Raw genomic sequence first — 56,120 nt, 5'->3', positions numbered from 1 at the left:
CAGCACGACCGCGCCGGTCAGCCGCCCACAGACGGCGGCGAGAAGGGCTGACCGACCTAGTCCGCCCACGACGGCTCGGCGCACGCCCAGGCCTCAAGCCCCAGACCCCAGGCCCCACCGCTCAAGGCGCCCCGCCAGCCCTAGCGCCGGCGCCGAGCCGTCCCGAACACGGACCGCGAGATCTCCCGCCCGATCTGCGTCCCCATGGACCGCAACAGCGACTTGAACATCCCGCTCCCCACCACCTGCTCCACCACGGACCCCCCGCCCCGCGGCCCCGGACCCGAACCGGCCTTCTCTTGAGAGGCCGCCGCCTCCGCCTCCACCCGCTCCGCCTCCCGCGCACTCAACTTCTCGTACGCCGACTCCCGGTCAACCGCCTCCGCGTACCGCGAATACAGCACCGACGCCCGCACCGCCCCCTCCAGCACCCCCGCCTCCACGGGCCCCATCAGCGACTCGGGAGCCCGCAGCCGGGTCGCCGCGACCGGCGTGGGCGCGCCCTTCTCGCTGAGTACGGTCACCACCGCCTCACCCGTACCGATCCCGGTGAGGATCTCCTCGAGGTCGTACGCCGAGTCGGGGAACGTCCGTACCGTCGCCTTCAGCGCCTTCTGGTCGTCGGGAGTGAACGCCCGCAGGGCGTGCTGCACGCGGTTGCCGAGCTGTCCGAGCACGTCCGCGGGCACGTCCTTCGGTGTCTGCGTCACGAAGAAGACACCGACACCCTTCGAGCGGATCAGCCGCACTGTCTGCGTGATCGCCTGGAGGAACGCCTTGGACGCGCCGTTGAAGAGCAGGTGGGCCTCGTCGAAGAAGAAGACCAGCTTCGGCTTCTCCACATCGCCCACCTCGGGCAGGTCGTTGTAGAGGTCGGCCAGCAGCCACATCAGGAACGTCGAGAAGAGCTGCGGCTTGTCCTGGACGTCGGCGAGCTCGAGGACGGACACGAGGCCACGCCCGTCCGGCGCGAGCCGCAGGAACTCGCTCGTGTCGAACTCGGGCTCTCCGAAGAAGTCGCCCATGCCCTGCGCCTCGAAGGCGGTGAGCGCCCGCAGGATGACCCCGGCCGTCACGGTCGACAGGCCGCCGATGCCCTTGAGCTCCGGCTTGCCCTCGTCGGACGTGAGGAAGGTGACCACCGCGCGGAGGTCCTTCAGGTCGAAGAGTTCCAGGCCCTTCTGGTCGGCGTAGTGGAAGATCAGGCCGAGCGACTGCTCCTGGGTCTGGTTGAGCTGCAGCACCTTGGAGAGCAGGACGGGGCCGAAGCTGGTGATCGTGGCCCGTACGGGGATCCCCGTACCGATGCCCCCGAGCGCGTAGAACTCGCTGGGGAACCCCGTGGCCTCCCACTCCTGCCCGACGTCCCTGGCCCGCTCGGCGACCTTGTCGCCCGCCTCGCCGGGTGCGGAGATCCCCGAGACGTCGCCCTTGATGTCCGCGAGGAACACGGGGACGCCCTGCGCGGCGAGTTGCTCGGCGATCAGCTGCAGGGTCTTGGTCTTGCCCGTGCCGGTCGCGCCCGCCACCAGCCCGTGGCGGTTGAGCATGGGCAGCGGGATGCGGATCTGCGCGTCGGCGAGGCACTCGCCGCCCCACAGCAGCGCACCGAGTTCCAGAGCGGGCCCGGCGAAGGCGTACCCGGCGGCGATCTCCGCGGCCTCCGCCGGCAGCGCACGCCCCACCCCCGCACCCTTCACACCGCCCGATCCACCCGCACCACCCGCACCACCCGCGCCACTCGAACCACCCGCACCGCCCGAACCACCCGCACCACCGTCCCCGGAACCCTCGCCTCCGCCCGTCACCCCCACACCCGGCACAGACTCGTTCGGGCGGTTCGCACGGCCCGGCGTGGACGGAATCGACTGGCTCTCGCTCACTTCGTCCCCTGTTCCCGGCTGACGTGTTCCCGGTTTGACCCGATTTAAGGCGTCATTTCCCAGGCTCGCACTCCGTCTCCATGGCTGCGCCCGGAGAGCCTTGCCCGGTAGGCTTTCCGTGTGATCTTCAAGCGCATCGGAAACGGCCGGCCGTACCCCGACCACGGCCGGGAAAGCACCCGGCAGTGGGCGGACGTCGCGCCGCGCCCGGTCCGCCTCGATCAGCTCGTCACCACCAAGGGCCAGCTGGATCTGGAGACCCTCCTCGCCGAGGACTCGACCTTCTACGGCGACCTCTTCGCGCACGTCGTGAAGTGGCAGGGCGATCTCTACCTCGAGGACGGCCTGCACCGCGCGGTCCGCGCCGCGCTCCAGCAGCGCCAGGTGCTCCACGCGCGCGTGCTCGAACTCGGCTGACCGACAGCCGCGACCTCGGCCGACCGACAGCCGCGAGGGCACCCGCCGAGAGGCCCGCGCCGCCCGCATTGGCCCTTTCGGGTTGTACTGGGCCTCAAGTAATGATCATTTAGTAGGCACCGCCGCCCCGTCGCACTACGCTGCGCCCATGAGCATGCTCACTCCCCCCGGCATGGGCGGCAAGTACCGCATCACGGGGGACAAATATCCACGGATGCGCCGCCCCAGCGGTCGCCGCAGGATCGTGCTCGCGGTCATCGCGTCCGCCGCGGCCGTCGGCCTGATCGGCTGGGGCACGCTGCAGCTCATCGACGTGTTCACGGGCGGCAGCAAGGCGTCGGCCGCGGCCCGCGCCGCCGGGGACTGCGACCACAAGAAGGCGGACGCCACCCACCTGCCGGCCACGGCACAGAAGCACCGGCAGAAACCGCTGCCCACGCCGAAGCAGATCACCGTCAACGTCTTCAACGCCACGCCCCGCGGCGGCCTCGCCAAGAACACCGCGGACGAGCTCAAGAAACGCGGCTTCACCATCGGCGAGGTCGGCAACGCGACGAAGGCGTACGACAAGAAGGTCAAGGGCACCGGGCTGCTCCTCGGCGCCGAGTCGGCCGCCGACACGGCGATCCCCGTGCTCGGCACGCAGCTCGCCGGCGCCGAGCACCGGTCCGACGCCCGCAAGAGCGGCGAGGTCGACCTGGTCATCGGCACCAAGTTCAAGAACCTGGCAAGGAAAGAGGACGCCGACAAGGCCCTGGCCGCACTGGCCAAGCCCGAGCCGACGCCCTCCGCGTCCGACAAGAACTGCTGAGACGTACGGCCGACTACTCCGCGGTCCCGTACATGCGGTCGCCCGCGTCGCCGAGGCCCGGCACGATGTACCCCTGCTCGTTCAGCCGCTCGTCGACCGAGGCCGTCACGACCGTCACCGGCGTCCCGGCCAGCTCGCGCTCCATGACCTCGACGCCCTCGGGGGCGGCGAGCAGCACCACGGCGGTGACGTCGTCGGCGCCGCGCTTGATGAGCTCCTGGATCGCCGCGACGAGCGTGCCGCCCGTGGCGAGCATCGGGTCCAGGACGTACACCTGACGCCCGGAGAGGTCCTCCGGCATGCGCGTCGCGTACGTGGAGGCCTCCAGGGTCTCCTCGTTGCGGATCATGCCGAGGAAGCCCACCTCGGCGGTCGGGAGCAGCCGCACCATGCCGTCGAGCATGCCGAGCCCGGCACGCAGGATCGGGACCACCAGCGGACGCGGGTACGACAGCTTCACGCCCGTCGTCTTCGTCACGGGGGTCTCGATGTCGACCTGCTCGGTGCGCACGTCCCGGGTGGCCTCGTACGCGAGCAGGGTGACCAGCTCGTCGGCGAGGCGCCGGAAGGTCGGGGAGTCGGTGCGCTTGTCGCGCAGCGTGGTGAGTTTGTGCGCCACCAGCGGGTGGTCGACGACGTGGATCCGCATGACATCAACAGTAACCGGGCTCGGGCCCCACGCCTCTCGCTGGCATCAACACCGCCATCCGAGGGAAGGTGGAGACGTACGAACTGAGGTGGTGTGGCCCATGACGGAGCACAGTCCGGAAGACGAGACCGACACCGAGCGCCGCCGTCGGCGCGCCCAGTTTCTGCGCGAACGCACCGAGGCCATCGAGCTCCGCGACCGGGTGAAGCCGCGCCGCGCCCGGGCGGCACGCATGCGACAGCAGATGCGCATGCGCACGTTCCGCTGGTAGCGACCCGCCGGCCAACGGCCTGCCACCCGCCTGCCGCCCGTCTGCCACCCACCCGGCGGCGGCCCCGCGAGGGCCACGGAAAAACGCGACGCGGAACACAGCGGCCGGAAGACCTCTCCTGACGGCGCCGTTTCTGCCACGATTCCGAATGGGCGGGGGTTCGTACCGCACTCCCCGCTCCCCGACCTCGCCGGGGGGACCCCAAACCGCCAACCGGCACTGCCTATGACCAGTGGGAGAGTCACGGTGTACTTCGCCGCACTGCTCGCGCGCACCGAAGACGGGTGGGAAGCGAGCGACACGGAGCTCGACGATGTGGAGACCCTGTCGGATCTGGCCGACCTGGCCCGTGAAGCCACGGCCGATTACGACGACGACACGGTGCTCGTCTTCATCGAACAGGAAGACGCGTGGTTCGGCGTCGTCCGCGTCGACGGTGAGGAGGACCCTCGTATCTACGTGTCCGACGCGGCCGCGGCCGCCCGCAGCTCGTACGGCGAGATCCTGCTCACCGACGAGATGCTCGGCCGGACCCCCGACGACGACGGGGCGGACGACCTGGACGCCCTGGACCTCGACGGCACGGAGGACGGCGAACCGGAGGCGTCGGACGCCGACGCCGCCGGAGACCCGGAATCCGACGACGACGCCGGTGCGTCGGGTGTGCCCGCCGGGCCGCTCGGCGACTCGGGGATCCTCGCCGACCTCGGCGTGCCCGAGAAGGATCTGCTCGGCCTGGAGAGCGGCGACGCGCTCAGCGAGATCGCCGACATCCTCGGAGCGGCGGAGGTGCTGGAGACCGTCCGTTAGGTTCCCCGTGTGACCGACCCGATCAACCTGACCGAACCCGAACCCGATCCCGAACCCGACCCCGTACGCGACCGCTGGCGGGCGCCCATGCGGCTCGCTCTGGCCGAGGCCGAGCTGGCCGGCAAGGGCGGTGACGTTCCCGTCGGCGCCGTCGTGCTGTCCCCGGACGGCACGACGGTGATCGCGTCGGGCCACAACGAACGCGAGGCCCACGGCGACCCCACCGCGCACGCGGAGGTGCTCGCGCTGCGCAGGGCCGCCGCGGAGCTCGGCGAGTGGCGGCTGACCGGCTGCACGCTCGTCGTGACGCTGGAGCCGTGCACGATGTGCGCGGGTGCGCTCGTGCAGTCCCGCGTGGACCGGGTCGTCTACGGAGCGCGCGACGAGAAGGCGGGGGCCGCGGGCTCGCTCTGGGACGTCGTGCGCGACAGACGGCTCAACCACCGCCCCGAAGTCGTCCCCGGCGTCCTCGCCGAGGAGTGCTCCGCGCAGCTGACGGACTTCTTCCGGCACCGCTGAACAGCGCCACCGAACCCCGAGGACAAGGGCCGGTCCCAACGGATTTCTGTCCGCGGCCCACTTTGGGCTAGAGTTCCTCTCGGTAGCGTGTCCGAGCGGCCGAAGGAGCTCGCCTCGAAAGCGAGTGAAGGGTAACCCCCTTCCGTGGGTTCAAATCCCACCGCTACCGCTCTTGACACGAAGGGCCCGTCCTGAGGGACGGGCCCTTCGTCGTGCGCACGGGGCGTACCCGCGGGGCATGCAGAGAGAACCCCGGCGCCTGTACGGCACCGGGGTTCTCTCTCCCGTCAGGACGGGGGAAGCGGCATCGGGGGGACAAGCCGCTCCCCCCGACGAGGACTGGCCCTCAAGTCAGCGCCGCCGTCAGGGGGGAAGCAGACGGCGCGGACCCCGCAGTGGGGCCAATCCCTCACCCCGCGAATTCCTGCCAGATCCGCCGGGCTCACCACCAATCCTGCTCCCCGGGCCGCCCGCGGAGCGCGGGCAAAGGGCCTCTGGTGCCGGGCCGTTGGTCCTTAAAAACCCCGTCAGTACCGTCCGGGTTAGACTCGCCGCCGTCACAGGGGTCACACGGGGCACGGCAAGGGGAGGCCAGATCGTGGCAGTGCAATGGAAGAAGCTCGGCCTTTTCGCAGTGGTCGTCTTCGTGCTCTACGTGATCATCACCGACCCCGCCAAAGCCGCCGACTACGTGCAGATAGGGTTCGAGGGAATCTCGAGCGCCGCTCAGAGCATCGGCGACTTCATGACGTGGGTCGCCAACGGAGGCAAGGACTGAGCGGCTGTCCGGCCGCAGCGTTCTCCAAGGAGTGCCCGTGATCCGCCATCTGGTCCTCTTCAAGCTCAACGACGGCGTCCAGCGCGACGAGCCGCGCGTGGTCGAGGGCGTCGAGGCGTTCCGCGCCCTCGGCGGGCAGATCCCGGAGCTCACGTTCTGGGAGTGCGACTGGAACATCACCGACCGCCCCATCGCGTACGACTTCGCCATCAACTCGGCGGTCGAGGACGTCGATGCGCTGAAGCGGTACATCGAGCACCCGGCCCACCAGGCGGGCGTCGCGCTGTGGCGCGAGTTCGCCACGTGGGTGATCGCCGACTACGAGTTCTGAGCCGCCCGCCCCACAGCCTCCGGAACGGCCCCGCACCCCACAGGTGCGGGGCCGTTCCGCGTCGTACCACCCAAGTCGCCCTCAACACGTAGTTATCAGGTGCTTGCACACAGTGCACATGTCTTGTGATGCTATGACCGCTTTTGACGGATGAGTTGACCGAGGTCGATCGACGCACCGACCAAGGTCGACTGAGCTTGACCGGGTTTGACTGAGAAGGGGTGGCGTTGACCGTGCCGGCCAGTACTGCGCCCGAAGCGCCACCCGCGAGGACCGCACAGAGCACCGCAAGCACCGGGAGCACCGGGAGCACGGGAAGCACCCGGGGCGCCGACACCCGGGCCCTCACCCAGGTCCTCTTCGGCCAGCTCAAGGACCTGGAGCCGGGCAGCTCCGAACACGGCAGGGTGCGCGGCGCGCTCATCGAGGCCAATCTGCCGCTCGTGCGGTACGCGGCCGCCCGCTTCCGCAGCCGCAACGAGCCGATGGAGGACGTCGTCCAGGTCGGCACCATCGGGCTCATCAACGCCATCGACCGGTTCGACCCCGAGCGCGGCGTGCAGTTCCCGACCTTCGCGATGCCGACCGTGGTGGGCGAGATCAAGCGGTACTTCCGCGACAACGTGCGCACGGTCCACGTACCGCGGCGCCTGCACGAGCTGTGGGTGCAGGTGACCGGGGCGACCGAGGACCTCACCACCGCCTTCGGACGTTCGCCGACGACCTCGGAGATCGCCGAGCGGCTGCGCATCACCGAGGACGAGGTGCTCGCCTGCATCGAGGCAGGACGCTCGTACCACGCGACCTCACTGGAGGCCGCCCAGGAGGGCGACGGGCTGCCCGGCCTGCTCGACCGGCTCGGCTACGAGGATCCCGCACTCGACGGCGTCGAGCACCGCGACCTCGTACGCCACCTCCTGGTCCAGCTGCCCGAGCGCGAGCAGCGGATCCTCCTCCTGCGCTACTACAGCAATCTGACGCAGTCACAGATCAGCGCCGAGCTGGGGGTTTCGCAGATGCACGTGTCGCGACTCCTCGCCAGGAGCTTCGCACGCCTCCGGTCCGCAAACCGTATCGAGGCGTAACCGGTTCGAGTGGAGTGCCGTCGGGGCTGTTCCCGACGGCACTCTTTGCCGAAAAGCCCCAGACCCCCTCTTTCCTGCACGGATGTCACCCTTGTTTGTCGACAAGTAACTACAGCGTGTTGCCGACATGTGACATTCTGCTGGAACCGCGTTTGCCGTAGCCCCACCTCCGGTATTCAGGTGGAGGCTGCGTTCCTCCGACGGAGCGCTCGCCGCGACCGTCCGCGACCTCAAGGGGGTGGCATGTCCGCAGACCAGGGCAGCTCGAAGGTGCTCACGCTCACGCTCGTCAAGAGCCCGAGCGAATCCGCGCCCGACGCGCTTCACAGCTCAACAGCCTCGGAAGCCATCGACACCCGGACCCTGTCCCGCTCCCTCTTCCTGCGGCTCGCCACGCTCGCCCAGGACAGCCCGGAGCGCGTCTATGTACGCGACACGCTCATCGAGCTCAACCTGCCGCTCGTGCGGTACGCGGCGGCGCGCTTCCGCAGTCGCAACGAACCGATGGAGGACATCGTCCAGGTCGGAACGATCGGTCTGATCAAGGCGATCGACCGTTTCGACTGCGAACGCGGCGTGGAGTTCCCGACGTTCGCGATGCCGACGGTCGTCGGCGAGATCAAGCGCTTCTTCCGGGACACGAGTTGGTCGGTGCGCGTGCCGCGCCGCCTCCAGGAGCTGCGGCTCGCCCTCACGAAGACCAGCGACGAGCTCGCCCAGCGGCTCGACCGTTCGCCGACCGTGCCCGAGCTCGCCGCCGCGCTCGGCGTCTCGGAGGAGGACGTCGTCGACGGCCTCGCGGTCGGCAACGCGTACACGGCGTCGTCGCTCGACTCCCCGACCCCCGAGGACGACGGCGGCGAGGGCTCCCTCGCGGACCGGCTCGGGTACGAGGACACGGCGCTGGAGGGCGTGGAGTACCGCGAGTCCCTCAAGCCGCTGCTCGCCAAGCTGCCGCCGCGCGAGCGCCGCATCATCATGCTGCGGTTCTTCGCCAACATGACGCAGTCCCAGATCGGCGAGGAGGTCGGCATCTCGCAGATGCACGTCTCCCGGCTGCTGACCCGGACGCTCGCGCAGCTGCGCGAAGGGCTCATCTCGGACTGAGCGCGTCAATTCGGGCTGAGCGCGTCAAGTCGCTTGCGGGTCACCCGTGTTGCTGACGGGGTTCCTAATTGACGGACCGTCAGCCACACTGGCGCGATGCGACGTGGCGTACGGAACGTGCTCGGTGCGGGTGCCGCCGTGCTCTGCCTCGGCGGGCTGCTGTCCGCCTGCGGCGACGGCGGCGGCGACGGTTACGTGGCGACCGGGGCGGCGCCCGAGCGGCGGCAGGCCGTGGGCCCCACCGGTGACGTGAAGTTGGTGCCGCTCGACGAGGCGGACGGCGTGTCCGCCGCCCGTGGGGGCGGCGGGTCCTCCTCGGCGGGACCCCGTGGCGAGGGCGGCTCGGAGGGGAAGTCGCCCGCTGCGACGGGGGGTTCGGAGTCCGGCGACCGTGCGGAGAGCCGTTCGGGCAGCGGCGCGTCGGGCACGGGTGCGGGTGCCGGCCCGGGTACGGGTACGGGGAGGGGCAGTCCCGGAACGGACGCCCCCGGCTCTCAGAAGCCGGAGCCCGATCCGAGACCCGACCCGAAGCCGGACCCGAAGCCCGACCCACGCCCCGATCCGCCCAGCGGGCCCGCCGCGCTCTCCGTCGGCGATCCCGACCGGAAGCCCGCGGACAAGCGCTGGTGCGAGAGCGTGACCGTCGCCTTCCGCAACACCGGTGGGTCACCGGTGCGTTCGGGCACGGTGACCTTCGGGACGCACATCATCGGGGCGCTCGGCGTCGACTGGGCCACGATCGAGTCGACCGTGAAGCTGCCGACGCCGATCGGGGCCGGTCAGAAGAGGGTGAAAACCTGGCCGGTATGTGTCGATGCGTGGCGGGTTCCGCTCGGTATGCACGTGGAGACGCGAGACGTCGCGGTGAAGTGGGACTAGCCCGTGCTCGGGGCGCGGCTCCGTCTGCGGGTGCGTGGGGGCTGGTCGCGCAGTTCCCCGCGCCCCTGGGCAGTCCGGCGCGGGCCCAGCCGTCAGGTGTCAGTTCCCCGCGGCCCTGAGGTCATCCGGCGTACCGAGCCCCGCAGGGGCGAGTAGTCAGGGGCGCGGGGAACTGCGCGAGCGGCCACGACGCGCCCGCAGAAGAGACCGTTCAAGCGCAGTCGCCTACGACAGCGCCAGCCACGCCACCCCCGCCACCACCGCGATCGCGAGGATCACGCCGATGATCAGGCCCACGCGCGGGCCGGAAGAGGAAGGCGCCGCCTGCTGGCGGCCGCCGCGCGGCGCCTCGTCGACGAACGCGCGGAACATCTGCGTGCTGCCAGCGGGATCGGGGTTGCCCTGGGGGTTGTGTGCCATGGAGCAGGACCCTAGCGAATCCTGCGCCATCGGCCCAACCCCCTCTGGCCAGCGACTTTACGAGCGGAGCCCCAACGCTTTGCCGACTCTTTAGTCCGATGGGCCCTTTTTAATTTGCCTGCGGCAACCAACCGCTTCTATCGTTGCCCTAAGCAACAAAAAATAGGAGGTGCCGTGGCCGCGCAGCGTCAGTACGAGGAGCTGGCCCGACAGCTCAGCGCCATCGGTGCCGTGAAGCGCGGCCTCGGACGGGGCCTGCCGCACGACTGCCCCGCCGGATCCGCCGCCGTACTCATTCTGCTCGACCGCCACGGTGCGATGCGGATGAGCAGGCTCGCGGAGCTGCTCGCCGTCGACACGTCGGTGACCAGCCGCCACGTCGCCCATGTCGCGGACAAGGAATGGATCGTCCGCGATCCCGACCCCGCCGACAAGCGCTCCCGGATCCTGCGGCTCACGCCCGAGGGCAAGGCCAAGGTGGACGAGCTCTCCGAGCTCTCCATCCGGACGCTCACCCACTACCTGCACGACTGGACCGACGACGAGGTCGTCCAGCTCAGCACGTTGCTGGCGCGCCTTCGCGACAGCTTCGGGGACTGCCGCGCGGCTTCGGCCCGGCTGACCCCTTCCCCCCACGACGTGCGGACCACGTCGGAGACCACCCGTACACCCGCGTAAGAAAAGGAAGTCCATGGCAACAACCACACCAGCCGGTGTGCGGGGCAGCCATGCCAAGCACGGAGCGCACCACGGTCACAGCGGTGAGAACGCTCCGATGACGCACCGGCAGATCATGGAAGCGCTGTCCGGGCTCCTGCTCGGCATGTTCGTGGCGATCCTCTCGTCGACGATCGTCTCCAACGCCCTGCCCGAAATCATCGGCGACCTCGGCGGCGGCCAGTCCGCCTACACCTGGGTCGTCACCGCGTCGCTGCTCGCCATGACCGCGACCACCCCGCTGTGGGGCAAGCTGTCCGACCTCTTCAGCAAGAAGGCGCTCGTACAGATAGCCCTGGTCATCTACGTCGGCGGTTCGGTCGTCGCCGGTCTCTCGCAGAGCGCAGGGATGCTGATCGCCTGCCGCGTTGTGCAGGGCATCGGCGTGGGCGGTCTCTCCGCCCTGGCGCAGATCGTCATGGCGGCGATGATCTCCCCGCGCGAGCGCGGCCGGTACTCCGGCTACCTCGGCGCGACCTTCGCCGTCGCCACCGTCGGCGGCCCGCTGCTCGGCGGTGTCATCACCGACACCTCGTGGCTCGGCTGGCGCTGGTGCTTCTACGTCGGCGTGCCCTTCGCGATCATCGCGCTGATCGTGCTCCAGAAGACGCTGAAGCTCCCCGTCGTCAAGCGTGACGTCAAGGTCGACTGGGCCGGCGCGTTCTTCATCAGCGCCGCCGTCTGCCTGCTGCTCGTCTGGGTCACCTTCGCCGGCGACAAGTACGACTGGATGTCCTGGCAGACCGGCGCCATGGTCGGCGGTTCGGTCCTGCTCGGTCTGATCTTCGTGCTCGTCGAGTCCAAGGCGACCGAGCCGATCATCCCGCTGCGGCTCTTCCGCAACCGCACCATCACGCTCGCCTCGCTCGCCTCGCTCTTCGTGGGTGTCGCGATGTTCGCGGGCACGGTCTTCTTCAGCCAGTACTTCCAGCTGGCGCGGGGCGAGTCCCCGACGATGTCCGGCGTCATGACGATCCCGATGATCGGTGGTCTGTTCGTCTCGTCCACCGTCTCCGGCCAGGTCATCACCAAGACCGGCAAGTGGAAGGCGTGGCTGGTCAGCGGTGGCGTGCTGGTGACGGCGGGCCTCGGCCTGCTCGGCACCATCCGGTACGACACCGAGTACTGGCACATCGCGATCTTCATGGCCCTGATGGGTCTCGGCATCGGCATGATGATGCAGAACCTCGTGCTCTGCACGCAGAACCAGGTCGCTCCCGAGGACCTCGGTTCCGCCAGCTCCACCGTCACCTTCTTCCGCTCGCTGGGCGGTGCGATGGGTGTCTCGGCGCTCGGCGCGATCATGTCGACGCGGATCACCGACTACGTCAAGGACGGCATCGCCGACCTCGGCCCGAAGGCCGCGGCGCAGTTCGGCCACGGCGGCACCGGTGGCGGCGGCATCCCCGACCTGTCGAAGATCCCCGAGCCGTTCCGCACGGTCATGGAGAGCGCGTACGGACACGGCATCGCCGACGTCTTCCTCATCGCCGCCCCGATGGCGCTGATCGCCTTCCTGATCACGCTGTTCATCAAGGAGGTCCCGCTGCGGACGTCGGGCGCGCTGGCCCAGGCCGCCTCGGAGACGACCGACGGCCCGGCTCCGGCCGACACCGCCGCGGCTCCCGCGGGCGACGCGGCGGCCACCGCCGAGCAGCCCGTGCTCGCCTCCGTCGCGTCGGGGGCCGAGACAGGCCCCGAGGGCACGCAGCGGCTCGCCGCCGTGGCGTCCGCCGCACAGCCCGGCGCGGGCTCCGGTGAGCTCCCGCCGGTCACGGGCGGCATCCCGGTCCGCGGCTTCGTCCGCGGCGCCGAGAGCGCGCCGGTCCCGCAGGCCGCCGTCACGCTGATCTCCCTCGGGGGACGGCAGCTCGGCCGCTCGGTCGCGCAGGGCGACGGTTCGTACTCCGTCGACGCCCCCGGCGCCGGGTCGTACGTGCTGATCGCCTCCGCCGACGGGTTCCAGCCGCAGGCTTCCACGGTCGTCGTGGGCGAGGACACCCTCGCGTACGACATCCTGCTCAGCGGCACGAGCGGGCTCAGCGGTCTGGTGCGGGACGCGGACAGCAAGCTGCCCGTCAACGGCGCCATGGTCATCGTGACCGACGTGCGCGGTGACGTCCTCGCCACCGGGCTCTCCGGCGAGCAGGGCGAGTTCACCTTCGCCGAGCTGGTCCCCGGCACCGTCACCATCGCGGTGAACGCCGCCGGACACCGGCCGCTCGCGCTGCCCGTCGAGGTCGGCGGCACCGGGGTCACCCGGGTCGAGGTCGAGCTCAACTCCGGCGCACGGGTGCTCGGCACCGTGCGGGCGGGCGGCTCGGCGCTGAACGACGCGCGCGTCACCCTCGTGGACGCCGCGGGCAACGTGGTCGCCACCGCGACCACCGGGTCGGACGGGGCGTACGCCTTCACCGACCTGGACAGCGGCGACTACACGGTCATCGCGACGGGGTACCCGCCGGTGGCCACGGGCCTGACGGTGGCCGGCAGCGGCATCGACGGCCACGACATCGAGCTCGCCCACCCGGGCGAGTGACGGCTCCGGCCCGTGGCCGCGCCCCGAGCGGAGGCGCGGCCACGGGCCGGTGGTGGAAAGGGCCCCCGGGCCGGCGGTGGCACACATGGCAGGGGACGGCCAGTCACCGCCGCCGGGGGCCGTCTGCGTATCGAAGCGTGCACCGGGCCCGGACGGGCCCGGACTGTGAGGCTTCCCGGAGCGGGAAGCCCGGCAAGGAGTAAACGGGATGGCACTGAACGCTCGGATCCGGACGCGTGACGGATGGGCCGTGCCCCACGCCGTCGTCACGGTGACGGACATGACCGGGACGCAGGTACTGCGGGCCGAGGCGGACGACGAGGGCGTCGTACGGGACGGGGCCGCCCTCGCGGCCGGCCCCTACACCGTCATCGTGACCGCGGTGGGCTACGCGCCCGTCGCGTCCACCGCGCTCGTCACGGCGAGCGGACGGGCGGAGGTCGGCAACGTCGTCCTCGCCCGGCAGGGCGGCACCGAGCTGCCCCCGCCCGGTCCGTGGACCGTCGACCCGGCCCACTCGACCGTGGGCGCGGTCGCCCAGCACCTCGGGATCACCAGCGTGCACGGCCGGTTCACGGAGTTCGGCGGGCGGATCGAGATCGCCGAGGACATCGAGAAGTCGCGCGTCGAGGCGGTCATCCGGTCGGCGTCGATCGACACGGGCAACGGGATGCGCGACGGGCACCTGAAGTCGGCGGACTTCCTGGACGTCGAGCAGTACCCGGAGATCACGTACCGGTCCACCGGTCTGACGCCCGCCGGCACCGACCGCTGGACGGTCCACGGCGAGCTGGGCATGCACGGGGTCGTGCGCCCGGTCGACCTGGACCTCAGTTACCTGGGGACCGGCGCGGACCCGTGGGGCGGCACGCGCGCGGCCTTCCGGGCCACGGCGGAGCTGCGCCGCGAGGACTTCGCCATGAACTACAACCAGGTGGTGCAGGCGGGGATCTCGGCGATCGGCACGACGCTGAAGGTGTCGCTGGACATCCAGGCCGTGCAGGGCGAGGTCCTGCCGCAGGCGGGCTGACGGCCCGCCTGCCTCCGTCTAGGGGTTCTTGGCCAGCAGGGACTCGATGCCCGCGATCATCAGGTCCAGAGCGACCGTGAAGTCGTGGGCCCACATCTCCTCGACCGTGTCGTCGGCCCGCGCGGCCATCAGCTCGTCCGCGCTCTCCAGCACCCCGTGCTCGGCGAGCTCCTCGCGGACCGAGCCGATGGCCTCGCGGTAGTACCGGTCCGGTGACATGCCCGCCTCCGCGCACCGCGCGAGGTAGTGGCCCTCGATGGTCCCGAAGCCGTACACGAACTGGAAGACCGCCGAGATCGTGCCGTTCTGCGTGTGCGCGGGCAGCCCCGTGTTCCGTACCGCGTTCTGGATGGCGAGCGCGAACGCCAGCCAGTTGGGGCCGATGTTGAGGAAGCGGCCGACCAGCGGCGACACCCAGGGGTGGCGGATCAGCGCCGCGCGGTACTCGTCGGCGAGGGCCCGGAGCTGGTCGCGCCACTCCTCCGGGGACGTCTCCGTGTCGGGGAGCCGCATCTCGCCGCACACCGCGTCCAGGGCGAGCTCCAGGAGGTCGTCCTTGGTGTCCACGTACCAGTAGACGGACATCGCCGTGACGTTCAGTTCTCCGGCGAGCCTGCGCATGGAGAACTTGTCGAGGCCCTCCGCGTCCAGGAGCCGGACCGTGGCCCGCGTGATGCGGTCCCTGTCGAGTCCGCTCGGCTGGTCGACCTTGCGGCCGCCGCCGCGTGGCGCCTTGTCCTGCAGCCAGACGCTCGTCTTCGCCGCGTTCTTCGTGCGGCCGGCTGCCTTCGCCATGGCGCACCTTCCTCGTCGTTCCTCGGGCCGGAGCCGGGCGATCCGCCTCCCCTTGATGCTATGCCGCTGTCTTACCCACGGAGTCTGCCCTCTCCGCCCTGCGCAGCAACGCCGCTGCCAGGACGCCTCCGACGAAGACCGCCGCCGCACCCACGAGCTGACTCGTCTCCAGGCCGGAGGAGAACGCGTCGGCGATCCGTTCGCGTTCGCCGGACGACTTCGCCGCCGCCATCGCCGCGGGGAACGACGCGGCGGAGACCGCGACGAGGGACGCGAAGCGGGAGTTGAGGACCGCGCCGAGCACGGCGACGCCGAGGCCGTTGCCGAACTCCGCGAGGGTGCCGTTGATGCCCGCGCCCACGCCCGCCTTCTCCGGCGGGATGGCGCTCATGATGGCGTTGGCCATGGCCGGCATGGCGAGCGCGATGCCCGCGCCCATCACGATCAGGCCGAACAGCAGGCCGTTGTAGTTGTCGCCGCCGAGCACCGCTATGGCCGCGAGACCCGCGGCGAGCATGCTCATGCCGGACACGATCGTGACCGGCGTGCCCATCTTGCCGTGCAGCTTCGCGCCGATGCCTGCGAGGTTCAGGACCACGATGGTCACCGCGAGCGGCGCCGTGCGCAGCCCCGCCTCCAACGGCTCGTACCCGAGCACGAACTGGAGGTGCTGGGTGAGCAGGAAGAGCGAGCCGCTCATGCCGAAGGCGACCAGGATGGCGCCCGCGACGGCGCCGACGAAGCGCTGGTTGCGGAAGAAGTGCATGTCCAGCATCGGGTACGGGATGCGCAGCTCCCAGAGCGTGAACGCGCCGAGGACGAGGACGCCGACCGCGGCGGACACCAGGACCCGGCCGGACGTCCAGCCGTGTTCGGGCCCGGAGATGATCGCGTAGACCACCGCGGCCATGCCGATCGTGGAGAGCAGCGCGCCGAGGAGGTCGGGGCGGTCGCCCTGGGGGTTCTTGGACTCCGGGACCAGCTTCAGGACCGCGGCGAGGCCGATCAGCGCGACGGGGATGTTGATCAGGAAGATCGAGCCCCACCAGAAGTGGTCGAGCATGAACCCGCCGAGCAGCGGACCCGCCGCGAAGCCGAGGGAGTTGATGGTGGCCCACAGGCCGATCGCCTTGACGCGCTCCGCTTCGTCGAAGATCTGCACGACCACCGCGAGCGTGGTGGTCATGAGGAGCGCGCCGCCGATGCCCATGCCCGCGCGGGCGGCGATGAGCTGCCCGGAGCTCTGCGCGAGGCCGGCGGCCAGCGAGCCGATGCCGAAGAGGGCGAGGCCCGCGGCGAGCATCTTCTTGCGGCCGTAGCGGTCGGCGGCGCTGCCCGCGGTGAGCAGCAGGCCGGACTGGACCAGCGAGTACGCGTTGATCATCCACTGGATGTCGGACGTCGACGCGTCCAGCTCCCTGGTGAGGGAGGGGATCGCGACGCTCAGGACGGTGTTGTCGAGCAGCACGGTGAGCTGCGCCAGGCAGATGACGCCGAGGATCAGCCAGCGCTGCGGGTGCCTCTGTGAGGCGGTGGGGGTCTCGGCAGTCGTCGCCGTCATCAGCCCTCCCTTTCCGGTGTTCTCTTCTACGGTGTACGAGGCAGTGGTGCGACGTACACCGTAGAACAGTTCCCGTACGGCGTACAAGGGAGTTATTTCTTCGGCCGCGTCAGGTCGTAGAACGTGGCGCCTCCCGCGGTGACCTTCTTGTACGTCGACTCGACCCAGGACGTGATCGCGGAGGAGGTGCCGTCGCCTCCGCCCGGCCCGCCCATGCCGCCGCTCGCGATGAAGTAGTGGATGTCGCCGTCCGCCACGTACTTCTTGAACTGCGCGAGGGTCGGTGCCGGGTCGCTGCCGTTGAAGCCGCCGATCGCCATCACCGGCTCGCCGGTGGCCAGTTGGTAGCTGGCCGCGTTCTGGGAGCCGATGGCCGCGGCGGCCCAGGTGTAGTCGTCACCGGCGTCCGGCTCGAGGAGGGCCTTGGCCTTGGCGGAGACCTGGGCTCCGTTCAGGAGGCCGCCCATGCCGCCACCGCGTCCGGCGCGCTCCCCCATGGCACCGCCACCGGGCATTCCACCGCCGGGCTGTCCTTGAGGAGCACCGCCCTGAGGAGCACCGCCCTGGGGAGCACCGCCCTGGGGAGCATTGCCCTGAGGCACCCCACCCTGGCCACGCTGCCCGCCCGGACCCCCGGGACCGCCGCCCGGACCTCCCCCACCAGGCCCGCCCCCACCCCGAGGCCCGCCCATGCCCCCGCCCCCCGCCGAGGCCGGACCCGCCGTCACGATCGACCCCGTGTGCGCGCTGTCCACCGTCGACAGGGTGTACGCCACCGGACCCGCGACGGACGCCGCCATGCCCAGCCCGGCCGCGGTCAGCGCGAACCCACGCCCGAGCCGTCCCACGGCCAACAGGCCCACCGCTCCGACGAGTCCGGCGACGAGCACCGCCCACCGCAGCCACGGCAGGTAGTCCGCCGCCCGGCCGAGCAGGACGTACGCCCAGACCGCCGTGCCCGCGACGGTCGCCCCGAGCACCGCGCCCGCCCACCGCGAGGCGCGCTCCTCCCACAGGACCGTGGCGCCCATGCCGACGAGCGCGGCGACGCAGGGGGCGAGGGCCACCGTGTAGTACTGGTGGAAGATCCCCGCCATGAAGCTGAAGACCGCGGCGGTCATCAGGAGCGAACCGCCCCACGCCACGAACGCCGCCCGCGCGGTGTCCGTGCGGCCCGCCTTGCGGGTGATGACCAGGCCGGCCACCAGGAGGATCAGCGCGGCGGGCAGCAGCCACGAGATCTGGCCGCCGGTCTCGGAGTCGAACATCCGCCCGAGCCCGGTCTCGCCCCACATGCCGCCACCGCCGCCGCGGGGTCCCCCGCCGCCGCCCACGCTCCCCGTCTCGTCGCCGTTGATGCGGCCGAGGCCGTTGTAGCCGAAGGTCAGTTCAAGGAAGGAGTTGTTCTGCGAGCCGCCGATGTACGGGCGCGAGGACGCGGGCCACAGCTCGACGACCGCCACCCACCAGCCACCGGCGACGAGCATCGCACCCGCTGACAGGGCGAGCTGGCCGAGGCGCCTGCGGAGCCGCACCGGGGCGCACACCGCGTAGACCACCGCGAGCGGCGGCAGGATCAGGAACGCCTGGAGCGTCTTGGTGAGGAAGGCGAGGCCGACCGCGACGCCCGCCCACACCAGCCACTTGGTGCGGCCGTGTTCCAGGGCGCGCAGGACGCAGTACACCGTGACGGTCATCAGGAGCGCGAGCAGCGCGTCCGGGTTGTTGAAGCGGAACATCAGCGCGGCGACGGGCGTGAGCGCGAGGACCGCGCCCGCGATCAGCCCGGCGGCGGCGCTGAAGCGACGCCGCACGGTCGCGTACAGCACGCCGACCGTGGCGACGCCCATGACGACCTGCGGGACGAGCACGGCCCACGAGCCGAGGCCGAAGAGACGCACGGAGAGCGCCATGGGCCAGAGCGAGGCCGGGGGTTTGTCGACGGTGATGGCGTTGCCCGCGTCGAGCGAGCCGAAGAAGAACGCCTTCCAGCTCTGGCTGCCGGCCTGGACGGCGGCGGAGTAGAAGGAGTTGGCGTAGCCGGACGCGCTGAGGTTCCAGAGGTAGAGCCCGGCGGTGGCCAGCAGCAGCGCGAGCAGCGCGGGCCGCGCCCACGGGGGGTCGTCGACCCGCCCGCGCCACGGCCTCAAGGTGGGAGTGGCGGTCGTCATCGTGCGTTCCTCGGGTCGTGGGGGGTGCCGGTGCGGGGAGTGGCGTCGGTCCGGGTGTCCGGGAAGACCCACGCCCTGAGCAGCAGGAACCGCAGCACCGTCGCCGCCAGGTTCGCCGCGAGCAGGACCGCCACTTCCGTGGCGTGCGCGGGGTGGGCGGACGCCGCGTCGAGCGCCGCGAGGGAGCCGCTCGTGAGGGCGAGGCCGATGGCGAGGACGACGAGGCCCTGTGCCTGATGGCGGACCGCACGGTCCCGGCCGCGCACGCCGAAGGTGAGCCTCCGGTTCGCCGCCGTGTTGGCCACCGCCGACACCAGGAGGGCGAGGGCGTTGGCCGCCTGCAACCCCGTGAACGTACGGAAGCCGCTGTAGAGGAGGAGGTAGAACAGGGTCGAGAGGGCGCCGACCACGCAGAAGCCGACGAGCTGGCGGGTGAGGCCGCCCGGCACGCCGCTGATCCCGCGGTCGCGCGGGTCGTCGCCGAAGGGGCGGGCAAGACGGTCCAGCGGCAGCGCCCCGACCGCGAGCGCCCGCCCCACCCGCCACACGCCCTTGAGGTCGTCAGCGGCCGTCCGCACGATGTGGACCGTCGAGTCGGGGTCGTCGACCCAGTCGACCGGCACCTCGTGGATGCGCAGCCCAGCGCGCTCGGCGAGGACGAGCAGCTCGGTGTCGAAGAACCACCCCGTGTCCTCGACCAGCGGCAGCAGCACCCGTGCCACGTCACCGCGGATCGCCTTGAACCCGCACTGGGCGTCGGAGAAGCGGGCGTGCAGGGAGCCGCGCAGGATGAGGTTGTACGCGCGGGAGATGAACTCCCGCTTCGGCCCGCGCACCACCCGCGAGCTGCGCGCGAGGCGCGAGCCGATCGCCAGGTCCGAGTGGCCCGAGATCAGCGGGGCGACGAGGGGGAGCAGCGCGTTGAGGTCGGTGGAGAGGTCGACGTCCATGTACGCGAGGACCGGCGCGTCGGAGGCGGACCAGACGGCGCGCAGCGCCCGGCCGCGCCCCTTCTCGTCGAGCCGGACGTGCCGGACCCCCGTCACGGAGCCGGTGAGTTCGGCGGCGACCTGCGGGGTGCGGTCCGTGGACGCGTTGTCCGCGACGGTGATGCGGAAGGGGTAGGGGAAGGTGCGGGCCAGGTGGTCGTGCAGGCGCTGGACGCACGGCCCGAGGTCCTTCTCCTCGTTGTGGACGGGGATCACGACGTCCAGGACGGGTACGTCACGCCCGGCGGCGGGGAGGTGGTCCCGTGACGGCAGCACGTCGGGGGAGGTGTCGGTTCGCATGGGGCCGACACTCGCCAAACGGTCTGTCAGGGCTGTGTGGTGAGGCTGTGGTCCGGCTGTGAGGGGGGCGAAGGGGTGCTGCGGACCGCAGGGAGCGTGACGGCGAACACGGTCCGCCCCGGCACGCTCTCGACGGTCACCGTGCCGTCGTGCGCCGTCACGATGGCCCGCACGAGGGCCAGGCCGAGCCCCGTGGACCCCGCCTGGCGCGAACGGGACGCGTCCCCGCGGGCGAACCGTTCGAAGACGGCGGGCAGGAGGTCGGGCGCGATGCCGGGCCCGTCGTCCCGTACCTCCAGGTGTACGTGGGTCTCCTCGTGCCGCACCCGGGCGGTGACCGTCGTGCCCGGCGGGGTGTGGGTACGGGCGTTGGCGAGGAGGTTGCCGACGACCTGGTGCAGGCGTGCGGTGTCCGCGCTCACCAGGGCGGGCTCGTCGGGGAGTTCGAGGCGCCAGTGGTGGCCGGGCCCGGCGGCCCGCGCGTCGCTGACCGCGTCGACGACGAGCGGTGCGAGATCAGTGCTCCGGTACGAGAGCGGCTGTTCCGCGTCGAGCCGCGCGAGCAGCAGCAGATCCTCGACCAGGCCCGTCATCCGCTCGGCCGCCGCCTCGATCCGTCCGAGCGCGTGCCGCGTGTCGGGCCCGGTCGACTCCGACTCCCGTCCCCGGCGCGTCAGTTCCGCGTATCCCCGGATGGAGGCGAGCGGGGTCCGCAGTTCGTGGCTCGCGTCCGCGACGAACCGCCGGACCCGCGTCTCGCTGCGCTGGCGCGCGTCGAGCGCGGAGTGGACGTGGTCGAGCATGCGGTTGAGCGCGGCGCCCACCTGCCCGACCTCCGTGCGCGGATCGGCGTCGGGCACGCGGTCGTGCAGGGCCACCTCGCCGCTGTGCAGGGGCAGCTCGGAGACCCGGGTGGCGGTGCTCGCGATCCTGCGCAGCGGGCGCAGCGCGACGCCGACCATGGCGGCCCCGGCGAGCGACGCGGCGACGAGGCCCGCCGCGGTGACGCAGACCTCGACGACGATCAGCGTGCTGAGGGTGTTCCGCACCTTGGTGGTCGGCAGTCCGACGAGGAAGTCGCCCTTGTGCCCGCTCGTGTACCGCACGCGGTACTCCCCGAGGCCCGGGAGGTCGACGTTGTGCGCCTGCCCGTCCCTCGGTACGCCGCCGAGCGCGGCCCGCTGCGCCGCGTCGAGATCCGTCGCGTCCGGCACCGTGTCGCCGGCGTCGTCCTCCGTGCTGACCAGCGCCCGCCCGACCGAGCCGTCGCGCCCCACCTCCGCGCCGACGGCCCCGATCTCCTGCGGCCCATGGGTGACGAAGTCCAGCGGGTCGTTCCCCGCGCCGGGGCCGGGGCCGGGACCCGGCGCGACGGCGGGACCCGAAGCCCGCTGGGCGACCCCGCCGAGCGCACCGTCCAACTGCTCGTACAGATGGGACTTGAGAGCGATGGTCGTCACCACCCCGATGACCGCGCACACGACGGCGATCAACGCGACCGCGGAGAGGACGAGCCGCGTCCGCAGCGTGAGTCTCACCGGTCTCACGAAGGGACGGGCACCGCGGACTTGATCAGATATCCCGCCCCGCGCCGCGTGTGGATCATCGGCTCCCGGCCCGCGTCGATCTTCCTGCGCAGATACGAGATGTACAGCTCGACGACGTTGGCCTGGCCCCCGAAGTCGTAGTTCCACACCCGGTCGAGGATCTGCGCCTTGCTGAGCACACGCCGCGGATTGCGCATCAGATAGCGCAGCAGCTCGAACTCGGTGGCGGTCAGATGGATCGAGTCGCCGCCGCGCGTCACCTCGTGACTGTCCTCGTCGAGCGTCAGATCCCCCACGACCAGCGTGGACGCACTGCGCTTGTCGGCGGCCCCGGCCCGCCGGATGAGCCCGCGCAGCCGCGCCACGACCTCCTCCAGGCTGAACGGCTTGGTGACGTAGTCGTCGCCGCCCGCCGTGAGCCCGGCGATACGGTCCTCCACGGCGTCCTTCGCGGTCAGGAACAGCACGGGCACGTCCGGCATCTCCCGGCGCAACCTGCCGAGCAGGGAGAGCCCGTCCATGTCGGGCAGCATCATGTCGAGCACCACGGCATCGGGCCGGAACGCCCGCGCGGCCCGCACCGCACCCGCCCCGTCCCCCGCGCTGCGGATCTGCCAGCCCTCGTAACGCAGGGCCATGGACAACAGCTCGGTGAGCGACACCTCGTCGTCCACGACGAGCACGCGGACGGGGCTCCCGTCCGCCCTGAGCAGTTCGGTACGCGCCTGAGGCGTGGTCGTGGTCATGCCCCACACCCTGCGGGGCGCCCCTGAGAGCACTCTTGCGCGAACCTGTGAATTCCCTGAGAAAGGGCGGCGGGGACAGGGGACGGCGGCCAGGCGGAGTGCGGGCCCCCGCAGTGACAGCCCTAGATCCCAGCGGTACGCCGTGTGTACGAAGGTCGCCCGCACGGGAGACCGGCCCGGGGGAGGACGACATGAGCTGTGGCGGCATCGAGTGCCCTGCCTGGTGCGAGTGCGTGGACGAGCGGTGCGTCCCGTCCCCGGTGCGGCTCAACGCGATGCGTTTCCGTACCCGGGACGGCCGTTGGCTGCACGCGCCCGGCGGCGCCTGGCGGCTCTCCGCGGACACCACGTCCTCCCCCGGCCCCTTCCACACCTTCTACGTATCGGCCCCGCCGACCTTCGCGGCGTCCGTCCTCACCGCCTGCGGCCCCGCCTGGGAGGTGTCCGGGAACGTCGTCAGGGTCGACCCGCGCGTCGTCGCCCACCCGAAGGAGCACACCCAGCACTACATATGGGGCGGCACGAACTGCGACGTCTGGGTCAGCCCGTATCCGCTCAGCGTCCCCGGTCACCGGGGCGCCGAGGAGGAGTACACCGTGCGCGTGGTCCGGGCCGACGGCTCGGCGGAGGAGCCGACCAGCGGTGACGACGTGCTGCTCGTCGCCGCCGCCGGAACGTACTTCCGGGTGCGCGGGCCCGCGGAGCAGTGGGCGGGGACGGTGACGGCGGACGGCACGGCCGCCGGGGACGACACCGTCTTCCGGCTGGTGGTCAACGAAGTGCGCCCCGGCGACGGCTGGCGTCCCGGCAAGGTCGTCTGCATGAGCTGTGCGCCGGTCACCGGCCTGGTCAGGCACCACGTGACCGGCGAACCGGTGGCCGGTGCCCATGTCGTCGCGGGCTCCACCGGGTTCGAGGCCGTCACCGACGAACACGGCCGCTTCACCCTCACCAACGGCGCCACCACCTGCGTCCCCGCGGGCACCCACACCCTCACCACGACCCACGGCACCCATCTTCCGGACACCCGCCCGATCACCGTCGAGCCGGAGGTCCCCCTCGACCTCGTCATCGACCTGCGCCGCAACTGCGCCCCCGTCACGGGCCTGGTCAGGGACTTCTCCAGTGGCGAGCCGCTCGCCGGGGCGGTCGTCGTCGCCGTGGGCAGCGGCTTCCGGGCCGTCACCGACGAGGGCGGCCGCTTCACCCTCGCCCGGGGCGCGAGCACCTGCGTCCCGCAGGGCACGTACACCCTCACCGCCGACCACGACACCCACCAGCAGAACCGGACGGAGTTCACCGTCGAGCCGGAGGCGGCCGTCGACCTGGAGATCGACCTGACGTGCACGCCGGTCTCCGGTGTGGTGCGGTACGTCACCGGGGACCCGGTGGCCGGCGTCAAGGTCTTCCTCATGGACGCGGCGGGGCAGAAGGTCAGGCGTCCGGGCGGCGGGCCGTTCATCGAGGCGACCACCCGCGCGGACGGCACCTGGACCCTGTGGTGCGTGCCGCACGGCCCGACCGGTCTGACCTGGTTCTTCTGGACGGCGGGCGCGAACAAGGTCTCCGAGTTCGTACCACCCGTCGGCGTGAGCGGCGTGGAGCTCGTCACGGGCTGCGTCGAGGTCAGCGGCACCGTCACCGACGCGGTCACCGGGAACCCCGTCGCGGGCGCCACGGTCACCCTGACCGGCACCGCGGTCGCCTCGACGACCACGGACGTCACCGGGGCGTACCGGTTCGCGTGCGCCCCGCTGGACTCCGGCGGCCGCGTCACGGTCTCCGCGTCCCGCACCGGGTACCTCGACGCCGAGGCGACGGTCGCGGCCCGGGCGCCGGTCACGGTGGTCGACCTCCAGATGGTCCCCGACCCGCCGATCCGCACCGAGCCGGTCGTCATCGCGCTCGCGTGGGGCAACGCGCCGGCGGACCTCGACGCGCACCTGTCGGGCCCGGACACGAACAACGGCCGCTTCCACCTGTCGTACGCGTCCATGACGCCGCCCCCGGTGGACTACGTGGCCCTCGACGTGGACGCCAAGCAGGGCTTCGGCCCGGAACTCGTCACGATCACCCCGGTCGTGGCGGACTTCGTGCCCGGCCACTACCGGTACTGGGTGCACGACTTCAGCGGCGGCACCTTCGAGAACTCGGCCGCCGTCGTCACGGTCACCCAGGGCGCCACCCAGCTCGGTCAGTACACGGTGGCCGCCGCCGTCGGGGCGCAGAGCGAGCCCATCTGGCAAGTGGCCGACGTGAGCATCACAGCCGCGGGCCAGGCAACGGTGGTCCCGCTGCAGAAGCTCCGCGCGGGCGACGCGAACACGCGCCTATGACGCCTCCCCCCGGAGCACCCCCCTCACTCCACTCCGAACACCCGGGCCGCGTTCCCGTACAACACCCCGCGCAGCCACGCGTCCCCGAGCCCCAGCCGTTCCAGGGACTCCAGCTGATGCGCGTACGGATACGGGATGTTGGGGAAGTCGCTGCCCAGCAGCACCTTTCCGGCCAGGTCGGCGAGCCTGCCCCGCTCCCGTGCCGGAAACGGCATGAGCCCCTCGCTGAAGTCGGTGAACGCCATCGTCGTGTCGAGGCGCACCTCCTCGTACCGCTCGGCGAGGGCGAAGAACTCGGCGTACTCGGGCATGCCCATGTGCGCCACGACGAGCGGCAGCCGCGGGTGGCGGGCGAGGAGCGCGGCGACCGGCTCGGGGCCGGTGTGCTTGCCGGGCTCGGGGCCGGAACCGCAGTGCATGACCACGGGGATGCCGGCCTCGGCGAGCAGGCCCCACACCGGTTCGAGCAGCGGGTCGTTGGGGTCGTACCCGCCCACCTGCACATGCGACTTGAAGACCCGGGCGCCCGCCTCGACGGCCTCCCGCACGTACCGGTCGACGCCCGGCTCCGGGAAGAACGTCGCGGTGTGCAGACAGCCGGGCGTGCGGCGGGCGAAGTCGGCGGCCCAGCCGTTGAGCCACTCCGCCATGCCCGCCTTGTGCGGGTACAGCATCGAGGTGAAGGCGCGCACCCCGAACTCCCCGAGCAGCGCGACCCGCCGCTCCTCCTCGTGCCGGTAGGTGATGGGCCACTCGACGGTGCCCGGCGCCCCGAAGGAGTCGAAGTACGCCCACACCTTCCGCAGCACGCGATCCGGCATGAAGTGCGTGTGTACGTCGATGAGTCCGGGCAGCCCGAGCCGCTCCCAGACCCGCCGCACGGCGACGGCGTCAGCCTCGGCCTCGGCTTCCGCGCCCTCGCTACTCCCGCACAAAGCCGTGGCTCCTCTCGACCTTGGCGACGTGCAGGACGTACTTCTCGTACCAGTCCTCGCGCCCGCGGCGCTGGGCCGCACGGTGCTCCAGGTTGCCGCGCCAGGCCTTGATGGCCGCCTCGTCGCGGAAGTACGAGACGGTGATGCCGAGCCCGCCGGGCGTGCGGGCCGACTCGGTGCCGAGGAAACCGGGTACGTCCGCGACGAGTTCGTCCATGCGGTCGGCGGTCTCGCCGTAGCCGTTGTCCCCCTCGGTACGCACGGAGGAGAAGACGACGGAGTAGTAGGGCGGTTCGAAGGGCCCGACAGGACCTGTGGCGTGATCACTCATGTCGCCACACTCGGGCCCGCACCACACCCGCGTCCACCCTTTTCGGCCCGCCCTTGCCCAACGGTCGACCGGACTTGACCATTCGGTCGGAGAACCGGTCGACAGGCTCGGAAGAGGCTCAGAACAGCCCGTCCTGCTCGGCACCCCCGCCCACGACGTCCACGGCCCGCACCGGAACGGTCACCCCCGCCCCCGCGTCGGCCGGGGCCAGCTCCCACCCCACGAGCACCCGCGTGTCGACCACCAGCACGCCCCCGCCCGTCACCTCCAGGTGCAGGTCGGGCCCGGCCGCCGCGACCAACCGCCCCGCGACCGCCCCGCCGTCGACCAGCTCCCGCACCACGCCGCCCGTCGCCGCCGGACCGCCCCGGGCATCGAGCCCGAACGCCCCCGCGTGGTCGACGGCATCGAACGGCACCCGCTCCAGCGCCTCCGCCCACCCGCCGAGCGCCACCGCCCGCTCATGCAGCTCCGCGAGCTCCTTCTCCCGCTCCGGCCACGCGGGCAGCGCCCCCCGGAGCCCGCGCTTGCGGGCGTACGGCACCCGGTCCGGCACCCCGAGCGCCGCCCGCAGCAGCTCCTCCGTACGCCGTGCCGCCATCAGCGGCCCGTGCCCCAGCCAGCAGAACGCCACGGCCCCCTGCTCCAGAAGCCGCCCCGCGCCCCGCTCCTCCGCCGTGATCCCCACCTTCACGAGCCCGGCACCGAACCACGCGAGGTAGACCCGGTACGTCCGCGGATCGTCGGGCACCCCGTCCGCCGCCACCGAGAACGCCCGGTCGAGCCGCGCGCACTCCGGGCAGCGCGCCTGAGTCGCCGGTCCCGGCACGACGGCCCGCAGCGGACACGGATTCCCCCGCGCCCCCACGCACCGCCGCTCCCCGACGGCCCGGAACCCGATGTCCCGCCCGTACGCGAGAACGCTGCGCCGCCCACCGTCCCACCGCAGCACGGGCCGCCCGTCCGGCCACCCGAGCCCCGCACAACGCCACTCCACAGCCGTCACTCCCCGCGCCCGGACAACGCAAGAGGCCCCCGGATCATCTCCGGGGGCCTCTTGTCCATGTGCACTCGGCAGGATTCGAACCTGCAACCTTCTGATCCGTAGGATCGGGCACCCCATTGTGAGGAGTCCCAGAAGGCTCCTAGATCGTTCGCTCAGACTAGCAATCATGCGCCTCTGTGTGTCGTCGTTGCCGTCAGAACTGCCGTCAATCTGCGCTACACCCTCACAGCCTGGGCCGTACCAGCCGAGCCGCAGAGCAGCAATACGGCTATGTTTTCCACCTCGCTCAAGCCCAGCCACGTCCGTATCGAGCTCACAGCAAGGCAGTGCGTCGTGGCTGCGGTGGTCGGTTTCACCGATTCAGGAAGTCGCCTTCGGGCAAGCCCTTAAGTAAGCATGACGCCTACGCCGCGCTTTAGCCCAACAAACCGCCAGACGTGCCGGAAGCTCACGGAGGCAACGAGTACTCGCCTAAAAGCAGCTCCAGCCTGACCGCCCACCGACCTTCGAGACCCAGAGCCCTACAAAACGCCGCCGAGTATGACCCTTGCCTCGCGCGTGAAGTCAGTACGAACATCGAGCCGAGCGAATTCGGCATCCAGCACCTTACTACCATCATCGAAATGGTTAGCCGGGAACTCACTCGCGCAATTCCGGGCCAATACCTCATAAAAGTCAGACATGAGCTGCGTTTCTAGCTGCATCATTCTAGAGGTGTACACAACGATATCCGCAGGCCCCTCCAACTCGGCTAGGAAGATTTTCTCCTGCAGTTCATGGATTGCAGTCTTCACAGCACTGAGCTGCGCTGATTCATCGGCCTCGCAACAAGGGACATCCTCCCAAAGCGTCCGAAATTCTCGCTCAACTCTCGAATGGCAATTCAGCACACCCGCGTACGCCTCGCGTCTTAGGGCTCGACTTCGTTCTCCCCTCGTATCCCTAAATTGCTCTTTTTGAATTTCCTCCTGACTCGCCGTCTGCCGCTTGACAGCGAGATGCGCAAAAAGGCTCGTTATGGCACTAGCGGACAATGTCGAGCCAGCCGTAATAAGTGCCACCCACGCGGTATCAGCCATGAGAGGAAACCTACCAACTCACTGGACACTCAATTGCGTCGCCTTCAGCCCAGATACGGGCGCTCACGGCGCTCCAAGAAGTGGCGGAGCCTGAGTCGCTGCGTGTGGTGCATCGGCAGTTCCTCAAGCTCCTCCGCGCGTACGAACCGCAGTTCGGTCGACTCATTGGAGATCGCGAGCTGACCACTGACGGTGCGAGCGGTGAAGCAGACGTTGAACTGTCGCCGGACCTCGCCGTCCGTGTACTCGATGATGTGCTTCGGGTCGGTGTACGTGCCGACCAGGCCCGTGATCTCGACGTCGAGGCCGGTCTCCTCCTTGACCTCGCGGACCGCCGTGCCGGGCAGGGAGTCGGCGAGGTCCATGCCGCCTCCTGGCAACGCCCAAAGGTCGTTGTCCCGGCGGCGTTGAAGCAGGATGCGCCCCTGTTCGTCGGTGACGACCGCTGAGGCCGCTACAACCATGCTGTTCGGCTTCGGGGCGTTCGGGTCGTCGTAGTACTCGGTGCGCGCCATGGTCACTCCTCCTGCTGTACCGGCTTCGCCGTCGCCCAGACCGCGTCGAAGCTCTGCCCGTAGGTGTCGAACATGCCGCCTTCCCCGTTACGGCGGAGGTGCCACACCGGCGCACCGTACGCGTTCGCTCCCCAGACGTGGGCGTTGACCAGTAGTTGGTCGTCGGCCCGGTACAAGGAGTTGTAGAGCGTCGTTTCGTGGGTCCTTATCTCGATGCCGGATACCCCGACGAGAGGTCGGTAGTGCATGAGGGCCAGTCGGCACCGGGACTCGATGCCGTGCCCGAACCGCTCCTCCTGGCCGCGCGCTTGGACGTTCGGGCTTTCGGCGTCGCCTACTGCGATGCGTACGGAACAGCCCTCGGCGGCTCGTTCGCGCAGCAGATCGTTGAGCCGCGGGTACGCCTCGTGCAGGAAGACGGCCGCGTAGACCAGAACGTCGATGCGTTCACGGGCCTGGGTCATCATGTCGACGAACGCGGATACGGGGAGGTCGGCCCGTTGTTCGTAGAGGGCGACGAGTTCCGGGCTGATCGCGCGGGCGGCGCGGGCCTGGCGAAGCGCCGGCCAGAGTGCGTGCACGTCTTCTCCTAGGGCTTCAGCTGCCTCCAAGGCGGTGGCACGGCGCGGCGTACGGCCCAGATTCACCCACCGCTCAACCGACTTGGGGTCGACCTCAACGGCCTTAGCGAGTCCGGCGTACGTCCATCCTCCGGCCGCCATGACGGCTCGTAGTCTCTCGTTCTGCATGAGTCTCCCCCTGAGTCTCGGGACGGCACTAGGGACGTTTTACCCGACGCGGGACGTCCCGAAGTGGGGTTTTGGGGTTGTTCCAAGGTCCCCCCTGTCGACCCGATGCTTCTGCGCACGGGCACGGACGGATATCGACTGCCTACGGGGTGACGCAGCACTCCGGTTGGGAGTCGGTCTGCTCCGTCGGCAAGTAGGAGGCAGAAGTGATCGACGACGCGTCCCTTCCGGCTGTCGGCACCCTCATGGTGGATGCGCGTAACGGCAGGTCGGGCATAGTCATGGACCACGTGGGGCCGTACGTGCAACTTCGTCCGTCTCATGGGGGCACCGAGTGGGACGTCCCTCCCGACGAGCTCTGCAAGCCCTCTCAGTCCGAGGAGTTGAGCTCCAAGGTGTCGGTTGCCAACAGGCGGTGGGGACTGTGAGCCCCAGGGCCGTCCTGCGGTACAAGCAATGGGTCCTCGAACCCGACGTTGAGCCCGACTCGGAGCCGGTGACCTACGCCATGCAGTGCGCTGTGGACGAGGAGACCTCACCGGCCAGCGAGGACTGGGTGACGCCTCAGGACTGGGTCCTGGAGCACTGCGGCAAGCATCCCTCCCACCACACCTACCGCGAGATCATCACGCGCCCCTGGCGAGCCTGGAGGCGCACTTGATGCGCAAAGTGGTCGCGTGGTTGGGGCAGTTCACCGGGCCACTGATGATCATCATGATCTCCGGCTCCTGCGGCCTGGTCATCGGCTTCACGCTGGCGTCCGGCCCCCTTCCCCTCTGACCCCTAACCCGACAACAAAAGACCGGACCACCCCTCAGCCTGGACAGCATTCCGGGTGGTCCGGTCGTGGAATCCCTGTTCAGGACCCCGGTGCCGATGGTACCGGGGTGAACGGCGTGCCCGAACGCGGGTTCGGCTGCAACCCCGGGTCCCCACAGACGAGTCGGAAAGGAAACAGCATTGCGGCGCGGCCCGTGCATCCCCAGTTCTGACCTCAGCCACCGAAAGTCAGCCACGACGGCGGGGCGGCCGAACGAGCACCCGCCACGTATGCCCCCATCAACCCCGTGCCGGTCTCAGCCACGCTGCCTCAATGCGTCACGGCCCGCACCGTCGACCGACCTTGGCGCTTCCGACGCGGCCTCGGTTCGGTGCTCGTCGGCCTGGTCCTGGTGCTCGCAGTGGTCGAGTTGCTTCCTGGTCCCCTCGACCGTCTCGGCGTTGTTGCGCGCTGAGTGGCGGGGGGCCGCCGGAGCGGTGGCGGAGACATGGAGCGGCGGCGGCCCCCGGCCGCCAGCGCGCGCGGCACGCCGCAGGCGGGCCGCCTTGATCCAGTAAAGAAACTCTGAACAGCTCCGCTGCGCTCGGGCTCGCGCAGCACGCACCGATGGCACGGCAGCGAACGGGGAGACATGTCCGACCAGGTAGGCCAGATAGAAGGGGAGTTGAGCGTCATTCACAGCCCGGAGTCCGCAGAGGTGTCTGCTCTGGTCCGTGAGATCGCGGCCATGGTGGCCAGGCTCAGCCGTGAGACGCGGGAGCTACGGCACGAGGTGGTGCAGCTCAGGACCGCGGATCGCGTCGAGCCTTCTTCAGCTCCTCGACTTCCCGGCGCAACTCCTGATGCTCGGCGCTGAGTACGCGGATCTCATCGCGCAACGCGGTGAGTACTTCGGCGAGGGAGGGCGGGGCCGTTTTGGAAGCCCCGGGCTCGCTGCCCTCGCTCTCGCCGTCCGTCGGCTCACGTTCGGGGTCGTTGGCCAGGTACCAGGCGGGCGGGGTGTAGTCGATGGCGAATTCGCCCGTGCCATCGCCGACTGCGACATCAGCGACGAAGCTGCCCCGGCCGTGAATGGTGTAGATCAGTCCCTCGTCCCGCAGCACGTTCAGGGCGCTTCTCGCGGTCATGTTGGCGACCCCGAAGCGTTCTTGCAGCTCGCGGACGGGCGGCATCTGCTCACCGGGCTTGAAGCGGCCTTGCATGATCTCGCGCCGGAGCTCGTCGGCTGCGTGCTGATACGGCGGCCGGCGGTCCTGCTTCTTGTCTGGCGCGGGAGTCATGCCCTCAGAGTAGCCACCCCTAGCTCCCCTAGCACACCCCGCTGACATAGGTCACTAGACATCTAGCTCACACTTGATACTTGACAGTGCTAGGTCACCGAGGTTCTATAGATCGCACCTCGCCGCCTCGTGGTGAGGCTCCTACCGAAGGGACTCAACTGTCATGGCCCGTATCCGTGTTGGCTTGCTCCCGACCGCTGCGTTCATGGTCGGCACCCTGCCGGTGCCCAAGTACGCGGACGCCGAGAAGACCCAGTTCGCGACCGACCGTGAGACCGGCGCGAAGTTGATGACGATCACCCTCTTCTTCATGGAGGAGGACCGCGCCGAGGCCCTGAAGATCACCGTTCCGGAGACCGGGCTCCCCAACGGCCTCAAGCCGGGACTGCCGGTGAAGCCCGTGGAACTGTTCGCCACCCCGTGGGCCCGCATCTTCAACGGCTCGCTGGCGGACGGCATCGCCTACCGCGCCGACCGCATCGACCTCCTGACCCCCGCCCCGGCCGCCGACGCGGCGTGAGCGGCCCCACCCTTCGGTCCGGCGCTGAGCACGACTACTCGTCGCCTCACGCCGGGCCGGATGCCCGCCCCAGTGCACTGCCCTTCCTCAACTACTCCAAGGAGCAATGAATGTCCGTGCAGGAGGTGTTCGGCATAGCCCCCCTCGTCGTACAGCTCGGTCTCGCCGTGATCGCCGTGTGGGCCGTGGTGTGGGTGGTCCGCTACGTGCGTGCCGACGCCATGACTCGCCAGTCCATCTGTCAGGCCGTGCGCGTGCGGTGGGGCTGGAAGCGGCTCGCCCCCATGCTGAAGCTGTCGGTCACGGACAAGACGCCGACCGCGCTGGCATCTATGGCCAACACGACCAACAGGCCGGTCAAGCCCCGCGTGCTGATCCCGGCTCTGAAGGTCCGGCACGACGCGTACGGGGTGATCGCTCGGGCGAGGTGCCTGCCCCGTGTCGGTCTCGAACAGTTCCAGAAGGCGGCTCCTCACCTGGCCGACGCCTGGGGCTGCACACGGGTCGCGGTCACCCAGGACAAGCCCGGGCAGGTCGTCATCCGTGGCGTCCGCCTCGACCCGCTGAAGATCCCCGCCGAGCACCACCCCACGGGTGAGGTGCCGGATGAGATCGCCCGGTGGGATCTGGGCCTGGACGAGTACGCGCAACCGGTGTCCGTGGACCTGACCCAGGTGCCCGGCGTGACCGTGGCTGGCCTGCCCGGCTTCGGCAAGACGTCGCTCATCAACCGTCTGATCTGCGATTGGGCACCGTCGCCCACGGTGCAGTTCGTGTGTGCCGACGGCAAGGTGTCGACCGCCCGGGAGGGGGACTACGCCCATCTCGTGAAGCGCATGTTCGCCTTCGTCGGTGACGACCTTGAAGAGGCCAACGCCCTCTTCCGGCGCCTGGTGGACCTGCGCCGAGCCCGCGTCTCGGCCGCCGAACGCATCCTCGGCGTCCAGAGCATGTGGGAGGTCGGCCCGTCCGCAACATGGCCGCTCGTCGTCGTGATCATCGACGAAGCGCACACCTACTTCCGCGACCACAAGGGCAGCGACCCCAAAACGAAAAAGCTCGCCGCCCTCGCCGCCGAGAACGCCCGGCTCGTCGAGGACCTGGTCAAGAAGGGCCGCAGCACGGGCATCCTCACCATTCTCGCCACCCAGAAGTCCACGGGCGACGCCATCCCCACGTTCATCCGCGACGTGTGCCCCATCGGCCTGTCCTTCGCCCAGAAGACCGCAGAAGCGGCCGTCGCCGCCCTCGGCGAGGACATCAGGGAATGGCCCGACGCCAACCCGATCAATCTTCAGGACCGCTCCTACGTCGGCGTGGCCTCCATGAACCACCAGTCGCAACCCGGCTTCACCCGCATCCGCACGCCCTACGTCTCCGGCAAAGACAGCGCGGCCATCGCCGAGCAGACAGCCCACCTCACCGCCGACCCGACCGCCTTGCTCGTCGCCCGCCTCCCCGGCCTCGACCTCACCAAGACGGACCCGGGGGACACCACCCCGCCGGTGGCTGCCTGACCTGCCCCACCCGTCGCGTCCTCGCCCGAAAGGAGGTGAACACCCATGACTGAGGACCGCATCACTCAGCGCACCATCACCGCCGTAATGATCGTGATCGCCGCCCTGGCATTCGTCTTCTCCTTCGGCAACGTCTGGTCCCTGGCCCTGCGCCTGGGCGTCCCCGCCCCCATCGCCCCGCTCATCGCACCGATGGTGGACCTGTCCGTGGTCGGCCTCCTCGTGGCCCTGCGCTACCTCTCCCTTCGCGGCATCCCGCCCGAGCAGACGACGGCCGCCACACGCCTCATGCACGTCTCTGGCCTGCTGACCCTGGCCCTCAACATCGCCGAACCCATCGCCGCCGAGCACTACGGCCGTGCCGCAGTCGACGCCGTGGCCCCACTGCTGCTCCTCGGCTGGGGAGCCGTCGGCCCGCAGCTCCTCCGCTGCTTCCACGCGGTCGCGAGCGAGACCGCCGCACCGGCCACGGAAACCCCCACGGGCCCCGTCCCGGCGCCCACGCCTGCGGCCCCCGCTGACGACCAGGAACCCGCCCCCCAGCCCAGTCAGCCCGAGCCCTCGACCACGCCCGCACCGGCCGCCCCCGCGCTGAAGGTCCCCGAACCGCTGCTGACCGAAGCGCGCTCCATCGCCGCATCGCACCGCGCCGAGACCGGCGAGCCCATCACCGCGGCTCAGCTCAAGATGCGCCTGGCCATCGGGCTGCCCATGGCCACCGCCCTCCACGCCGCCCTGTAGGGCCACCCCTCCGCCGGCCTCCCGGCGCTTCCGTACCTCGCCCGCCCCCGGGCCAGCCAGTCATGCCTGCGGACAGCAGCCCGAGCGCACTGAATCGCTGCTGCCCGCAGGCCCCACCCTCACGTCAGACGGGAGACCCCGCCACCCATGCGCCGCCACCTCGACCTGCACCACGTGCTCAGCCCCGGCCTGCGAGACCTGATCGACCTGGCCAACACCGACAACTTCGGCCGCGTCACCGAACAAGTCCGCGACCTGCGCGGCTGCACCAACCCCGTCAACCTCCACGGATGGACAGTCACCACCGACCAGACGACCAACGAAGTCGTCCGCTCCTACCGCTCCGAGGACGAACCGACCGGACGCCTCCTCACCACCTGCGGCAACCGCCGCTCCTCCCGCTGCCCCACCTGCTCACGGGTGTACGCCGCCGACACCTACCACCTGATCAAAGCCGGACTCTCGGGCGGCAAGAACGTCGCCGAGACCGTCCGCGACCACCCCCGCGCCTTCGTCACCCTCACCGCCCCCTCCTTCGGACCGGTCCACAACCGCAAGACCGACCCGGCGGGCAAGCCCCGCCCCTGCGCCTGCGGCTCCCACCACGCCGAAGACGCCCCAGAACTCGGCACACCGCTGCACCCGTCCACCTACGACTACACCGGCGCCGTGCTCTGGAACGCCCACGCAGGACAGCTCTGGGCACGCTTCACGATCTACCTCCGCCGGGCCCTGGCCGCCCATCTCGGCATGACACAAGAAGCACTCAGGACCGGCCTGCGCATCTCCTTCGCCAAGGTCGCCGAGTACCAGAAGCGCGGCCTGGTCCACTTCCACGCCGTGATCCGCTTCGACGGCCCCAGCGGCCACACGAGCACCCCGCCCCCGTGGGCCACCTTCGACGCCCTGCACGTCGCCGTCGGCCTGGCGGTCCGGCGCGCTCGGCTCATCGTCGAGTCCGACGCCATCGGCGAACGGGTCATGACCTGGGGCGAACGATTCAAGGTCGACCCCATCACCGCCCTCGGTGACGGCGAACTGACGGACGCCAAAGTCGCCGGATACGTCGCCAAGTACGCCACCAAGAACGCTGAAGGCGCGGGCACCGTGGACCGCACCCTCGTCTGCCGCCCCTGCAAGGGACGCGGCTACGTACGCGGCCCCGACGGCTTCCGCGACCTGTGCGCCGACTGCGACGGGACCGGGCAGGCCGAACGCATCAAGGCACTCCCCATCCAGCACCACGCCCGCCAGATGATCCGCACCGCCTGGGACCTCGGTCACCTGCCGGAGTTCGCCCACCTCAAGCTCTGGAAGTGGGCCCACATGCTCGGCTTCCGCGGCCACTTCTCCAGCAAGTCCCGTGCCTACTCCACCACCCTCGGCGCCCTGCGCGACGTACGCCGAGCCTGGCGCCTCGCTCGGGCGGAAGCTGCCCGCGTGCGCGACGACCTGCCCGCCGACGACGAGAACACCACCCTCGTCACCGCCTCCTCATGGACGTACCTCAGCAGTGGCTATCGCCCTGGTGAACAGCTCCTCGCCGCTCAGGTCCGCCACGACATGGACCACGCCCGACGCTGCAAGCACGAAGGGTTGGTGCCCGCGTGACAACGGCTGTGCTCACCGTGGACCAGGTCGCCTCACGTCTCGGCATCAGCCGCTGGAAGGTCCACGACCTGATCCGTTCCCGCGAACTCGCCTCTTTCAAGATCGGCCGTTGCCGACGCATCAGCGAAAGCGCAGTCAATGCGTACGTGTCCCTCCGCACCGAACAGGAAGCTGCCTGATGGCCAAGCCCAAGAAGAATGCCAACAACGAGGGCACCATCTACCAGCGCAAAGACGGGCGTTGGGAGGGCAGCGCGTACGTACTCACGACTGACGGCACGTACAAGCGACGCAGCGTCTACGGCAAGACCTGGGACGAAGCACACGAGAAGCTGACCAAGCTCAAGGCCGACTCCCTCAACGGCATGCCGGTGGCCACCAGCAAAATGACAGTCTCCGAGTACCTGGGGTACTGGCTGCTCAACGTCGCCAGAGGCAAGGTCCGGCGGACGACCTACGTCAATTACGAGTCCCTCGTCCGCAACTACGTCACACCGGAGTTCGGCAGGAAAAAGCTGGTCCGGCTCACCGCCCGTGACATCCGGGCGTTCCTCGTGAAGACGGCCGCTACCTGCCAGTGCTGCGCGCAAGGTAAGGACAAGGGGCGCCCGGAGCACAAGCGGCGCTGCTGCGCCCTGGGGAGGTGCTGCAACAAGTTCCCGTCTGATCGGACGGTGCGCTTCTTGCTCGTGCTCCTGCGTGCCGCCCTTCAGCACGCCGTACGTGAGGACGAGCTGCCCCGCAACGTGGCCCGGAACGTGGAGCTGGGCATGGGAACGAAGCGTTCGATCGAACCGCTCACGGTCAGGGAGGGGCGTCAGCTCCTGGCGGCGGCTCGGGACAACCGGCTGTGGGCCGCGTATGAGCTGGCGGTCCGTATCGGTCTTCGACGGGGTGAGCTGCTGGGGCTGCGTTGGGTGGACGTGGATCTCCACGAAGGGGTCCTCACCGTTCGGCAGGCTCTCCAGAGGGTCGGCGGTGAGCTACTGATCGTCGCGCCCAAGACTCAGCGCTCGGCCCGTCGCGTTGCCCTGCCGCAGGAGTGCGTGACCGCGCTCCGCGCCCAGCGGGCTCAGCAGATCGCCGATCGAAAGGCTGCGGGCAACAACTGGAAGGGGACCGGCCACGGCCTCGTCTTCACCACCAAGAACGGCACACCTATCGAGCCGCGCAACCTCAATCGGTCGTTCGAGGTGCTGTGCGTCCGGTCCGACGTACGAAGGGTCCGCTTCCACGACTTGCGGCACACGTGCGCGTCTCTGCTCCACGAACAGGGTGCGGACGCCCGCATGATCATGGAAGTACTCGGCCACAGCTCGATCCGCGTGACCATGGACATCTACACCTTCGTGCGGCTCGACTCCCAGCGCTCCGCTTTCGATCGCGTTGGGGATGCGCTGAGGGATGACGGCACTGGGCCGGACGATGACGGCGGCACGGCTGGTGATCCGGTAGCTGTCTGACTCAACCCGAATCCGACTCGTGCGGCGGTTGCCGTCAGTCCCTGCCGTCAAGGCAAAAGCCAGAGGCCCTGTGGATCACTCCACAGGGCCTCTGGTCTGCTGTGCACTCGGCAGGATTCGAACCTGCAACCTTCTGATCCGTAGTCAGATGCTCTATCCGTTAAGCTACGAGTGCTTGATTTTTCTTTTGTTCTCGTCTCCGCTTCCCGGCCCTTCGGCCCGTTCGCGGCGACAGGAAGAACATTACATGACTGCCGCCGCCATGTGAAATCCGATAGGCAGACCCCTTGTGAGCTGCGGAAACATCGCCCAGAGGGGCCCATGACGCACCGAAGCCCCGGTCCGTGAGGACCGGGGCTTCGGATCAAGCTGCGGAGGCGGAGGGATTTGAACCCTCGATGGGATTTAAGTCCCAAACCGCATTAGCAGTGCGGCGCCATAGACCGGACTAGGCGACGCCTCCAGCTTGCACACCTGCGCGAGCGGGGGTGCGTGCAGATGATGACACAGCCAGTGGGTGTGTCACCAATCGCGGCACCCACGGTACTAGGCCTCCAGCCCGCAGGGCAAAGCGTTACGCCGCACCGCAACATCGCGGGGCGAACGGCGTTAGTTCCGTAGAGCCAACCGTCCCGACGTACTCGTGGAGCCAGAAATGTTGCGTCGTATCGCCCTCACCGCCGCCGCCTCCGTCGCCGCGCTGTCCGCACTCCCCGCCACCGCGCACGCCACCGCCGACATCACCGCGTCCCCCTCCGCTCCCACCGACCGCCTCACCATCACGGTCGCCGACTCGGGCGGCGCGGGCGACGGGACGTACGAGCTGAACTGCCACCCGACGGGCGGCACGCACCCGGACGCGGCGAAGGCGTGCGAGCGGCTCCAGGAAGTGACCGTGTGGGGGACCGACCCGTTCGCGCCCGTGCCCAAGGACGCGATGTGCACGATGCAGTACGGCGGACCCGCCACCGCGCACGTCACGGGGACCTGGCAGGGCCGGCCCGTCGACGCGACGTACGACCGCAGCAACGGCTGCGAGATCTCGCGGTGGGACGGTCTCGTACCGGTGCTGCCCGCGGCCTCCGCGTGACCAGGCCGTAGACCGGGTCGTACCGAAAACTCACATCTTCTGCGTGCGACCTCCCTCTCATCCGGCGTCGCGCCCACAACCACTCCCCGTAGACTCCCTCCCGTGACACGCCACGGGCCGAGGGGCAAAATGGTCTGAGCGAGTCGGCAAGCAGCGGTAACCAGGGAGGAAGCGTCGTCGTGAGCAGCAGGCCATCCCGAGGCGCTGCTCGCCTCGCAGCGATACTCGACGCGCTCCCTGACGCGCTGGTCCTCGTCAACGCCAACGGCACGGTCGTGAACGCCAACGCCATCGCGCTGGAGGCGTTCGAGGCACCCGGCACCGCGCTCGTGGGGCGCGGTCTGCTCGATCTGCTGCCGCAGTTCGACTCCCGGCTCATCCCCGGCTCCATGCGCCGCCCCGACACCATCGACGAGCGGGGCCGCACCAAGCCGACCCGGATGATCGCCCGGCGCACGGACGGCATCGAGTTCCCCGTCGAGGTCACGAGCTCCCCGCTGGAGGACGGCAGGGACGCGTACGACCAACACGGGTACACGGGCGACGAACTGCTCATGCTCGTCGTACGGGACCTTTCGGGCACCGTGGACACCGAGGCCGAACTCGCGCGTTCCCAGCGGCAGACCGAGATGATCCTGCGGGCCGCGGCCGAGGGCGTCGTCGGCACGGACACCGACGGACGTGTCGTGCTGGTCAACCCGGCCGCCGCCCAGATACTCGGTTTCCGTGCGAGCGACCTCGGCGGACAGGAACTGCACCCGCTGGTCCTGCACTCGCGCGCCGACGGCGAGCCGTTCCCGTACGACGAGTCCCCGCTCGCCGACACCCTGCGCTCCGGGCGCAAGCACCGGGTGCGCGGGCAGGTCCTGTGGTCCAAGAGCGGCGCCAAGGTGCCCGTCGACCTGACGACGTCGCCGGTGCGCGACGGCGACCAGCTGGTCGGCGCGGTGATGACCTTCACCGACCGCAGGCCCTACGACGAACTGAACGAGAAGTACGAGGCGGCCCTCGCCCGGCACGAGGAGGAGCTCGCCGCCGCCGCGGAGGAGCGCGCCACCGAGATCAAGGCCGCCGAGGAACAACGGTCCGAGGAGCTCGCCGCCGAACAGGAGCGGTACGCGGCGCTCGCCGAGCGCGAGAAGGACCGCTTCGAAGAGCTCGCCGAACGCGAGAAGGCGCGGTACGAGACGCTGGCCGCGCGGCACGAGCAGCTGCTCGCCGTCCTCGGTTCGTCGCTGCGCGGCCCCCTGGACGAGCTGCGCCGCGAACTGAACGCGCTCGCATCGGACGACGCGGGCCAGCTGTGGCCCGAGGCCAACCAGGTCCTGCACCATCTGTCCGCCGGGTACGCCCGGATGACCACGCTCGTCGACAACGTCCTCGGCTACCAGCGGCTCGACGCGGGCGACGAACAGCTCTCCCCCGCGCCGGTGCTGCTCGACGCGGTCGTGGCCGCCGGTGTGGAGGGCGCGGTCGAGCTGATCGGGCCCGGGCGCGCCCAGTTCGCGGTGCACGCGCCGCCGATCCAGCTCATGGCCGACGCGGGGCGGCTCGCCACGGCCCTCGCCCACCTCGTCGCGGACGTGGCGGGCATCGACGCGACGGGCAACGCGCGCTCGGACGTCGGCGCGGGCGTCTCCGGCGGCTATGTGGACTCGACGATCGTGGTCGCCGCCGCCCAGCGCGGCGAGGTCGTCCGCATCGAGGTGCGGGGGCCCTACGCCGGCGGTGACCCGGTGCACGAGCCGATCGTCCGGGGCATCGTGCGGGCGCACGGAGGTGTGCTGCAGACGCACGAGGTGCCGGGCATGGGCGGCAGCGCGTATGTGCTCGAGGTGCCGATCGGGGCGGTTCCCGACGGCTTCACGGGGGGCGGCGGCTCGGCCGTCGTGCCCGCGCAGGCGTCCGGTCCCTCGGGTGCGGGTGCGGGTGCGGGTGCCGGTGGGGGGCGTCGGCGGGCTCGGCGTCCCTCGGTGGACTCCTTCCTGGAGAGCGGGGGCGCGGAAGCGGCGGACCCGGAGAGCGGCGCCGACGAGGGTGCCGCGCCGAGCGGTACGGGACGGCGCCGGGGCCGGCGTGCGGCGGAGGCCTCCCCGGAGAGCCTCGGCGGCTCCGTGGCCACCGATCTGGTGGGCCCGCGGGCGGACGAACCCGCTGTGACCCCGCAGGCCTCGTCCCCGGAGACGTCGGGTGGCGCCCCCGCCGGTGGCGGTACGGGACGGCGGCGCGGCCGGCCGAGCGCGGCCGAGGGTGCCGTGATGACGGCGGCGGAACACGCGGCCGGATCCGCCGCGTTGGGCGAGACGGTGCCGCCGCAGGGCGTGCCCGTGCCCAGCGGGGCGACGGGCCGCCGTGCACGGCGCGCCGGTGAGCAGCACGCGCTGCCCGCGCTGGCCTCGGGCCCGGCGGAGACGCCCGGTGCCGGGCAGGGCGAGGACGCGGGGAAGCCCACGGGGCGGCGTGCGCGCCGCGCGCTGGCCGCCGCCAAGGAGCGCGCCGAGGCCGAGGAGGCGAACAACGGACGCGTCTTCGCCCTGCCCCCCGCCACGGCCGACCGCGCCCCGGGACAGGAGTACGCCGGGCAGGAGTACGTGGAACCGGAGTACGTGGGTCAGGAGAGCGTGGGCGCCCAGGGCGGCGGCGTGCAGGGCGGCGGCGTGCAGGGCCGTGGTGTGCGGGGCGGCGGTGCGCCGGACGGTGGCGTGCAGGGCCGGGGCACCCAGGGCGGTGGCATGCCGGACGGTGGCGCGCAAGGCCGTGGTGTGCAGGGCGGCGGCGTGCCGGACGGCGGTCCGCAGGGCCGGGGCGTCCAAGGCAGCGGCATGCAAGACGGTGGCATCCAAGGCGGCGGCATGCCGGACGGTGGCGGGCAGGGCCGGGGCATCCAAGGCGGCGGCGTGCCGGACGGTGGTCCGCAGGGCATCCAAGGCGGAGGCGCCCAGGGCCGTGGGGTGCAGGGTGACGGTGGGCATCGCGGGTCGGCTGTTCCTGGGGGAGACGATCACACTCCGCCCCAGCCGCACCCGACGCAGGCCCCGACGGGCCGCCGCTCCCGCCAGACTTCCCCGGCTCCGGCCGCCCCGGCGTCGACGGCCCCCACGGAGCAGGCCGCACCGGCGGACCGGACGGCCCCCGCCCAGGACCCGAGGAACCCGCGACAGGGCGGCCCGGATGCCGAGTCCGGCCCGCTGCCCGCGTCCGCACCTACGCCCGCGCCCGCCCCGCAGCCGTGGCCCGACGGCACGACTCCGCCCGGCGGCGTGCCCGCGCAGGGCACCCCGCACTCCTCCGGTACTCCCGCGCACGGCGTCCCGACGCCGGGCCGCGGCACCGCGCTCCCGCCCGAGCGCGGAGCACAGGCGCGGGCGGCCCAGCCGCTGCCCGCCGAGGCCGCGCCCGGTGACCCCAACTCGACGCAGGGGCGCGCGATCAGCGTGCGTACGCTCGGGCAGGGCGTGCCGTTCGGCCAGCAGATCGCCGAGCAGCAGGCGGGCGCGCAGCAGGGGGCGCCGCAGGGCGGAGCCACCGTTCCGGGTCAGGGCCGCCCGCAGCAGCAGCGGTCGCAACAGCCGCCCCGGGCCCCCCACATCCCCCAGTCACCGCAGCCCCCGCAGGCTCCGCAGGCTCCATCGCCCGCCCCGGCGGGACCGATGCCGGCACCGGACGCACCCGTCCCCGGCCCTGCCGCCGACCCGCAGCAGTCCCAGGCGGCCGGCGCCGCACCGCAGTCGCACACGCTCGGCGGCTCCGGGCGTCGGCGCAGGCTGTCCACGCCGCCCGACCCCTCGGCCGACGAGCGCCCCGAGACCTCGGCGCGCCCGCATCCGCAGCCCCAGGCCCAGGCACAGCAGTCGGCGGCCCCGGCGCAGCAGCACCCGCAGTCCCGTATCGCGTCGGCCTCCGAGGGCGCGGGCCGTTCGTACGCGATCGGCGCCCCTGACGAGGACGCCGACGAGGGCCCGGAGCCGCTCGACGGGCCCGGCGGCGCCGTGGAGGTCGCGAACCGCCCGCAGCCCCAGCCCATGGACGACGAGCTGCCGCCCGAGCCGCTGGACAACCCGCGCCGCCTCCTGGTGTGGCCCGCGCCGGACGTGACCACGCAGCAGGCGCTGAGCGACCGCGGCTACCGCCCGGTGATCGTGCACTCGCGCGAAGAGGTCGACGCGCAGATCGCGGCGTTCCCCGCGGCGCTGTTCGTGGACCCGCTGACCGGGCCGATCACGCGCACGGCGCTCCAGTCGCTGCGGCAGGCAGCCGTGGCGGCCGAGGTGCCCGTCCTCGTGACGGCGGGGCTCGGGCAGGCGACGCGCGAGGCGGCGTACGGCGCCGATCCCGCCGTACTCCTCAAGGCCCTGGCACCGCGCGACAGCGAGCAGCACCCCTCGCGCGTCCTGCTCATCGAGGAGCACGAGGAGATCGCGCTCGCCCTGACGGCCACGCTGGAGCGGCGCGGCATGCAGGTCGCGCGGGCCGAGAGCGACGCGGACGCGGTGACGCTCGCGGCCCAGATGCGCCCGAACCTCGTGGTGATGGACCTGCTGCAGGTACGCCGCCGCAGGGCCGGCATCGTCGACTGGCTGCGCGCGAACGGCCAGTTGAACCGCACTCCGCTGGTCGTCTACACCGCGGCCGTCGACGAGACCGAGCTCCCGAAGCTCGCCGCGGGCGAGACCGTCCTGTTCCTGGCGGAGCGGTCCACGAGCGCGGAGGTTCAGGGCCGGATCGTGGACCTGCTGGCGAAGATCGGCACGAATTAGGAAGGCGCGAGCTCGCGTCCGGTACGAGCTCGCGTCCAGCACGAGCTCGCGTCCAGCACGAGCTCGCGTCCGGTACGGGCTCGCGTCAGAGCTTCGTGACGTCCAGTTCCCCGTCGGCGTACTGCCTGCGCAGGACCTTCTTGTCGAACTTGCCGACGCTGGTCTTCGGGACGGCCGGGATGATCGTCCAGCGCTCCGGGAGCTGCCACTTGGCGATGCGGCCCGCGAGGAAGTCGCGGAGGGACGCGTAGTCGGCCGTCGCGCCCTCGCGCAGCACGACGGTGGCGAGGGGCCGCTCGCCCCACTTGTCGTCGGGCACGGCGACGACCGCGGCCTCGGCCACGTCCGGGTGGGACATCAGGGCGTTCTCCAGCTCGACGGAGGAGATCCACTCGCCGCCCGACTTGATGACGTCCTTGGCGCGGTCGGTGAGCGTCAGGAAACCGTCGGCCGTGATGACGCCGACGTCGCCCGTCTTCAGCCAGCCGTCCTCGCTGAACTTGTCGTCGGGGCGCAGGACGTCGCCGCCCGCGCCGCCGTAGTAGGCGCCCGCGATCCAGGGGCCGCGCACCTCCAGCTCACCGGCCGACGTACCGTCCCACGGCAGGTGTTCGCCGCCCGGGCCGACCAGGCGGGCCTCGACGGAGGCGGGGAAGCGGCCCTGCGTGAGCCGGTAGCCGAACTCCTCCTCGGTGCCCGCGGCGTGGGCCGGCGGGCGGGCGACCGTGCCGAGCGGGGACGTCTCCGTCATGCCCCACGCGTGGCAGACCCGCATGCCGAGCTTGTCGAAGGCCTCCATGAGGGAGGGCGGACAGGCGGAGCCGCCGATGGTGACCTGGCCGAGGGAGCTGACGTTGCGCGGCTTCGCGGTGAGCTCGGCGAGCAGGCCCTGCCAGATGGTGGGGACGGCGGCCGCGTGCGTGGGCCGCTCCTTCTCGATCATCTCGGCGAGCGGCGCGGGCTGCAGGAAGCGGTCCGGCATCAGCATGTTCACGCCGGTCATGAGGGTGGCGTGCGGCAGCCCCCACGCGTTCACGTGGAACTGCGGGACGACGACCAGCGACGTGTCCGCGTCGGTGAGGCCCATCGACTGCGTCATGTTGACCTGCATGGAGTGCAGGTAGATGGAGCGGTGGGAGTAGACGACGCCCTTGGGGTCGCCGGTGGTGCCGGAGGTGTAGCACATGGCGGCCGCGGTGCGCTCGTCGAGCTCGGGCCAGTCGTAGGAGGTGGGCTTGCCGGCGAGCAGCTCCTCGTACTCGTGCACCTGCGCGTGCGAGCCCGCGAGGAGCGAACGGTCGCCGGGGCCCGAGACCACCAGGTGCTCCACGCTCGTCAGCTGCGGAAGGAGCGGCGCGAGCAGGCCGAGCAGGGAGCCGTTGACGATGATGACGCGGTCGGCGGCGTGGTTGACGATCCACACGAGCTGGTCCGCGGGGAGCCGCAGGTTGAGGGTGTGCAGGATCGCGCCCATACAGGGCACGGCGTAGTAGGCCTCGACGTGCTCGGCGTTGTTCCACATGAAGGTCGCGACGCGTTCGTCGTCCGTGACGCCGAGGTCCTCGCGCAGGGCGTGTGCGAGCTGGGCGGTGCGCTCCCCGATCTCGCGGTAACTGCGGCGCTGCGGCTCGCCCTCGCCGGTCCAGGTCGTGACCTGCGACGTCCCGTGCACGGTCATGCCGTGCCGGAGGATGCGGGTGACGGTCAGCGGTACGTCCTGCATCGTGCTCAGCACGGCGTCCTCCTGATGCGACATCGCCTGGACATCGCCTACGCGGCAGTAAGGGGGCTGCGCTGATTCTGCGCGCATACCGCGCGGTATGTCACTAGTCCAGGGGATGATCGATCATCGTCGGCCCGGTTCGGTGGGCCGCGCCTGGCCTGCGTCAGGGACCCGGCGTCAGCGGACCGGCGTCAGCTCCGGGTCCTCGCGGAGCTTGCCGAGCGCGCGCGACACCGCGCTCTTGACGGTGCCGATGGACACCCCGAGCACCTCGGCGGTCTGCGCCTCGCTCAGATCCTCGTAATACCTGAGGACGACCATGGCCCGCTGCCGCGCCGGCAGCTTCATGATCGCGCGCCACATCGCGTCCCGGAGCACCTGCTGCTCGGCCGGGTCCCCCGCCGGCGTCACCTCCGGCTCCGGCAGCTCGTCGCAGGCGAACTCGTCGACCTTCCGCTTGCGCCACTGCGACGTACGCGTGTTCAGCAGGGCGCGGCGCACATAGCCGTCGAGCGCCCGGTGGTCCTCGATCCGGTCCCACGCCACGTACGTCTTGGTGAGCGCGGTCTGCAGCAGGTCCTCGGCATCGCTCGGATTCGCGGTCAGCGAGCGGGCGGTGCGCAGCAGTACGGGCTGGCGTGCCCGTACGTAGGACGCGAACGACGGATACGACGGGCGCGCGGCGGGCCCGGCGGCCCTCGTCGGACCCGTGCCCCGCGTCGCGGCCTTCGATGCGCTGGTGCACACGGTCACCATGGATGCGGTCATGGCTCCACGCTAGAAGCGCCCCCTACTTCAGCGGATCGGCCGCAGGTCCCGAAGCGGTGTCCGCCTCAGGTTGTACGAGTGGGGCTGGCTCCACCTCCTACAGGTGGAGGAGACGGAGCGGCCCCTGAGGGTTCATCCCTGAGAACCGCCCCGGCCCGGCGCCCCCGCGCCAGGTGCTCGGCGCCAGGTGCACCGTCTAGTCGACGCGCGCCACGGGAGCGTGCATCAGGTTGCGGTCGATCACCAGCGTCCGCCCGCCGTGCCGCTCCTTCTTGTTCCCGGCGTACTGGTGGATACGCCGTGCCGGACGCCACGCGTCAGCCGCCAGCGCGGGCTCCCGGTACAGGTGGGGTTTGGTGTGCCAGCGCGCGAACCACATCACCGACGGCAGGTCCCGTACGCCCGCACGGCGCGCCGCCTCCATGTGCCGCACCCCGGAGTCCGCGCTGCTGTAGAACCCGGGCACGTACCCGAGCCTGCGCACCTCGCGGTCCCAGGACCTGACGAAGGAGAGCGTCGACGCCGCGCACTTCTGCTTCCGGTAGGTGTACGCCTCCATGTCCAGGTAGAGCGGGCTCTGCTGCCGGATCCCGATCGCCTTCGCCGCGCGTACCGCGTCGCCTCCCTCCTTCTTCCCCTGCTCCCAGGGGTGCTTTCCCATGCGGACGTGCTTCTTGTTCTTCGCGACGACGCACGGCGACTGCGACCCGACGTACACCGGGAGGACCCGCCAGCCCATCTGCTTCACGGCGCGCATCCAGGCGTGGTTCAGGTGCGGCTGCCGCTTGCAGGCCCGGCCGCGGCCTCCGTAGTACACGCCGACGGCTCGGTACTTGGAGTCGCGCCAGCGCCGCATCGTGTCGGTGGACTGGGTGAGACAGGTGTCGAAGGCCCAGCCGCTGAAGGTCGTCACCTTGGCGGGCGCGCCCGGGGCGGTGGTGCCTGGTGCGGCCAGGTCTGCTGCTGTTCTTGGTGCGGCTGTTCCTGGTGGGGACGCGGTGAGGTCCATGGTCAGGGCCGTCAGGACGAGGACGAATCCAATGATCGTCTTCCGGATACGCATACGGAGAGTGAAAGCCCGCCGACCCGCCCCGCCGCAGGGACACGCGCCGCGTTCAGCCGTCCGACCCCAGAATCAGCCCCGATGTGGGGACCCCCGTGCCGGCCGTGATCAGCGTGCGCGAGGCCCCGGGCATCTGGTTCACGGAGGTGCCGCGCACCTGACGGACTGCCTCCGCTATGCCGTTCATGCCGTGGAGGTAGGCCTCGCCGAGCTGTCCGCCGTGCGTGTTCAGCGGCAGCCTCTCCCCGGCCACGAAGTCCGGGGCCTCGCCAGGACCGCAGAACCCGAACTCCTCCAATTGCATCAGCACGAACGGGGTGAAGTGGTCGTAGAGGATTCCGACGTCGATGTCCGAGGGGCCAAGACCCGACGTACGCCACAACTGCCTCGCCACCACCCCCATCTCCGGCAGCCCCCTCAGATCGTCGCGGTAGAAGCTGGTCATCTGCTCCTGCGCCCGGCCGGCGCCCTGGGCCGCCGCGGCGATCACGGCGGGCGGATGCCTGAGGTCGCGGGCCCGCTCCGCGCTCGTGACGACGATCGCCTGGGCGCCGTCCGTCTCCTGGCAGCAGTCCAGGAGACGGAGGGGCTCGACGATCCAGCGGGACGCGGCATGGTCCTCCAGCGTGATCGGCTTGCCGTGGAAGTACGCCGCGGGGTTGGTCGCCGCGTACTTCCTGTCCATGACGGCCACGTGCCCGAAGGCCTCCGGCGCCAGGCCATACGCATGCAGATAGCGCTGGGCCGCCATCGCCACCCAGGAGGCGGGCGTCAGCAGGCCGAACGGGAGGGCCCAGCCGAGCGCGGCGCCTTCGGCGGAGGGTTCGCGCTGCTGCACCCCGGAGCCGAATCTGCGCCCGGAACGTTCGTTGAACGCGCGGTAGCAGACGACGACTTCGGCCACCCCGGTCGCCACGGCGAGGGCCGCCTGCTGGACGGTGGCGCAGGCCGCACCGCCGCCGTAGTGGATGCGGGAGAAGAAGGACAGCTCCCCTATGCCGGCCGCCTGGGCGACCGTGATCTCCGGGTTGGTGTCCATGGTGAAGGTGACCATGCCGTCGACGTCGTCGGGAGTGAGCCCGGCGTCCTCCAGCGCCGCACCGACCGCCTCCACGGCCAGCTTGAGCTCACTGCGGCCCGAGTCCTTGGAGAACTCCGTCGCCCCTATGCCGACGATCGCTGCCCTGCCGCCGAGGCTGTCGCGCGAACGGACACTCATGCGGGGCCTCCTTCTTCGGATGGCTCGGCTTCTTCGGGCCCCGTCGGTCGATCGGCGCCCTCGGGGACGGTCACGGTGACCGTGCCGGTGACGTGGTTGCCGATGCCGTTCGCCCCGACGACCCTGACCACGGCCGTCGCTCCGTCGGACGACGCCTCGACCTGCTCGACGGTCCCGCTCAACACCATGGTGTCGCCGGGATAGTTGGGCGCCCCCAGCCGTATCGCCACCTTGCGCAGCACGGCCGCCGGGCCGAAGCGGTCCGTGACGTACCGCCCGACGAGGCCGTTCGTCGTCAGGATGTTCATGAAGATGTCGGGGGAGCCCTTGGCCTGTGCGAGCTCCGCGTCGTGGTGCACGTCCTGGTAGTCCCGGGATGCGATGGCCCCGGAGACGATCAGAGTGCGGGTGATCGGGATCTCCAGCGGTGCCAGCTTCTCGCCCTGCGTCATCGTCATGCCGCCCCTCCCCTCTTCCTTCATTCCGGGCCGCCTTGTCGTCCGCAGCGTCCGTGTCGTCCGCCCTGGCTGAGCAACTCGCCGAGCTCTTCCAGGACTTCGCTGCCGCATCCCAGGTACGCGTCCAGCTGCCGACCCCACAGGAAGTGCCGGTGCACCGGATGGTCGAGGTCGGCTCCCACGCCGCCGTGCAGGTGCTGGCCCGTGTGGACGACGCGCGTGCCCGCCTCCGACGCCCACCACGCGGCGGTCAGCGCGTGCGTGTCGTACGGCAGGCCCGTGTCCCTGCGCCAGGCCGCTTCGTAGGCCGTGACGCGTATCGCCTCCGTGTCCATGTAGGCATCCGCGGCCCGGAGTTGCACGCCCTGTTTCGCGGCGAGAGGGCGGCCGAACTGTTCCCGCTCGTTCGTGTGGGCCACCGCGCGGGCCAGCGACCCCGCGCACACCCCGGCCTGTAGCCCCGCAAAGGCGATCCGCGCCCCCGCCCGCACGTCGTCGTACGCCCCGATGCCGCCCAGACGCTCCCCCGGCGTGCCGTCGAGGACGAGCCGCCCCGCCGCCCAGGGCGCGGTCAGCTCGACCGGCTCCACCTGCGCGTCGGCGACCCGCACCAGCCACAGGGTGCGGTCGGCAGCCGCCACCAGGACGACCGACGCGTCCCTGAGCCACGGCACCCATCCCACCGTGCCGGTCAGTGTCCCGTCCGCCGAGATGGGCCCGTCCGCCGAAGTCGTCACTCCGCCCCGCGCCGGCAACGCCCCCGTCGCGACCACGCTTCCCTGCCGGAGCGCGGGCAACCACCGGTCCCGCTGCTCCGCCGTACCGTGCGCGGCGACCGCCAGCACCCCGTAGACACAGCTCGCCGCGAACGGGACCTGTGCCGTCACCCGGCCCTGCTCCTCCAGAAGCAGCACGAGCCCGAGCAGCCCGATGTCCTCCACCGCGCCCGGCAGCCCGGCCGCGCACAACGCCTTCCACAGCTCGGCGTCGGAACCGCTGCCCGCCGCCGCGAGCCGCTCCGGTGTGGCCAGGTCGGCGAAGATCTCCGCGGCGAGGTCGCGGGCGGCGGCCTGCTCCTCCGTGGGCGTGAAGTCCATGTCAACCCTCACCTCCCGCGCCGCCCCGGCCCCGGCCCCGGACTTCCTGGTCCCCGCCCCCGCCCCCGCCCTCGCCCTCCACGACCCGGAACACCGGCAGCTCCACGTCGGCGTCCACCCGCAGGAATTCGAGCCGCACCCGCATCCCTATCCGCACCTTGTCGTACGGCACCCCGACGACGTTGCTGACGATCCGGACGCCCTCCGCCAGCTCGACGAGCCCCACCGCGTAGGGCGGGTCGAACGCGGGGAACGGCGGGTGGTGCATCACCACGTACGAATAGACCGTGCCCTCGCCGCTCGCCTCGACCGTGTCCCACTCGGGCGAACCGCACGCGTTGCAGCCGGGCAGCCAGGGAAAGCGCGGTGTGCCGCAGCCGCCGCAGCGCTGGATCAGCAGCCGGTGCCCGGCGACGCCCTCCCAGAACCCCGCGTTGTCGCGGTTGACGACCGGGCGGGGGCGCTTGCCCTTCGGTTTCCGCTTCGCCGGGGCGTACTTGAGGATGCGGAAGCGATGTGTCCCCGCGAGCGCGCCCCCCGCGTGGATGTCCATCCGAGTCGTGACGAAGTGCCCCGTCCCCAGCTTGGTCGTCTTGCGCTCCGACACCGACTCGATCACCGCGTCGAACGTGATCTCGTCGCCGGGCCGCAGTGCCCGCACGTACTCCTGCTCGCAGTCCGTGGCGACCACCGAGGTGTACCCGGCGCCGTCGAGCAGGGCGAACAACGCGTCGTACGCCGACGAGCGGCCGTCGTGGCCCGAGAGGCCGCCCATCGTCCAGACCTGCAGCATCGTCGCGGGCGCCACCGGGTCCGCCCCCGCGTAGGCAGGGTTGGTGTCGCCCATCGCCTCACACCAATGCCTGATCATGGGCGCGTTGACCGGGTCCTTGCCGCGGCCCGCCGCCGCGGCGACCCTGCCCTCGAACGCCCGCAACTCCTCGTACGGAATCTCCTTCACCGCCGCCCCCTCCGCATGCCGAGCCGCATCGTCGCGACGATCTCGCGCTGCACCTCGCTCACCCCGCCCCCGAACGTATTGATCTGTGCGGCCCTGTTCATCCGCTCCAGCTCGCCGTCCCCGAGACCGCCCGGCGAACCGGCCCGCACGAGCCCCGCCTCACCCGCGATCTCCTGACACATTCGGTACACCTCGACCGCCGACTCGGTTCCCGCGAACTTCACGCCGCTCGCGTCCCCCGGCGCCAGTCGGCCCGCCCCCACGTCCCCCACCAAACGCCAGTTGAGCAGGCGTGATGCCGCGAGCCGCACATGCACCTCGGCCAGCCTCGACCGCACCCACGGGGCGTCAATCCGGCGCTCACCCGTCACCGGATCGGGTGTACTGGCCCGGTCGAGCGCCGCGGCGTAGAAGTCCTCGGCCTGCATGCCGATGGCGGCGAGTGCCACCCGCTCGTGGTTGAGCTGGTTGGTGATGAGACCCCAGCCGCCGTTCTCCTCGCCGACGAGGTTCGCCGCCGGCACGCGGATTCCGTCGTAGTACGTCGCCGTCGTCGTCAGGCCGCCCACCGTGTCGATCGGGGTCCAGGAGAAACCGGGGGCGTCGGTGGGGACGAGCAGGATGGAGATGCCCTGGTGCTTGGGGGCGTCGGGATCGGTGCGGCAGGCCAGCCAGATCCAGTCGGCGTTCTGCGCGTTCGAGGTGAAGATCTTCTGGCCGTCGACGAGCCAGTCGTCGCCGTCACGCACGGCCCTGGTCCGCAACGCCGCCAGGTCGGTGCCGGCGGACGGTTCGCTGTAGCCGATCGCGAAGACGAGGTCGCCGCTGAGGATGCGGGGCAGGAAGGTGGCCTTCTGCTCTTCGGTCCCGTACTTCATGAGGGTCGGCCCGACGGTGTTCAGGGTGACCATGGAGACGGGGGCGCCGGCGCGGTAGGCCTCGTCGAAAAAGACGAACTGCTCGTCGGCGCCGCGCCCTTGGCCGCCGTACTCGACAGGCCAGCCGAGACCCAGCATGCCGTCGGCGCCGATGCGCCGCAGCAGGCGCCGCTGGCCCTCGACGTCCGTGCCGTCGGGCGGCCCGTCGGGCATCACGTCCCGGAAGTAGGCGCGCAGGTCGGCGCGGAGACGGCGTTGGCGTTCGGTGGGGGCGAGGTGCACGGGGGCAGGCCTCTCCATCTCGTACCGACAAGGGTTTCTGACTGTCCGTCAGATCGCGCGTCGGTGTCAAGAGATCCGCACGGAGCGGGGGCGGCGGCGATGAGCCCCGAACACGGAGAAGCGCGGAACACGGAGGAGCCCCGAACGCAGGCGAGCCCTGAACACGAAGGCCCCCGAACACACCTGTGCGGCGGCACCGAAGCACCGCCGCACAGGACGTCACACCCCACAGTTCGCTCCCTGGGAGCCGTCCCGATCGGCTCCCGGGCTACCGGCTCTCCCGAGCCGGTGGTCGGCTCACCAGAGCTGGGCGAAGTTGACCGCGACGTTCTCGTTCGACTGGTCGATCGCCGTGAATCCGGAGCCGTTCACCTGGGCCGAGTTGTTCTGGTTGGAAGCCCCGTTGCCGACGGCCTGCTGCTGCGTGGTGGACGAGTTGCCCGAGTTGTCGTCACCGACCCCGCTTCCGTTCACGGTCGCCACACCGGCGTTCGATCCGTTGTTCGCGAAGGCGCCGTTGTCGGCCAACGCGACGCCCGAGAAGAGCGCGGCTGCCAGCGGCACGGCAGCGGCGGCGGCGATGATGCGGGCGGTACGGATGCTTGCCATGTCATTTCCTCCAGAGCAGGAGGTACGCGGCGGCCGAAGCCGTGCGTACCAGAAGTACGGCTGTTTCCCGGGCAGTTGGCCGACCGCCTCGGAGTGCTGCACAACGTCGCGACTCCAGAGTTGCCCACCGAATCCCCGGCGAACTACCCCGGAAGCCGCGATTCCCCCGCAAGCGTGATGACATGTCGATAAACCCGCCGCGCGCCCCACCGGCTGATCCACGACCTCCGCCGTCCGCCGCCGAGCCGCAGCTCAGGCCAGGCGCCGCATGGGAGGAAGCGTTACGGCACCGGCCACCTCCGGGGTCGTCCGCCGGGGCGCCGCCCCACCGGAACGTCCTATTCCGGCACCGGAGCGCCTCGCTTCCTCTTCCCTTCTTCGAACATGTGTACGAACATGGAGCCATGGCCACCACCGACCGCCATGCCACCACCCTCGCGCTCGCCCACGCTCTGTCCGCCGCCGAGCGCGGGCTCGCGGTGATTCCGCTCTCGCGCTCCAAACTCCCCGCCCTGCGCTCCCCCCACCACGAGGACCCGCACCCCGCCCCCCTCTGCCACGGCGAATGCGGCCGCCTCGGGCACGGGGTGTACGACGCGTCGACGGATCCGCGACGCATCCGGGAACTCTTCGCCGCGGCCCCCTGGGCCACCGGCTACGGCATCGCCTGCGGGCTGCCGCCCCACCATCTGATCGGCATCGACCTGGACACCAAGTCCGGTACGGACGCGTCGGCGGCCCTGCGCGAGATCGCGCTGCGCCACCTCTTCACGATCCCCGGCACCGTCGTCGTGATCACGCCCAGCGGAGGACGCCACATCTGGCTGGCGGGCCCGCCCGACACCGTGATCCCCAACTCGGCGGGCCGGCTCGCCCCCGGCATCGACATCAGGGGCGCGGGCGGCTACCTGGTGGGCCCCGGTTCCCGTACGGAACACGGCGTCTACAGCACGGTTCCCGGCACGGCCCACCTGCCGCCCGCCCCCTGTCCGCCGGCCCTGTTGCGCCTGCTCATGCCCTCGCGCCGCGCACACCGGCACGCACCCCCGCACACCGCGCCATCGGCCGTCGATCATCCGACTGTCGACCCTCCGCCGCACCAGCGGGGCCATGGCCTGGTCCAGTTCGTACTGGCCGCACACGAAGGCCAGCGCAACACACGCCTCTTCTGGGCGGCCTGTCGCGCCTACGAGAACGGCATGGGCGAGGCCCTGTCCCCGCACCTCACGGACGCCGCGGTCCGCGTCGGCCTCACCGAACGCGAGGCCCGCTCGACGATCGCCTCGGCGGCCCGCCTCACGGGCCACGCGTGACACCCCCGCGTGACGGAAGGGCGGAGTAATGGCGTGACGGGGAGACAGACGGCACGCTCCAGCGACAAAGCCTACAAACGCACTTGCGCCACCTTTAGGCGAAGACATGAAGTATCTGCCAGGCATCTATGACTATCTTGCTGGCAGATGCAATATGGATGGTGTTGTTCGGGAAGCGGAGATCACCGCCCCGGCCCAGGTCCAGGCCTACAAGGCGAGGTCCCATGGTCACGCGCACTTACGACGGCGGCACCCACGACATCGGCCACGACAGCGGAACCGACAGCCGCAGCGGCGGTGGGCGGCACACCGACCACCGCCGCCCCGACCCGCGGATCGCCCGGTTCATCGCCGAGGCGCTCGGCGACGCACGCTCGGTCCTGAACGTCGGCGCCGGCACGGGCTCCTACGAGAGCGCGGCACACACGATCACCGCGGTCGAGCCCTCCCTCGCCCTGCGCGCGCAGCGCCCGGCCGCGCTCGCCACCGCTGTCGACGCGGTGGCCGAGGACCTGCCGTTCACCGACGGCACGTTCGACGCGTCGATGGCCCTCTTCAGCGTTCACCAGTGGTCCGACGTCGAAGCCGGGATGCGCGAGATGCGGCGCGTCACGCGCGGCCCCGTCGTCGTCCTGACCAACGATCCCGCGCGCGTACGCGACTTCTGGCTCTACGAGTACGCCCCCGACGTCCTCGACGTCGAGGCCCGGCGCCATCCACCGCTGCGCACGCTCACCGCCGCGCTCGGCGGCACCACCACGGTCACGCCCGTGCCGATCCCGCTGGACTGCACCGACGGCTTCAACGAGGCGTACTACGGCCGCCCCGAGCTCCTCCTCGACCCCGCGGTGCGCCAGCCCTGCTCCGCGTGGAGCTATGTCGACGACCGCGCCCGCCAGGACTTCGACACCTCGCTCCGCCACGCCCTGGGGTCCGGCACATGGGACGCGGCCTTCGGCCACCTCCGCAACCGGCCCGCCTACGACGGCTCCCTCGTCCTGCTCCGCTCCACCTCCTGACGGCGAAGGGCCCATCGGCCGACCGGCCGACCTGCCGGTCCGACGGTGCTGAGGGGCCTCCGAAAGCACGGCTCAACGGGGGGCACTTCGGGAGTGCCGCACAGCGATGAACGTGGGCGCGCCCTGCGGTGGATCTCGTACGGGTCAGGCCTCTTCCAGCCGTACGGTCGCTATCTGCTCCCAGCCGTACGCGGTGGTCCTCTCACGCAGCCGAAGGTCGGCCCCGGCCTTGACGAGAAGGTGCCGGGGCGGGGTGAAGCGGTGGGCCAGGATTGTGAGTACTTCCAAAATACTGTTCGACACGAACTGGACGTCAGTGAGATCCAGGACGACCTCGTCGGTGCGCACGGCCGCGTCGGTCAGCGCAAGGGCCAGGGGCCCGCAGTGGGCGCCCGTGACCTCGCCCCGCAAGCGCACGCCGGGAGCGTCGAACAGGGGCATCATGAGCAGGAGTTCATCGGCGAAATAGTCGCGCATCATTCATCCCTGGGTCTGGGGGATGCACCGGACAAGGGGCGCGGCGGTGGTGGCGGGAGCCGGACAGACCGTTACACAGCGGGATGCGGTGCTGTGCGGCGGGCGCGAGCTCCGGCGGGAGGCAGTCTCTGCCGATGGGACCCCCAACCCGGACCGAGAGAACACCGGTGGTCGGATGTCGCGTCAACGGCACCCGACCGACCACGGACCGTAACCAGCGTACTGCTGCCCACCTCCCCTCCGGTAGGCATGAGTCGAGCCGGTGCCGCGCGGTGCGGCCCGCAAGAGATGCCGGGCGACGTCGAGGATGGGCCGACCGAGGGTGTAGGCGCGGGAGCGCAGCAGGAGCGGCGCCTGGTCCAGCGGTACGTCTTCCCGGATGGAGAGCATGCCGGTGGCCTGGTGGATCTCGGCGCGGTGGAGCGTCGCGAGGTCGGTGGGGGCATCGTGGTGCGGGTCGGCCCCGGGGAGCATGGCCAGCGGCAGGAACGTGACGGTGTTGGTGAAGGCCTGGGTGTCGCGCTGCTGTTGGAGGGTGAGGGGGCCGGGCGTGGTGCGGTAGCCGGCGAAAGCCCCGAGCTGGACGGCGCCGATGCCGAGCGGGAAGGCGAAGGTGGCCCGGACGGGGATCTGCAGGGCCTCGGGCAGGAACAGCGGCCATCGGGCGGCGCCCATCGCGGCCAGGTCGGGGATGCACAGGGCTCGGCCTTGCTGGATGCAGTCCAGCGTGGGGCCCTCACCGAGGGTGTACTGCAGGTCTTCCAGCAGGGTGCCGAGGTGGTCATCAGGAGCGTGCCAGATCAGTTCCGGGGCGTGGTGCCCGGCGCGGGCGGAGACGGTGACGCAGGAGAGCCCGAGTACCCGGGCGCATCGGTCGGCGGGCAGCAGGCCGGGCGGGCGGGCGGGCGGGCTACCGAGGATGTCCAGCAGAGCGGTCATGTGCGGGCCGACCGCGAAGGGAGGAAGTGGCCACGCCGAGTTCGTCAGCTGCCTTCCTCGTCCAGTGCCGACCCCTTGCCGCGAAGACCGGCCGCCGTCCCGCGGCTCCGTTCCGCTCGGCGCCGGTACTCCGTCGCCTGCTGCGGGCGCTCCAGGGCAAGCCGCTCGTATTCACGGGCCAGCGCGTCGTGGGTCCTGGCCAGCGCCCGTCCAGTTTCAGTGAAGTGCTCCCGCAGGCGGCGTGCCCTG

At 70.9% G+C, this 56,120-nt stretch carries 53 protein-coding genes and 3 tRNA genes (1 of these 56 running past the window's edge); 26 read left to right on the top strand and 30 right to left on the bottom strand.

The window, feature by feature from the left end; translation table 11 throughout:
• Nucleotides 1-140 precede the first annotated feature (140 nt).
• Nucleotides 141-1,685, bottom strand: coding sequence for a helicase HerA-like domain-containing protein (locus DEJ48_RS20280; protein WP_223832116.1), 1,545 nt, complete (start codon nucleotides 1,683-1,685; stop codon nucleotides 141-143).
• Nucleotides 1,686-2,003: 318 nt separating this feature from the next.
• Here DEJ48_RS20280 and DEJ48_RS20275 point away from each other — a divergent pair, with 318 nt between their 5' ends.
• A complete protein-coding gene (locus DEJ48_RS20275; RefSeq protein ID WP_003955420.1) occupies nucleotides 2,004-2,300 on the top strand; it encodes a type II toxin-antitoxin system VapB family antitoxin in 297 nt (98 codons plus the stop codon).
• Between the two features lie 148 nt (nucleotides 2,301-2,448).
• Nucleotides 2,449-3,111, top strand: coding sequence for a LytR C-terminal domain-containing protein (locus DEJ48_RS20270; protein ID WP_223832115.1), 663 nt, complete (start codon nucleotides 2,449-2,451; stop codon nucleotides 3,109-3,111).
• A gap of 13 nt (nucleotides 3,112-3,124) precedes the next feature.
• On the opposite strand, the gene upp is transcribed toward DEJ48_RS20270, so the two are convergent.
• Nucleotides 3,125-3,760 carry a uracil phosphoribosyltransferase gene (gene upp, locus DEJ48_RS20265; protein ID WP_150184984.1) on the bottom strand — a complete coding sequence of 212 codons (636 nt, stop codon included), beginning with the start codon at nucleotides 3,758-3,760 and terminating at the stop codon, nucleotides 3,125-3,127.
• A gap of 100 nt (nucleotides 3,761-3,860) precedes the next feature.
• Between upp and DEJ48_RS20260 the strand changes: the two genes are divergently transcribed.
• The 9 genes from DEJ48_RS20260 (at nucleotide 3,861) to DEJ48_RS20220 (ending at nucleotide 9,540) form a co-directional block, all read left to right on the top strand.
• Nucleotides 3,861-4,031: a hypothetical protein gene (locus tag DEJ48_RS20260; protein WP_223832114.1), complete on the top strand. Its 171-nt coding sequence runs from the start codon at nucleotides 3,861-3,863 to the stop codon at nucleotides 4,029-4,031.
• 246 nt (nucleotides 4,032-4,277) lie between these two features.
• Nucleotides 4,278-4,841 (top strand): hypothetical protein, encoded by a 564-nt coding sequence (locus tag DEJ48_RS20255; RefSeq protein ID WP_150221276.1) that lies wholly within the window; start codon nucleotides 4,278-4,280, stop codon nucleotides 4,839-4,841.
• 87 nt (nucleotides 4,842-4,928) lie between these two features.
• Entirely contained in the window at nucleotides 4,929-5,360 is a 432-nt protein-coding gene (gene tadA, locus DEJ48_RS20250) for a tRNA adenosine(34) deaminase TadA (RefSeq protein WP_150221275.1), read from the top strand.
• An 81-nt stretch (nucleotides 5,361-5,441) separates the two neighbouring features.
• Nucleotides 5,442-5,529: transfer RNA gene (locus DEJ48_RS20245), tRNA-Ser, on the top strand.
• A 429-nt stretch (nucleotides 5,530-5,958) separates the two neighbouring features.
• Entirely contained in the window at nucleotides 5,959-6,138 is a 180-nt protein-coding gene (locus DEJ48_RS20240) for a hypothetical protein (RefSeq protein ID WP_150169725.1), read from the top strand.
• A gap of 37 nt (nucleotides 6,139-6,175) precedes the next feature.
• Entirely contained in the window at nucleotides 6,176-6,469 is a 294-nt protein-coding gene (locus tag DEJ48_RS20235; protein WP_150217546.1) for a Dabb family protein, read from the top strand.
• A 233-nt stretch (nucleotides 6,470-6,702) separates the two neighbouring features.
• Nucleotides 6,703-7,554 carry an RNA polymerase sigma factor SigF gene (locus DEJ48_RS20230; protein WP_150217545.1) on the top strand — a complete coding sequence of 284 codons (852 nt, stop codon included), beginning with the start codon at nucleotides 6,703-6,705 and terminating at the stop codon, nucleotides 7,552-7,554.
• Between the two features lie 243 nt (nucleotides 7,555-7,797).
• A complete protein-coding gene (locus tag DEJ48_RS20225) occupies nucleotides 7,798-8,661 on the top strand; it encodes an RNA polymerase sigma factor SigF (protein ID WP_150169731.1) in 864 nt (287 codons plus the stop codon).
• Between the two features lie 96 nt (nucleotides 8,662-8,757).
• On the top strand, nucleotides 8,758-9,540 hold the full coding sequence (locus tag DEJ48_RS20220) for a hypothetical protein (RefSeq protein ID WP_150217544.1): 783 nt from the start codon (nucleotides 8,758-8,760) through the stop codon (nucleotides 9,538-9,540).
• Between the two features lie 225 nt (nucleotides 9,541-9,765).
• Here DEJ48_RS20220 and DEJ48_RS20215 read toward each other — a convergent pair whose 3' ends face one another.
• Entirely contained in the window at nucleotides 9,766-9,960 is a 195-nt protein-coding gene (locus DEJ48_RS20215) for a hypothetical protein (RefSeq protein ID WP_150217543.1), read from the bottom strand.
• 174 nt (nucleotides 9,961-10,134) lie between these two features.
• On the opposite strand from DEJ48_RS20215, the gene DEJ48_RS20210 reads away from it, so the two are divergent.
• The 3 genes from DEJ48_RS20210 (at nucleotide 10,135) to DEJ48_RS20200 (ending at nucleotide 14,246) form a co-directional block, all read left to right on the top strand.
• Complete coding sequence (locus DEJ48_RS20210) at nucleotides 10,135-10,638, top strand: MarR family winged helix-turn-helix transcriptional regulator (protein WP_150217542.1); 504 nt, start codon at nucleotides 10,135-10,137, stop codon at nucleotides 10,636-10,638.
• Between the two features lie 13 nt (nucleotides 10,639-10,651).
• Nucleotides 10,652-13,216 (top strand): MFS transporter, encoded by a 2,565-nt coding sequence (locus DEJ48_RS20205; protein WP_150217541.1) that lies wholly within the window; start codon nucleotides 10,652-10,654, stop codon nucleotides 13,214-13,216.
• 208 nt (nucleotides 13,217-13,424) lie between these two features.
• Nucleotides 13,425-14,246: a YceI family protein gene (locus tag DEJ48_RS20200; protein WP_150217540.1), complete on the top strand. Its 822-nt coding sequence runs from the start codon at nucleotides 13,425-13,427 to the stop codon at nucleotides 14,244-14,246.
• Nucleotides 14,247-14,264: 18 nt separating this feature from the next.
• Here DEJ48_RS20200 and DEJ48_RS20195 read toward each other — a convergent pair whose 3' ends face one another.
• From DEJ48_RS20195 to DEJ48_RS20170, 6 genes are all read right to left on the bottom strand, one after another.
• Complete coding sequence (locus tag DEJ48_RS20195) at nucleotides 14,265-15,041, bottom strand: TetR/AcrR family transcriptional regulator (protein WP_150217539.1); 777 nt, start codon at nucleotides 15,039-15,041, stop codon at nucleotides 14,265-14,267.
• A 58-nt stretch (nucleotides 15,042-15,099) separates the two neighbouring features.
• A complete protein-coding gene (locus DEJ48_RS20190; protein ID WP_150217538.1) occupies nucleotides 15,100-16,602 on the bottom strand; it encodes an MFS transporter in 1,503 nt (500 codons plus the stop codon).
• A gap of 92 nt (nucleotides 16,603-16,694) precedes the next feature.
• Nucleotides 16,695-18,773, bottom strand: a complete 2,079-nt coding sequence (locus DEJ48_RS20185) for a glycosyltransferase family 39 protein (RefSeq protein WP_150217537.1) — start codon at nucleotides 18,771-18,773, stop codon at nucleotides 16,695-16,697.
• Nucleotides 18,770-20,062, bottom strand: coding sequence for a glycosyltransferase (locus DEJ48_RS20180; RefSeq protein WP_150217536.1), 1,293 nt, complete (start codon nucleotides 20,060-20,062; stop codon nucleotides 18,770-18,772). Before DEJ48_RS20180 ends, DEJ48_RS20185 begins: the two co-directional genes overlap by 4 nt.
• Before the next feature lie 26 nt (nucleotides 20,063-20,088).
• Nucleotides 20,089-21,600 carry a sensor histidine kinase gene (locus DEJ48_RS20175; protein ID WP_190537494.1) on the bottom strand — a complete coding sequence of 504 codons (1,512 nt, stop codon included), beginning with the start codon at nucleotides 21,598-21,600 and terminating at the stop codon, nucleotides 20,089-20,091.
• 5 nt (nucleotides 21,601-21,605) lie between these two features.
• The gene (locus DEJ48_RS20170; RefSeq protein ID WP_150217534.1) at nucleotides 21,606-22,355 is read right to left on the bottom strand and encodes a response regulator transcription factor; all 750 of its coding nucleotides are present in this window, start codon (nucleotides 22,353-22,355) and stop codon (nucleotides 21,606-21,608) included.
• A 191-nt stretch (nucleotides 22,356-22,546) separates the two neighbouring features.
• On the opposite strand from DEJ48_RS20170, the gene DEJ48_RS20165 reads away from it, so the two are divergent.
• Entirely contained in the window at nucleotides 22,547-24,691 is a 2,145-nt protein-coding gene (locus DEJ48_RS20165; protein WP_150217533.1) for a carboxypeptidase regulatory-like domain-containing protein, read from the top strand.
• A 23-nt stretch (nucleotides 24,692-24,714) separates the two neighbouring features.
• Here DEJ48_RS20165 and DEJ48_RS20160 read toward each other — a convergent pair whose 3' ends face one another.
• The 6 genes from DEJ48_RS20160 to DEJ48_RS20135 form a co-directional block, all read right to left on the bottom strand.
• Nucleotides 24,715-25,626, bottom strand: a complete 912-nt coding sequence (locus DEJ48_RS20160; RefSeq protein ID WP_223832113.1) for an amidohydrolase family protein — start codon at nucleotides 25,624-25,626, stop codon at nucleotides 24,715-24,717.
• Nucleotides 25,613-25,957: an antibiotic biosynthesis monooxygenase family protein gene (locus DEJ48_RS20155; protein ID WP_150217531.1), complete on the bottom strand. Its 345-nt coding sequence runs from the start codon at nucleotides 25,955-25,957 to the stop codon at nucleotides 25,613-25,615. The genes DEJ48_RS20160 and DEJ48_RS20155 overlap by 14 nt, the downstream gene beginning before the upstream one ends.
• A gap of 118 nt (nucleotides 25,958-26,075) precedes the next feature.
• The gene (locus DEJ48_RS20150) at nucleotides 26,076-26,954 is read right to left on the bottom strand and encodes a DUF2797 domain-containing protein (protein ID WP_150217530.1); all 879 of its coding nucleotides are present in this window, start codon (nucleotides 26,952-26,954) and stop codon (nucleotides 26,076-26,078) included.
• 530 nt (nucleotides 26,955-27,484) lie between these two features.
• A complete protein-coding gene (locus DEJ48_RS20145; RefSeq protein WP_150217529.1) occupies nucleotides 27,485-28,042 on the bottom strand; it encodes a hypothetical protein in 558 nt (185 codons plus the stop codon).
• A 44-nt stretch (nucleotides 28,043-28,086) separates the two neighbouring features.
• Nucleotides 28,087-28,557 (bottom strand): NUDIX domain-containing protein, encoded by a 471-nt coding sequence (locus tag DEJ48_RS20140; protein WP_150217528.1) that lies wholly within the window; start codon nucleotides 28,555-28,557, stop codon nucleotides 28,087-28,089.
• A 2-nt stretch (nucleotides 28,558-28,559) separates the two neighbouring features.
• Complete coding sequence (locus DEJ48_RS20135; RefSeq protein WP_150217527.1) at nucleotides 28,560-29,306, bottom strand: XRE family transcriptional regulator; 747 nt, start codon at nucleotides 29,304-29,306, stop codon at nucleotides 28,560-28,562.
• Between the two features lie 424 nt (nucleotides 29,307-29,730).
• On the opposite strand from DEJ48_RS20135, the gene DEJ48_RS20125 reads away from it, so the two are divergent.
• Nucleotides 29,731-29,967 (top strand): hypothetical protein, encoded by a 237-nt coding sequence (locus DEJ48_RS20125; RefSeq protein ID WP_223832112.1) that lies wholly within the window; start codon nucleotides 29,731-29,733, stop codon nucleotides 29,965-29,967.
• A gap of 902 nt (nucleotides 29,968-30,869) precedes the next feature.
• On the opposite strand, the gene DEJ48_RS20120 is transcribed toward DEJ48_RS20125, so the two are convergent.
• Nucleotides 30,870-31,367, bottom strand: a complete 498-nt coding sequence (locus DEJ48_RS20120) for an SCO5717 family growth-regulating ATPase (protein WP_150217524.1) — start codon at nucleotides 31,365-31,367, stop codon at nucleotides 30,870-30,872.
• A 184-nt stretch (nucleotides 31,368-31,551) separates the two neighbouring features.
• On the opposite strand from DEJ48_RS20120, the gene DEJ48_RS20115 reads away from it, so the two are divergent.
• The 6 genes from DEJ48_RS20115 to xerC all read left to right on the top strand — a co-directional run bounded on the left by DEJ48_RS20115 (nucleotide 31,552) and on the right by xerC (nucleotide 37,218).
• Complete coding sequence (locus tag DEJ48_RS20115) at nucleotides 31,552-31,887, top strand: hypothetical protein (protein ID WP_223832111.1); 336 nt, start codon at nucleotides 31,552-31,554, stop codon at nucleotides 31,885-31,887.
• Between the two features lie 110 nt (nucleotides 31,888-31,997).
• Complete coding sequence (locus DEJ48_RS20110; protein ID WP_150217523.1) at nucleotides 31,998-33,404, top strand: FtsK/SpoIIIE domain-containing protein; 1,407 nt, start codon at nucleotides 31,998-32,000, stop codon at nucleotides 33,402-33,404.
• Between the two features lie 45 nt (nucleotides 33,405-33,449).
• Entirely contained in the window at nucleotides 33,450-34,145 is a 696-nt protein-coding gene (locus DEJ48_RS20105; RefSeq protein ID WP_150217522.1) for a DUF2637 domain-containing protein, read from the top strand.
• A 147-nt stretch (nucleotides 34,146-34,292) separates the two neighbouring features.
• Nucleotides 34,293-35,756 (top strand): replication initiator, encoded by a 1,464-nt coding sequence (locus DEJ48_RS20100; RefSeq protein ID WP_150217521.1) that lies wholly within the window; start codon nucleotides 34,293-34,295, stop codon nucleotides 35,754-35,756.
• Nucleotides 35,753-35,935: a helix-turn-helix domain-containing protein gene (locus tag DEJ48_RS20095; protein ID WP_150217520.1), complete on the top strand. Its 183-nt coding sequence runs from the start codon at nucleotides 35,753-35,755 to the stop codon at nucleotides 35,933-35,935. The genes DEJ48_RS20100 and DEJ48_RS20095 overlap by 4 nt, the downstream gene beginning before the upstream one ends.
• Nucleotides 35,935-37,218 (top strand): tyrosine recombinase XerC, encoded by a 1,284-nt coding sequence (gene xerC, locus DEJ48_RS20090; protein WP_150217519.1) that lies wholly within the window; start codon nucleotides 35,935-35,937, stop codon nucleotides 37,216-37,218. Before DEJ48_RS20095 ends, xerC begins: the two co-directional genes overlap by 1 nt.
• A gap of 102 nt (nucleotides 37,219-37,320) precedes the next feature.
• Here xerC and DEJ48_RS20085 read toward each other — a convergent pair.
• Nucleotides 37,321-37,393, bottom strand: a tRNA-Arg gene (locus tag DEJ48_RS20085).
• A gap of 197 nt (nucleotides 37,394-37,590) precedes the next feature.
• Nucleotides 37,591-37,681, bottom strand: a tRNA-Ser gene (locus DEJ48_RS20080).
• A 192-nt stretch (nucleotides 37,682-37,873) separates the two neighbouring features.
• Between DEJ48_RS20080 and DEJ48_RS20075 the strand changes: the two genes are divergently transcribed.
• Nucleotides 37,874-38,308, top strand: a complete 435-nt coding sequence (locus DEJ48_RS20075; RefSeq protein WP_150217518.1) for an SSI family serine proteinase inhibitor — start codon at nucleotides 37,874-37,876, stop codon at nucleotides 38,306-38,308.
• Nucleotides 38,309-38,487: 179 nt separating this feature from the next.
• Nucleotides 38,488-43,065: a PAS domain-containing protein gene (locus tag DEJ48_RS20070; RefSeq protein WP_150217517.1), complete on the top strand. Its 4,578-nt coding sequence runs from the start codon at nucleotides 38,488-38,490 to the stop codon at nucleotides 43,063-43,065.
• 85 nt (nucleotides 43,066-43,150) lie between these two features.
• On the opposite strand, the gene DEJ48_RS20065 is transcribed toward DEJ48_RS20070, so the two are convergent.
• From DEJ48_RS20065 to DEJ48_RS20025, 9 genes are all read right to left on the bottom strand, one after another.
• Nucleotides 43,151-44,800, bottom strand: coding sequence for a long-chain fatty acid--CoA ligase (locus DEJ48_RS20065; RefSeq protein WP_150217516.1), 1,650 nt, complete (start codon nucleotides 44,798-44,800; stop codon nucleotides 43,151-43,153).
• Between the two features lie 165 nt (nucleotides 44,801-44,965).
• Nucleotides 44,966-45,556: a SigE family RNA polymerase sigma factor gene (locus tag DEJ48_RS20060; protein WP_411757468.1), complete on the bottom strand. Its 591-nt coding sequence runs from the start codon at nucleotides 45,554-45,556 to the stop codon at nucleotides 44,966-44,968.
• A gap of 196 nt (nucleotides 45,557-45,752) precedes the next feature.
• Nucleotides 45,753-46,619 (bottom strand): DUF1906 domain-containing protein, encoded by an 867-nt coding sequence (locus DEJ48_RS20055; protein WP_223832110.1) that lies wholly within the window; start codon nucleotides 46,617-46,619, stop codon nucleotides 45,753-45,755.
• A gap of 52 nt (nucleotides 46,620-46,671) precedes the next feature.
• Entirely contained in the window at nucleotides 46,672-47,838 is a 1,167-nt protein-coding gene (locus DEJ48_RS20050; protein ID WP_150217515.1) for a lipid-transfer protein, read from the bottom strand.
• Nucleotides 47,835-48,290, bottom strand: coding sequence for a MaoC family dehydratase (locus DEJ48_RS20045; RefSeq protein ID WP_150221272.1), 456 nt, complete (start codon nucleotides 48,288-48,290; stop codon nucleotides 47,835-47,837). The genes DEJ48_RS20050 and DEJ48_RS20045 overlap by 4 nt, the downstream gene beginning before the upstream one ends.
• Before the next feature lie 26 nt (nucleotides 48,291-48,316).
• A complete protein-coding gene (locus DEJ48_RS20040; protein ID WP_150217514.1) occupies nucleotides 48,317-49,393 on the bottom strand; it encodes an acyl-CoA dehydrogenase family protein in 1,077 nt (358 codons plus the stop codon).
• A gap of 1 nt (nucleotide 49,394) precedes the next feature.
• Nucleotides 49,395-50,354, bottom strand: a complete 960-nt coding sequence (locus DEJ48_RS20035; RefSeq protein ID WP_150217513.1) for a bifunctional MaoC family dehydratase N-terminal/OB-fold nucleic acid binding domain-containing protein — start codon at nucleotides 50,352-50,354, stop codon at nucleotides 49,395-49,397.
• A complete protein-coding gene (locus tag DEJ48_RS20030) occupies nucleotides 50,351-51,514 on the bottom strand; it encodes an acyl-CoA dehydrogenase family protein (RefSeq protein WP_150217512.1) in 1,164 nt (387 codons plus the stop codon). The genes DEJ48_RS20035 and DEJ48_RS20030 overlap by 4 nt, the downstream gene beginning before the upstream one ends.
• 297 nt (nucleotides 51,515-51,811) lie before the next feature.
• Nucleotides 51,812-52,123 (bottom strand): hypothetical protein, encoded by a 312-nt coding sequence (locus DEJ48_RS20025; RefSeq protein ID WP_150217511.1) that lies wholly within the window; start codon nucleotides 52,121-52,123, stop codon nucleotides 51,812-51,814.
• Nucleotides 52,124-52,527: 404 nt separating this feature from the next.
• Between DEJ48_RS20025 and DEJ48_RS20020 the strand changes: the two genes are divergently transcribed.
• Both DEJ48_RS20020 and DEJ48_RS20015 read left to right on the top strand, forming a co-directional pair.
• Entirely contained in the window at nucleotides 52,528-53,436 is a 909-nt protein-coding gene (locus DEJ48_RS20020) for a bifunctional DNA primase/polymerase (protein ID WP_150217510.1), read from the top strand.
• Between the two features lie 224 nt (nucleotides 53,437-53,660).
• Entirely contained in the window at nucleotides 53,661-54,455 is a 795-nt protein-coding gene (locus tag DEJ48_RS20015) for a class I SAM-dependent methyltransferase (protein ID WP_150217509.1), read from the top strand.
• Nucleotides 54,456-54,599: 144 nt separating this feature from the next.
• Here the strand turns inward: DEJ48_RS20015 and DEJ48_RS20010 are convergent, their stop codons facing one another.
• From DEJ48_RS20010 to DEJ48_RS20000, 3 genes are all read right to left on the bottom strand, one after another.
• Nucleotides 54,600-54,932, bottom strand: a complete 333-nt coding sequence (locus tag DEJ48_RS20010) for an STAS domain-containing protein (protein WP_150217508.1) — start codon at nucleotides 54,930-54,932, stop codon at nucleotides 54,600-54,602.
• A gap of 183 nt (nucleotides 54,933-55,115) precedes the next feature.
• Nucleotides 55,116-55,871 (bottom strand): ANTAR domain-containing protein, encoded by a 756-nt coding sequence (locus DEJ48_RS20005; RefSeq protein ID WP_190537487.1) that lies wholly within the window; start codon nucleotides 55,869-55,871, stop codon nucleotides 55,116-55,118.
• 44 nt (nucleotides 55,872-55,915) lie between these two features.
• A protein-coding gene (locus tag DEJ48_RS20000) for a hypothetical protein (protein ID WP_150217507.1) crosses the window boundary here: on the bottom strand, nucleotides 55,916-56,120 show its 3' end. 479 nt of this gene lie beyond the right edge of the window; the window shows 205 of its 684 coding nt (coding positions 480-684); its start codon lies off the right edge, out of view — the gene reads right to left on this strand; the stop codon is at nucleotides 55,916-55,918.

The organism is Streptomyces venezuelae (assembly GCF_008642315.1).
Classification (GTDB): domain Bacteria; phylum Actinomycetota; class Actinomycetes; order Streptomycetales; family Streptomycetaceae; genus Streptomyces; species Streptomyces venezuelae_D.
Note: the sequence above shows the minus strand (reverse complement) of the source record. Positions and strands in the feature narration are given on the sequence as shown.

What these genes read in the sequence shown, in the direction of transcription:
- DEJ48_RS20060 (WP_411757468.1), bottom strand. Translation starts at nt 45,556, where the DNA reads ATGACCGCATCCATGGTGACCGTGTGCACCAGCGCATCGAAGGCCGCG.
- DEJ48_RS20075 (WP_150217518.1), top strand. Translation starts at nt 37,874, where the DNA reads ATGTTGCGTCGTATCGCCCTCACCGCCGCCGCCTCCGTCGCCGCGCTG.
- xerC (WP_150217519.1), top strand. Translation starts at nt 35,935, where the DNA reads ATGGCCAAGCCCAAGAAGAATGCCAACAACGAGGGCACCATCTACCAG.
- DEJ48_RS20195 (WP_150217539.1), bottom strand. Translation starts at nt 15,041, where the DNA reads ATGGCGAAGGCAGCCGGCCGCACGAAGAACGCGGCGAAGACGAGCGTC.
- DEJ48_RS20270 (WP_223832115.1), top strand. Translation starts at nt 2,449, where the DNA reads ATGAGCATGCTCACTCCCCCCGGCATGGGCGGCAAGTACCGCATCACG.
- DEJ48_RS20185 (WP_150217537.1), bottom strand. Translation starts at nt 18,773, where the DNA reads ATGACGACCGCCACTCCCACCTTGAGGCCGTGGCGCGGGCGGGTCGAC.
- DEJ48_RS20010 (WP_150217508.1), bottom strand. Translation starts at nt 54,932, where the DNA reads ATGCGCGACTATTTCGCCGATGAACTCCTGCTCATGATGCCCCTGTTC.
- DEJ48_RS20180 (WP_150217536.1), bottom strand. Translation starts at nt 20,062, where the DNA reads ATGCGAACCGACACCTCCCCCGACGTGCTGCCGTCACGGGACCACCTC.
- DEJ48_RS20190 (WP_150217538.1), bottom strand. Translation starts at nt 16,602, where the DNA reads ATGACGGCGACGACTGCCGAGACCCCCACCGCCTCACAGAGGCACCCG.
- DEJ48_RS20215 (WP_150217543.1), bottom strand. Translation starts at nt 9,960, where the DNA reads ATGGCACACAACCCCCAGGGCAACCCCGATCCCGCTGGCAGCACGCAG.
- DEJ48_RS20040 (WP_150217514.1), bottom strand. Translation starts at nt 49,393, where the DNA reads ATGGACTTCACGCCCACGGAGGAGCAGGCCGCCGCCCGCGACCTCGCC.
- DEJ48_RS20045 (WP_150221272.1), bottom strand. Translation starts at nt 48,290, where the DNA reads ATGACGCAGGGCGAGAAGCTGGCACCGCTGGAGATCCCGATCACCCGC.
- DEJ48_RS20055 (WP_223832110.1), bottom strand. Translation starts at nt 46,619, where the DNA reads ATGCGTATCCGGAAGACGATCATTGGATTCGTCCTCGTCCTGACGGCC.
- DEJ48_RS20260 (WP_223832114.1), top strand. Translation starts at nt 3,861, where the DNA reads ATGACGGAGCACAGTCCGGAAGACGAGACCGACACCGAGCGCCGCCGT.
- DEJ48_RS20200 (WP_150217540.1), top strand. Translation starts at nt 13,425, where the DNA reads ATGGCACTGAACGCTCGGATCCGGACGCGTGACGGATGGGCCGTGCCC.
- DEJ48_RS20135 (WP_150217527.1), bottom strand. Translation starts at nt 29,306, where the DNA reads ATGCAGAACGAGAGACTACGAGCCGTCATGGCGGCCGGAGGATGGACG.
- DEJ48_RS20205 (WP_150217541.1), top strand. Translation starts at nt 10,652, where the DNA reads ATGGCAACAACCACACCAGCCGGTGTGCGGGGCAGCCATGCCAAGCAC.
- DEJ48_RS20155 (WP_150217531.1), bottom strand. Translation starts at nt 25,957, where the DNA reads ATGAGTGATCACGCCACAGGTCCTGTCGGGCCCTTCGAACCGCCCTAC.
- DEJ48_RS20050 (WP_150217515.1), bottom strand. Translation starts at nt 47,838, where the DNA reads ATGAGTGTCCGTTCGCGCGACAGCCTCGGCGGCAGGGCAGCGATCGTC.
- DEJ48_RS20110 (WP_150217523.1), top strand. Translation starts at nt 31,998, where the DNA reads ATGTCCGTGCAGGAGGTGTTCGGCATAGCCCCCCTCGTCGTACAGCTC.
- DEJ48_RS20100 (WP_150217521.1), top strand. Translation starts at nt 34,293, where the DNA reads ATGCGCCGCCACCTCGACCTGCACCACGTGCTCAGCCCCGGCCTGCGA.
- DEJ48_RS20020 (WP_150217510.1), top strand. Translation starts at nt 52,528, where the DNA reads ATGGCCACCACCGACCGCCATGCCACCACCCTCGCGCTCGCCCACGCT.
- DEJ48_RS20015 (WP_150217509.1), top strand. Translation starts at nt 53,661, where the DNA reads ATGGTCACGCGCACTTACGACGGCGGCACCCACGACATCGGCCACGAC.
- DEJ48_RS20120 (WP_150217524.1), bottom strand. Translation starts at nt 31,367, where the DNA reads ATGACTCCCGCGCCAGACAAGAAGCAGGACCGCCGGCCGCCGTATCAG.
- DEJ48_RS20220 (WP_150217544.1), top strand. Translation starts at nt 8,758, where the DNA reads ATGCGACGTGGCGTACGGAACGTGCTCGGTGCGGGTGCCGCCGTGCTC.
- DEJ48_RS20140 (WP_150217528.1), bottom strand. Translation starts at nt 28,557, where the DNA reads ATGGCGCGCACCGAGTACTACGACGACCCGAACGCCCCGAAGCCGAAC.
- tadA (WP_150221275.1), top strand. Translation starts at nt 4,929, where the DNA reads ATGCGGCTCGCTCTGGCCGAGGCCGAGCTGGCCGGCAAGGGCGGTGAC.
- DEJ48_RS20225 (WP_150169731.1), top strand. Translation starts at nt 7,798, where the DNA reads ATGTCCGCAGACCAGGGCAGCTCGAAGGTGCTCACGCTCACGCTCGTC.
- DEJ48_RS20145 (WP_150217529.1), bottom strand. Translation starts at nt 28,042, where the DNA reads ATGGCTGATACCGCGTGGGTGGCACTTATTACGGCTGGCTCGACATTG.
- DEJ48_RS20005 (WP_190537487.1), bottom strand. Translation starts at nt 55,871, where the DNA reads ATGACCGCTCTGCTGGACATCCTCGGTAGCCCGCCCGCCCGCCCGCCC.
- DEJ48_RS20170 (WP_150217534.1), bottom strand. Translation starts at nt 22,355, where the DNA reads ATGACCACGACCACGCCTCAGGCGCGTACCGAACTGCTCAGGGCGGAC.
- upp (WP_150184984.1), bottom strand. Translation starts at nt 3,760, where the DNA reads ATGCGGATCCACGTCGTCGACCACCCGCTGGTGGCGCACAAACTCACC.
- DEJ48_RS20105 (WP_150217522.1), top strand. Translation starts at nt 33,450, where the DNA reads ATGACTGAGGACCGCATCACTCAGCGCACCATCACCGCCGTAATGATC.
- DEJ48_RS20025 (WP_150217511.1), bottom strand. Translation starts at nt 52,123, where the DNA reads ATGGCAAGCATCCGTACCGCCCGCATCATCGCCGCCGCCGCTGCCGTG.
- DEJ48_RS20165 (WP_150217533.1), top strand. Translation starts at nt 22,547, where the DNA reads ATGAGCTGTGGCGGCATCGAGTGCCCTGCCTGGTGCGAGTGCGTGGAC.